Raw genomic sequence first — 55,919 nt, 5'->3', positions numbered from 1 at the left:
CGGGGTGTTTCGCCCCGCGCCGGACCTGCCGCTGATCACTCTGCGGATCGGCCGGGGCGAGCGGTGGATCACCGAGTACTACCCGTGCGAGCGGGTGGAGGCCGACGGCGAGCAGTGGCTGGTGTCGCTGCGGGTGACCGACCTCGGGTGGGCCCGCCGGTTCGTGCTGGGGCTCGGCCCGGAGGTCACCGTGATCGCCCCGGCCGAGCTGGCCGAGCAGGTCCGCGCCCAGGCGGCCGCCGCGCTCGACGCGTACGCGACGCCGGTGGACCGCGCCGGCCCGGCGCCGGCCGGCGCCACCCAGTAGGCTGACCGGCGTGGTGACGTGGATCGTGCTCGGGCTCGTGGTGTCGGCGCTGCTCGTGCTGGCCCTCGCGGTCCGCCCGGTGCTGGTTCGGCTGCCCGGGCTGCGTCGGGCGGCGGTGGCGTTGCAGCGTCGGCAGGCCGAGGCGGAGGCGCTGCGGTCCGCGGCCGAGGTGCTTCAGGAGCGCGCCGCCGCGCTGCAGGAGCGGGCGGCCGTCGCGCAGGAACGAATGGCGTTGATCAAGGTCAGGCGCGTGAGGTGATCGACGGCCGTCGGTCGCGTACGCGGTTAGCTGCGCGTTCGGCGGAGGTTGCGTGCTCAATCGTGCCGCCGTGGGCGGTTGACGGGACACTCCGGGTTGGTCGAGACTTCACCGACCAGGCCTGCACTGGCAGGCCCGGCGGGGTGGAAACCCGTTGCGACGCACGTACGATGGGCTGCGACCACCTCTGACCGACACTTGAGCGACTGGAGCTTCCCATGGGTGCCCTCAGGCCGTGGCACATTGCCATCCTCGTGGCCGTGCTGATCCTGCTCTTCGGCGCGAAGCGGCTCCCCGACACGGCCCGTTCGCTGGGCCGCTCGCTGCGGATCATCAAGGCTGAGACCAAGAGCCTGCGCGACGACGACGGTGACCTGGCCGAGAAGGCCGACGCGCAGGCCGGCTACCAGCCGCTTCCGCCGCAGGCCGGCCAGCAGCAGTACGCCCCGCAGCCGCAGCAGCCGGTCGATCCGGTTCAGCGCGTCCGCGACAACTGATCGAAGGGCCCACCACCGTGGCCTTCGCGTTGAAGAAGCGCGGCCCGAGCGGCTTCGAGCGGGCCTCCGACGGCTCGATGACGCTCGTCGAGCACATCCGTGAGCTGCGCAGCCGGCTGTTCCGCGCGTCGTTGGCGATCGTCGTCGGCCTGATCATCGGCTATTTTCTGGCCGACCCGGTCTTCGAGTTGTTGAAGCGGCCATACTGCCGGCTGCCCAACACGACGGACGCGACGGGACATTGCCAGGTCCTGCTGGCCTTTGCGCCGACGACGGGTTTCACGCTGAAGCTGAAGCTGGCGCTCTGGCTCGGCTTGATCATCGGCGGGCCGGTCTGGCTCTACCAGCTCTGGGCGTTCATCGCCCCCGGCCTGCACCGGAACGAGCGCAAGTGGGCGTACGTCTTCGTGGCGATCGCCGCGCCGCTGTTCGCCGCCGGTGGGGTGCTGGCCTACTTCGTGGTGGACAAGGGCCTCGGGTTCCTGATGGAGGCCGGGCTGGGCGGGCTGTCCAACCAGTTCGAGGTCAGCGCGTACATCGCGTTCGTCACCAACATGATCCTGCTGTTCGGGGTGGCGTTCGAGTTCCCGCTGATCCTGCTCATGCTCAACTTCACCGGGATAGCCAGCGCGAAGCGGCTGCTGAGCTGGTGGCGCGTGGTGATCTTCGTGTCCTTCGCGTTCGCCGCGATCGCCACGCCGGACCCGGGGCCGTTCGGCATGACGCTGCTGGCCACCGCGCTCTCCCTGCTCTACTTCATCGCGGTCGGGATCGCCTTCCTCAACGACAAGCGGCGCGGGCGGGGCCGGGAGATCTACGCGGGCGTGGCCGACGACGAGGTGTCGCCGCTGGACCTGTCCACCGAGTCGGTGGAGGCCGGGGGGCGGGCCGAATCGGTCGCGCCGATCGACGCACCCGAGCCGGTCGCCGCACCGACGCCGATCGAACGCCGCTACGACGACATGACCTGACCGGTTCGCGCCGAGTAGCACCGGAACGCCGCCCCCGTCCGGGGGCGGCGTTCCGCGTACCGGGACCGGGCTGTCAGAGCAGCGTCAGCAGGCGGTCCAGCGGCGGTGGCGTCCGGGCCGGCGGGCCACCGCCTCGACCGCGCGGCGGTCGCTGTCGCCCTCGACCAGCACCACCGTCGCGGCGTCCAGGCCGGCGGCCGTGGTCAGGTCGCGTCGCTGGTCCACCTCGTACCTCCCCGGCTCGGCGTCGTCGTCGTCACCCTGCCTGCCCGCGCCGACGCCGGCAACCGGATACTGCTGAGAGCCCTGACCCGTACCGGAGGACACCACCGCATGCGCGCCACCGTGATCCATGGACCCAACGACATCCGCATCGAGGAGGTGCCGGACGCCACCGTCCGCAACCCCACCGACGCCGTGGTCCGCGTCGTGCTCGCCTGCATCTGCGGCAGCGACCTGTGGGCCTACCGTGGGGTGGCCGCCCGACAGCCGGGGCAGCGGATCGGGCACGAGTTCCTCGGCGTGGTGGAGGCCGTCGGCGCTGAGGTCGGCTCGGTACGGGTGGGCGACCTGGTGGTGGCTCCGTTCGTGTGGTCCGATGGTGTCTGCGACTTCTGCCGGGACGGGCTGCACACCTCCTGCCCGGTCGGCGGCTTCTGGGGCTCCCCGGGCTCGGACGGCGGCCAGGGGGAGGCCGTCCGGGTCCCGTACGCCGACGGCACTCTGGTCCGGCTGCCCGCCGAGGCGGCGGGCGACGATCGGCTGCTCACCGCGTTGCTGGCCCTGTCCGACGTCATGTCCACCGGTCACCACGCGGCCCTCGCCGCCCGGGTCCGCCCGGGAGCCACCGTGGCGGTCGTCGGTGACGGCGCGGTCGGCCTGTGCGGGGTGCTGGCCGCGAAGCGGCTCGGCGCCGACCAGATCATCGCGCTGGGCCGGCACACCGCGCGGACCGACATCGCCCGCTCCTTCGGTGCCACGGATGTGGTCGCCGAGCGGGGCGAGGCGGCGGTCGCCGCGGTCCGGGAGCTGACCAAGGGGCAGGGCGCGCACGCCGTGCTGGAGGCGGTCGGCACGGTGGAGTCGATGCGTACCGCGATTTCCGTCGCCCGGGACGGCGGCACGGTCGGTTACGTCGGCGTCCCGCATGGCGGCAGGGCCGGGGTCGACCTCGGTCAGATGTTCGAACGTAATGTGGCTCTCGCCGGCGGTGTCGCGCCGGCCCGGGCGTACCTGCCGGAACTGCTCGCGGACGTGCTGGACGGCACCATCGACCCGTCCCCGGTCTTCGACCGGTCGGTGACCCTCGACGGGGTGCCCGAGGGCTACCGGGCGATGGACGAACGCACCGCGCTGAAGGTGCGCATCACCTTCTGACCTGGTGGGTGGCGTCGGTCGTGCCGTACGGTGCTCGCCGTGACCGTGCACGATCCTGTCCCGCCCGGCCCCGTCGCCGTGCTCGCCAACCCGACCGCCGGTCGGGGACGGCACCGTGGCCTGCTGCCCCGGCTGCTGGACCGGCTGGCCGGTGCCGGCCGGCCGGTCCGGGTGCTGGAGGCGCGTACCCCGGCCGAGGCGGAGGCCGCCTGCGACGCCGCGGTCGCCGACGGCGCCGGCGCGCTGGTCGCGGTGGGCGGGGACGGCACGATCCACCGGGCGCTGCAGGCCGTGGCCGGCACGGGTGTGCCGTTCGGCCCGGTTCCCGCCGGAACTGGAAACGACTTCGCGGCCGAGACCGGGTTCCCCGCCGACCCGCTCGCGGCCGTCGAGGTGATCGTCGACGCGCTGCGCGGCGGCCGGACCCGCCCTGTCGACCTGGCCCGGGTCACCGACGCCGACGGCGGCGACCGCTGGTACGGGGCGGTGCTGGCGGCGGGCTTCGACGCGATCGTCAACGAGCGGGCCAACCGGATGCGCTGGCCGCGCGGCCCGCGCCGCTACGACCTGGCCATCCTGGTCGAGCTGGCCCGGCTGCGGCCGCGCCGCTACCGGCTGCGCCTCGACGGCGTGGAGCACGAGGTGGACGCGGTCCTCGTCGCCGTCGGCAACTGTGCCAGCTACGGCGGCGGCATGCGGATCTGCCCCGACGCCGACCCCACCGACGGGCTGCTGGACGTGGTGGTGGGCGGGCGCTTCGACCGGCGCACCCTGATCCGGGTCAAGCCCCGCATCTATCAGGGCACCCACGTCGCGCACCCGTTGGTACGCGTCCACCGGGCCCGGACCGTGGAACTGGACGCCCCCGGCATCACCACCTACGCGGACGGGGAGCGGGGGGCCGAGCTGCCGGTGCGGATCAGCGCGGTGCCGGCTGCGGTGCGGCTGCTGCGCTGACCAGGTCGACGTCGTCTGGTCCGGGCCGGTCGGGCGGGGGCCCGGCGGTGGGGGCGCCGGCCCGGACCGCGCCGACGCTGGCGGCGATCACCAGGCCGATCGCGACGATCTCCACCGCCGCCAGTTGCTGATCGAGCACCAGCCAGCCGGCCAGCGCGGCGATCGCCGGGCCGAGGCTCATCAACACGGCGAAGGTCGCCGTGGGCAGCCGCCGCAGTGCCGCCAGCTCCAGGGTGTACGGCAGCACCGAGGCGAGCAGGGCCAGCCCGGTGCCGAGCCCCAGCACCGTCGGGTGCCACAGCCGATGGCCCGAGTCGACCAGCCCGATCGGCAGGGTGACCAGTGCGGCCACCGTGAGCGCCAGGGCCAGCCCGTCGGCGCGGGGGAACCGCCTGCCGACCCGGGCCGAGCAGACGATGTACGCCGCCCACAGCGCGCCCGCGGCCAGCGCCAGCCCGGCCCCGACCGGATTCAGCCGCGCGAAGCCACCCTGTCCGAGCAGCGCCACCCCGCCCAGGGCCAGTGCGGCCCAGCACCAGGCGGCCCGTCGGCGGGCGGTGACCACCGACAACGCCAGCGGCCCGAGCACCTCCAGGGTCACCGCCGGGCCGAGCGGAATCCGCTCGATGGCCTGATAGAAGATCGAGTTCATGCCGGCCAGCGCCAGCCCGAAGGCGATCACGGCGGCCCAGTCGGCGCGGTTGTACCCGCGCAGTCGGGGCCGGCACACGGCCAGCATCAGCAGCGCGCCGATGGCCAGCCGCAGCGTCACCGCTCCGGCCACCCCGGTGCGCGGGAAGAGCAGCGCGGCGAACGCCGACCCGAACTGCACCGAGAGCGCCCCGCCCAGCACCAGCCCGACGGCGCCGAGGCGACCGCCGGCGCGCCCGGCTGGAGCGGGTGCGGTCGAGGTTCCGTCGGTCGTCATGCCCGTGACGCTAAAACCCCAGGTGAGAGGCCTGATAACCGGGCGTCGCGGGTAGGTCGGCGGTCACTCCGGCCGGTGCCGTCCAGCGGGGCCGCCAGCGGATTCCGGGCCCGTGAAACGCCTCAGGCGGGCACGGCGAGGTCGAGCGTCGCGCCCAGGCCGTTGGGGTGCCCCGCGTCGGCGCAGGGCAGCACCAGCACCGCGCAGCCGGCCCCGACGGCACCCGCGTCGGCGGGCGTGTCGCCCACCATCAGCGCCCGCTCCGGGTCGACGCCGAGCATCCCGCAGGCGCGGTAGAAGATCCCCGGGTCGGGCTTGCAGCGCCCCACCTCGTACGACAGGGCGTAGGCGTCGATCAGCCCGTCGAGCCCCCAGGCGGTGAGGAGCGGCCGGATGTCGAAGCCGATGTTGCTGACCACCGCCACCTTCACGCCGGCCCGGCGCAGCGCCCTGAGCACCGGCTCGGTGTCCGGGTACGGCACCCAGCCCTCGGGCACCAGCACCCGCTCGTAGAGCGCGTCGGCGAACCCGTCGATGCCCGCGTCGACGGTCTCCGCCAGCCCCGTGTACGCGCCCCGGTGGGCGTACGGGTAGAGATCACGGTCGGCCCACAGCTCGGCCAGCCGGGGCGGCACCCGGGCCGGCAGCGGCCCGCCCGCCCGGCCCGCGGTGAGCAGCCGGTCGGCCAGTGCGGTGGCTCGGACCCGGTCCAACCCCACCCCGCACGCCGCCGCGGCGGCCAGCACCCACTCCCGAGGCTCCTCCACCTGGGCGAGGGTGCCGTGGAAGTCGAAGAGCACCGCCTCAACGGTGCGGCGGGACGCGCCCGGGTGGGCGTCGTCGACGCCGTTCGGGGCGTGAGGCGGTTCGGTACGGTCCGGCACGTCGTGCACCCTACCGACCCGGTTGCCGGATGCCCTTGGCCGGTGGCCGTCAGGCGGACCGATTAATCTTGGAGGTATGTCGAGCCCCGCTGAGCGGTACGCCGCGGCGCGCCGCCAGGCCGCCCAGGCTTCCGCCTTCCCGGCCCTGCACGAATTCGCCCGAGAGCTGGTGTTCGACCTCGACGACTTCCAGCGCGAGGCGTGCGAGGCCCTGGAACGGGGCAGCGGCGTGCTGGTCTGCGCCCCGACCGGGGCCGGCAAGACCGTGGTCGGCGAGTTCGCCGTACACCTGGCGTTGCATGGCACGCCCGACAGGCCGGCGGCTGCCGACGGCGGCGCGGAGCCGCCCACCCGGCGCAAGTGCTTCTACACCACGCCGATCAAGGCCCTGTCCAACCAGAAGTACCACGACCTGGTCGACCGCTACGGCGCCGAGCAGGTCGGCCTGCTCACCGGCGACAACGCGATCAACGGCGACGCGCCCGTGGTGGTGATGACCACCGAGGTGCTGCGCAACATGCTCTACGCCGGCTCGGCCACCCTCGAGGGCCTGGCCTACGTGGTGATGGACGAGGTGCACTACCTCGCCGACCGGTTCCGCGGCGGGGTCTGGGAAGAGGTGATCATCCACCTGCCCGCCTCGGTCACCCTGGTCTCCCTGTCGGCCACCGTCTCCAACGCGGAGGAGTTTGCCGACTGGCTGGTCACCGTGCGGGGCGAGACCGCCGTGGTGGTCAGCGAGCACCGGCCGGTGCCGCTGTGGCAGCACATGCTGGTCGGCCGGCGGATGTTCGACCTGTTCCACGACGCCGACGCCGCCCGCAAGCACGACGTGCACCCGGAGCTGCTGCGCTACACCCGGGACACGATGCGCCGGCTCGAGCTGGGGGAGGGGCGCAGCGCCGGCCCCGGCGGCGGGCGGCGCGGCCCGCGCTGGCGCGGCCCGATGCGCCCCGACATCGTCGACCGGCTCGACCGGGAGGGGCTGCTTCCGGCGATCCTGTTCATCTTCAGCCGGGCCGGCTGCGACGCGGCGGTGCAGCAGTGTCTCGCCGCCGGGCTGCGGCTGACCTCGCCGGAGGAGCGCGCCGAGATCCGCCGGGTGGTCGAGTCCCGGGTCACCGCCATTCCGGGCGAGGACCTGTCGGTGCTCGGGTACTGGGAGTGGCTCGACGGCCTGGAGCGCGGGCTCGCCGCCCACCACGCCGGCATGCTGCCCGCCTTCAAGGAGGTCGTCGAGGAACTGTTCGTCCGGGGCCTGGTGAAGGCGGTCTTCGCCACCGAGACCCTGGCGCTGGGCATCAACATGCCGGCCCGCTGCGTCGTGCTCGAACGCCTGGTCAAGTTCAACGGCGAGGCGCACGTCGACCTCACCCCGGGGGAATACACGCAGCTCACCGGCCGGGCCGGCCGTCGCGGCATCGACGTGGAAGGCCACGCGGTCGTGGTCTGGTCGCCGGAGACCGACCCCCGGCACGTCGCCGGCCTCGCCTCCACCCGCACCTATCCGCTGCGGTCCAGCTTCCGGCCGTCGTACAACATGGCGGTCAACCTGGTCGGCACGGTCGGCGCCGAGCCCGCCCGGGCGCTGCTGGAGTCCTCGTTCGCGCAGTTCCAGGCGGACCGGTCGGTGGTCGGCCTGGCCCGGCAGGTGCAGCGCAACACCGAGACCATCGAGGCGTACGGCGTGGAGGCGGCCTGCCACCACGGCGACTTCGACGAATACTTCGCCCTGCGGGTGGCCATCGCCGACCGGGAGCGCGCCATCGCCCGGCAGGGGCAGACCCAGCGCAAGGCCGCCGCCGTCGAGTCGCTGGAGCGGCTGCGCGTCGGTGACGTGATCCGGGTGCCGTCCGGCCGCCGGGCCGGCCTCGCCGTGGTGCTCGACCCGGCCACCGGCGGCTTCGGCGAGCCGCGCCCGCTGGTGCTCACCCAGGACCGGTGGGCCGGCCGGGTCACCCCGGGTGACTTCACCACGCCGGCCGAGGTGCTCGCCCGCATCCGGGTGCCGAAACACTTCAACCACCGGTCGCCGGCCGCCCGGCGGGACCTCGCCGCGGCTGTCAGCGGCACCGGGCTGGACCGGCACGGCGGGCGGCGCGGCGGGCGGTCCCGGCAGGCCGCCGGCGAGGACCACCGGCTCAGCCAGCTCCGCACCGAGCTGCGCCGGCACCCGTGCCACGCCTGCCCGGAGCGGGAGGAACACGCCCGCTGGGCGGAGCGGCGCCGCCGCCTGGAGCGGGACACCGAGGAGCTGCGTCAGCGGGTCGCCGGCCGGACGGGCTCCCTCGCCCGTACCTTCGACCGGATCGTGGCGCTGCTGACCGCGCGGGGCTACCTCTCGGCGGAGGGCGAGGTCACCGACGCCGGGCGGATGCTCGGCCGGATCTGGACGGAGGCGGACCTGCTGGTCGCCGAGTGCCTGCGCCGCAAGGTCTGGGACGGGCTGTCCCCGGCCGAACTGGCCGCCGCCGTGTCCGTGGTGGTCTTCGAGGCGCGCCGGGACGTCGACGAGCGGGCCTCCCTGCCGCGCGGGGCGGTCGTCGACGCGGTGGACGAGACCCTCAAGCTCTGGGGCGACATCGAGGCGGACGAGGCAGCCCGGGGGCTCGCGGTCACCCGCGAGCCGGACCTGGGCTTCGCCTGGCCGATCTACCGGTGGGCGCGGGGTGAGGCCCTGGCGAAGGTGCTCGCCAGCGGCCACCAGATCGACGGCGAGATGCCCGCGGGGGACTTCGTCCGCTGGGCGCGGCAGGTGGTCGACCTGCTCGGCCAGCTCGCCGACTCCGGCGGCGCGTCCGCGGAGCTGCGGGCCACCGCCCGGCAGGCGATCGCCGCCGTCAAGCGGGGCGTGCTGGCCTACCACGGCGCCGCCTGAGCGCCCCCGCTCTGGTCCCGGCTGCCGCCCGCCGGTCAGGATCGGGCGGCGAGCGCGTCGACCAGGCGTCGGCACGAGCCGGCCAGGTTCCACCGCTGCGCCAGCTCCAGCAGCCGGTCCGGGTCCGCTGGCGCCGTCGGCAACGCCGTGGCCAGCGCCGGCAGCGGTACGTCGGTGGCCACCCGGACCACCTTCGGCGCGACCGCCAGGTAGTCCCGGGCCGCCGCCAGCTTGGCCCGCAGGCCGGGGGCGAAGCCGGACGTCGGGTCGTCGAGCGCGGCGAGGATGCCGGGCAGCCCGTCGTACCGGTCGATCAGCCGGGCGGCGGTCTTCTCGCCCACGCCGGGCACGCCGGGCAGCCCGTCGCTCGGGTCGCCGCGTAGCGCGGCGAAGTCGGCGTAGCGGTCGGCGGGGACGCCGTAGCGGGCGCGCACGGCCGCGTCGTCGCAGTCCTCCAGCTTGGCCACGCCCCGCCCGACGTAGAGCAGCCGCACCTGGCGGGCGTCGTCGACGAGCTGGAACAGGTCACGGTCGCCGGAGACCACCTCCACCGGGCCGGGTTGGGTCACCGAGAGGGTGCCGAGCACGTCGTCGGCCTCGTAGCCGGTGGCGCCGACCGCGGTGATACCGAGCGCGTCGAGCACCTCCAGGATCATCGGCACCTGGGGGGACAGCGTGTCCGGCACCACCTCGCCGCCGGCCGGCGCGACCCGGTGGGCCTTGTACGACGGCAGCAGCTCCACCCGCCATGCCGGCCGCCAGTCGTGGTCGAGCGCGCAGATCATCCGGTCCGGCCGGCGGGTGCGGGTGAGCTGGGCGAGCATGTCGAGGAAGCCGCGGACGGCGTTGACCGGCTGGCCGTCGGCGGTCTTCGCCGCCGACTCGGGAATGCCGAAGTAGGCGCGGAAATAGAGGCTGGGGGAGTCGATCAGTAGGATCGGGGGTTGGTGTGCCACGCGCACCAGCGTGGCACAACGGTGGGACGAGGCGGGGCGGCGACACCGGCCGATAACCGCTGGGTGCTCCGGTGCGCGGCCGGCAGACTGACGGCATGGCTTTCGTGCCCGGCCTGACGCTCTGCCGGCGTTTCCACGACGAGGTCCTCGCCCCGCTGCTGGCCCGCCGCCTGCCCGGCCTCCGCTACGCCGCCGGGCTGCTCGACGGCGGCTCGGAACTGCTCGGGCTGGACACCCCGCGCTCCACCGACCACGACTGGGGGCCGCGCGCGCAGCTCTTCGTCGCCGATTCCGCCGACGTCGCGCCGGTGCGGGCGGTCCTGGACGCGGAGCTGCCGGGCGAGTTCCTCGGCTGGCCGGCCCGGTTCGTGGGCGGCCCGGACGTCCGGCTCGGTGTGGCCCGCGTCGACGGCGACCGGCACGGGGTGAACGTCGACGTGCTGGGCGGGTGGCTGTGCGGGCGGCTCGGCTGCGACCCGAGCGCCGGGATGGAGGTGGCGGACTGGCTGTCCGTACCCACCCAGCGGCTCGCCGAGTTGACCGGCGGGGCAGTCTTCCATGACGGGCTCGACGGGGCGCTGATCGCCGCCCGCGCCCGGCTGGCCTGGTATCCCGACGACGTGTGGCGGCACGTGCTGGCGTCCGGCTGGCATCGGGTCGGTCAGGCCGAACACCTGGCCGGCCGGTGCGCCGAGGTCGGCGACGAGCTGGGCAGCCGGGTGGTGACCGGTGGCCTGGCCCGGGACCTCATGCGGCTCGGTCTGCTGCTGCACCGGCGGTGGCCCCCGTACGCGAAGTGGCTCGGCACCGTCTTCGCGCGCTTGCCGGCGGCGGAGCCCGTGCGGGAGGCGTTGGCCGTGGCGCTCGGGCCGGGCGACTGGCCGGCCCGGCAGGCCGGGCTGGTCCGGGCGCTGGAGACCGTCGCGACCTGGACCAACGACACCGGGCTGGCCGCCGCGGTCGACCCGAGCGTGCGCCCGTTCCACGACCGGCCGTTCCTGGTCCTGCACGCGGACCGGCTCACCGCGGCGCTGCGGGCTGCGGTGCGGGACCCGGCGCTGCGGGCCCGCCCGCCGGTCGGGGCCGTCGACCAGTACCTCGACAACGTCGCCGTGCTCACCCGCCCCGAGCGGGTACGCCGGGTGGCCGCAGCGGTGCTGGCGGACTGACCCGTCGGGGGTCAGCCGGTCGGGGCGGCGGCGGTCCAGCCGGTGAGGGCGATCTCGGTGGCCCGGCGCAGGGCGGCCTGCACGGTCGCCGGGTCGGCGGCCTGGTCCGGGTCGTCGAGGAGCACCTGGAGCGCGCCGGCCACCGCGCCGATGAACGCCCCGACCAGCGCCGCCGCCGTCACCGGGTCGAGCTGCTCCGGGTACGTGGCGGCGAGGTGCCGGGCGATCTCCCGCTGGGCGTCGAGTTGGAGTTGCAGGGCACGCCCGCGTACGACCGGCACGTCGCGGATCAGCCGTAGCCGCAGCGCGGCGAGTCGACTGCCCATATCCTCGCTGTCGGCGGTCACGGTACGTAGCGCCCGTAGCAGCACCTCGGCCGGTCGCTCGTCCGGCCCGCGAGTGGCGATCGCCTCGACGGCGGCCCGGATCCGGTCGTCGGCCTCGGGGAAGAGCAGCGCCTCCTTGCTGGGGAAGTACCGGAAGAAGGTCCGGGTGCCGACCTCGGCGGCGGCGGCGATGTCGGCGACGCCGGTGCGGTCGTAGCCGTGGCGCTCGAAGAGGTCGACGGCGGCGTCGATGAGCGCCTGCCGGGTCCGGGCCCGCTTTCGGTCACGTAGCGACATGCCGGCGATGATACGGCACCGAAAGTCGAATGGCGTACATTGCCAAATGGCAGCGAGTGCCAGTAGCGTCGTTCCCATGCGGACAGTTCTCATCTCCGGCGGCGGCATCGCGGGCAACACGCTCGCCTGGTGGCTCGCCCGAAATGGATTCCGGCCGACCGTCGTGGAGCGCGCCGCCGGTCAACGGTCCAGCGGCGCCCCGGTCGACGTGCGCGGCCCCGCCGTTCCGGTGATCGAGGCGATGGGCCTGCTCGAGCGCCTGCGCGCGGCCGCCACCTCGGTGACCGGCGCGCTGCTGCTGGACGCCGCCGGGGCGCCGATCGCCCGGTTGCCGATGGTGGGCGCCGCCGGTCGCACCGAGGTGGAGATACCCCGTGCCGACCTGGCCGCGATCCTGCAGCAGGCCGTGGCCGACGACGTCGAGTTGCGGTACGACGACACGATCACCGCGTTGGCCGAGGACGCGGGCGGCGTCGACGTGACCTTCGCCCGGGGTGAGCCCCAGCGCTTCGACCTGGTGGTCGGGGCGGACGGCCTGCACTCGACGGTGCGTCGCCTAGCCTTCGGGCCGGAGGCGGAGCATGTTCGCCATCTGGGCATGTGGGTCGCCGGCCTGCCGCTCGGCGGCCCCGCCGACGACCCACAGCACGTGCTGCTCCACAACACGCCGGGGCGGCTCGCCTCGGTGCACCCGGCCCGGGGCGACGCCATGGCCGCGTTCATCTTCTGGGGCGCGATGGTCGACGGCTTCGACCATCGCGACCTCGCGCAGCACAAGCGGATCGTCGTCGAGGCGTACCAGGACGACCGGGGCTGGCGGGTGCCGGAACTGCTCGACCGGGTGCGCGCCGCCGACGACCTCTACTTCGACAGCGTGAGCCGGGTGCGCCTGGCCCGCTGGTCGAGGGGGCGGATCGGGCTTGTGGGTGATTCGGCCTCCTGCGTCTCGTTGCTCGGCGAGGGCTCCAGCCTCGCCATCGCCGGCGCCCACACCCTCGCCGAGGCCCTGGCCGGCGACGAGCACGGCGCGGCGTTCCGCCGCTACGAGGCGGTGCACCGCCGCCGCACCGAGCCGAAGCAGCGGTTCGCCAGGTACGCGGCCGGGCTGCTTGTGCCCCGTACCCGGCTCGGCCTCGCGGCCCGCAACACCGCCGCCCGGGTGTTCACCCGCGTCCGACCGGCGGCCCCGTCCCCGGCCCGTTGACGTTCGCACTGTCCCAAGAGCGGCGTTGCGGCAACTCGGTCAGATGGCGTCGTTGTTCAGGTGGGCGGTGCTTGCATTCCGGACTCGGGAGACCAACTGCTCCAGAGCGGCAATCTCGGCGCGCAGCGCCGCTCGGCCTTGTCTGGTCAGTCGTAACCAGGTGGTCGGGCGCCGGCCTTCGTATCCCTTGACTACCTGGAGCAGGCTCGCCTCTTCGAGGACGCGAAGGTGCCGGTTGAGGTTGCCATCGGTCAGCTTGAGCTCGTCGCGAAGGGTGGAGAACTTGCACTCCTGCGTCTCGCTCAGCACGGTGAGAATGGCAAGTCGCACACGCTGGTGTACGACATCGTTCAGCGCCAGCGCTGGATGAGCCGGGGGCGCTGGCTCGGGTAGCGACGGCGAATCAGCCACCGCTGGTCGCCCGCCAGCTCTGCCAGCCCCGGATCGCGGCGAACGTGACCAGCGGCAGAGCCATCAGGGTGAGCCAGATTCCCGGCCTCAAGTCGATTTGTCCGCCGAGGGAGGTCGGAGACCCATTCATCAGGCCGGTCAGGTCGCCGCCGAGGATGTCGGTGGCCCAGCCGGGTAGATATCCCATCGGGAGCCAGCCGCACAGCCAGACCGTGAGGATAGCGATCCATCCGCCGGCGATTGTCAGACTCCGGCTGCGTTCTGCCCAGCCCAGGGCTATCACGGCCGCTGCGATTGGCAGCAAGGGTGTAAGCAGACCGGCCAGCCAGAAGTGGTCCGGGCTCGGGTTCAAGGTGTCGGACTGTTGCTGTTCCTGCGTCGGCACGGCCGCGAGCACGGCCAGCAGGAGCAGTACGCCGAGGCCGGTACCGGCGAATAGTGGCCAGGCCACCCGCAGGCCCAGCGATCGCGACCGCCACCGATACCAGACGCCAACGACGGCGAGCAGCAGTGGCGTGCAGAGGAACCAGAACAGGTACGACGCGAGCGGGTCGCGTTGCTCGTCGGGCAGTCCAGCCCAGTAGGGGGAGTCGACCGAGATGCTGTAGGTCGCGGCGAATGGGTGGCGGTAGAGCGCGCTACTGGCAAGCAGCAGCACGGCGATGCCGAGGGCCGGCAGCCATGCCCCGCCGTGTGCTCGTTTCCGTGTCCGTCGCCGCAGTCGCTCCAGCTCGGCCAAGGTCTGCGTGACCTGTCCCTCGCTCGTCTGATCCATGGCGCTCCTAAGCTTTGCATCAGCACGATACTTTGCAACGCAAAGTGTAGTTGCCTCATGGCTGTTGGCAAGCGTCTCTTCCGTCCTCAGGTGGCCGATCCGACGCCGTCCACGGCGGACAGCCGCCGGAACTCCCACGGGTCGTGGGCGGAGACCTTCACCCCATGGAGATCACCCTCGCCGCGCTGCGGGGCCGCTGGACGGCCCTGGTGATCGGTGAGCTCGCGCAGGGGTCGCGCGGCTTCACCGACCTGGCCCGGGCGCTGCCCGCGCTCTCCGACAAGGTGCTGGCCGACCGGCTGGCCCAGCTGACCGAGGCCGGGGTGGTCGCCCGCCGGCGTACCGCCTCATGGCCGCCGCGGGTGACCTACACCCTCACCGAGCGGGGGCAAGGGCTGCTCCCGGTGTTGGGGGCGATGTGGACGTGGGGCGCGGCCGCACGGCCGGAGGGCTGACGGTCAGCCGACCGGCGCGACGGGCCGTGGCCCCGCCGGGTCGTCGACCCGCAGGTCGGTGAGGTTGCGCAGCCCACGTACGGGGGACAGAAGCAGCGCGAGGGGTGCCAGCACCGCCGCCGCCGCGAACACGAGGAGGGTGGCGCGCGCCCCGGCCAGGCCGGCGAGTGCCCCGGCGACCAGCCCACCGACCGGGATCGCTCCCCAGGAGACGAAGCGGACCGTGGCCATCACCCGGGAGAGCAGGTCGGGCGGGCTGGCCGTCTGCCGGTAGGTGCGGGTGGTCACGCTGAGCACCACCACGCCCCCGGCGAAGACCATGTTGCCCGCGGCGAACGCCAGGTACGCGGGCCAGCCGGAGCCCACCGGCACCAGGAACGCGCCCCCGACGGCCACCACGCAGGCGACCACCAGGGACCGGGCGGTGCCCCACCGCCTGGTGATCCATGGGGTCAGCGTCGCGCCGACCAGTGACCCGGCCCCCTCGACCGCGAGCAGCACGCCGACCAGCGCGGCCGGGGCGTGCAGCTCCCGGACGAGGTAGAGCGGGTACACGGCGAGCTGCGCCCCGCAGACGAAGTTGACCGCCGTGGCCGACCACATCGTCGGACCCATGACCGTGTGACGGGTGACGTAGCGCCAGCCCTCGGCGACCATCACGCGTACCGGGGGCCACCGGTCCGGGGCGTCGGCCCGGCGGGCCGGCAGGGACCACAGCAGCGCGGCGGAGAGCAGGTAGCTGGCCGTGTCGACCAGCAGCGTCGGTACCGCGCCGAGCGCCTGCACGGCCAGGCCGCCGAGGGGCGGGCCGCTGAGCTGGGTGGCGGCGTGGGTGGCCGAGGTGAGGCTGTTACGGGCGTGCAGCTGTTCCCGGCTGACGATGGCCGGCAGGAAGGTGGAGTTGGCAACGTCGAAGAGCACGTTGGCGAAGCTGATCACCAGCGCGACGACGACCAGTTGGGCGACGGTCAGCCAGCCCCACCACCAGGCCAGCGGGATGGACGCCACGGCCACGGCCCGGGCCAGGTCGGCGCCGACCTGGGCGCCGCGCAGCGGCAGCCGTTGCACGATCACGCCGGCGGGCAGCCCGATCACCAGCCAGGCCACGTAGCTGGCGGCGGCGATCAGCCCCATCTCGAACGCGGACGCGTCCAGCACGGTCAGTGCGGTCAACGGCAGCGCCACCGCGCCGACCGCCGACCCGACTGAGCTGGTCGTGCCGGCGGTCCACCAGCGCCAGAACACCCCGGCCTCCTGTCCGACGGACATGCCGTCACCCCCCGATCCGAGCCAGTGCGTTCCAAATTGAAACGGACTATATTCGAGGCGGCCGGACGAGCGGGAGGTGGGTTGTGAGGCGGGCGGATCTTGGCGACGCCGACTGTGGCATCGCCCAGGCGCTCGGCGTGCTCGGCGACTGGTGGACCTTCCTGATCGTCCGTGAGATCGCCGGCGGCACCACCCGGTTCGACGCGATTCAGCGGGAGCTGGGCGTCAGTCGGCGGGCGCTCACCGAGCGGCTCGGCGGCCTGGTCGAGCAGGGCGTGCTGCGCCGCGAGCCGTACTCGGCGCAGCCACCGCGCCACGACTACCTGCTGACCGGCAAGGGCGGGGCGCTGCTGCCGGTCCTGGTCGCGTTGCAGGACTGGGGCACCCGGCACGTGATGGGCGACGGTGTGCTCACCGCCACCGCCGACGCCGACTCCGCCGAGGCGCGCCGGGTGCACCGCCTGGTCGGCCGCCGCCTGCCCGAGCTGGCGCTGCGCCGGCACGACGGCGGGGCGGAAGCGCCGGCCGTGCCCGGCCGGTGGACCGTCCTCTACCTTTTCCCGGGGGCGTTTGCGCCGGACGCGCAGGGCCTCCCGCCGAGCTGGGGAGACATCCCCGGCGCCGTCGGCTGCACGATTGAGTCCCGGACGTACGCCGACCGGCACGACCTCTTCCGCGTCGCTGGCGCCGAGTTGCGTGGCGCGAGCACCCAGCGCCCGGACCAGTTGCGCGCCTTCGCCGAGCACGCCCGGCTGCCGTACCCGTTGCTGTCCGACGAGGACGGCCGACTCGCCGCCGGTCTGCTGCTGCCGACCTTCCGGGCCGGCGGGGTGGAGCGGTTCAAGCGGCTGACGCTGCTGATCGACCCGGAGTCGGTGGTGCGCGCGGTGCAGTTCCCGGTGACCGACCCGGCCGGATCGGTCGACGAGATGCTCGAGCAGGTGCGCCGGCGCGCGAGCCGGTAGCGGCGTCGCCGGTCGTCGGCCCGTCAGGTGGGCGGACCGTTGTTGGCGGCCACGCCGGCCCGTAAACTCCACCACGACCGCAGTGATTTGCGGTTGTCTATCTCGTCTCCGAGGGTCCGGGCCGCCGTGATGGCGCCTCGCCGGCGAGCACGTCGCGCATGCCTGTCGTGGCGCGGCGTCCCCACCACCTGAGGAGAATCATGGTGAGAAAGAGGATCAAACTGCTTGGCGCGGCCCTGGTCGCCGCCGTGCTGACCGCGGTGGCCGCCGTCACCGCCGCGACGCCCGCCTCAGCGGCGGCGCTGACCGAGGTGACGAACTTCGGCACGAACCCGAGCAACCTGCGGATGTACCTGTACGTGCCGGATCGGGTCGCGGCGCAGCCGGCGCTGGTGGTGGCGATCCACTACTGCACCGGCACCGGGCCGGCGTTCTACTCCGGCTCGCAGTTCGCGTCGCTGGCCGACCGGTACGGCTACATCGTGGTCTACCCGTCGGTGACCCGCAGCAGCCAGTGCTTCGACGTCTCCTCGCCGCAGGCGCTGCGCCGCGACGGCGGCAGCGACCCGGTGGGCATCATGTCGATGGTCAACTACGTGCGGCAGCGCTACAACGTGGACCCGAACCGGATCTTCGCCACCGGCGTCTCGTCCGGCGCCATGATGACGAACGTCATGCTGGGCCTCTACCCGGACGTTTTCGCCGCTGGCGCGGCCTTCGCCGGTGTGCCCTTCGGGTGCTTCGCCACCACCAACGGCTCCGAGTGGAACAGCGACTGCGCGAACGGGCAGATCATCAAGACCGCGCAGCAGTGGGGCGACCTGGTCCGCAACGCGTACCCGGGGTACAACGGCAAGCGGCCCCGGATGCAGTTGTGGCACGGGACCAGCGACGACACCCTGCGCTACCCGAACTTCGGTGAAGAGATCAAGCAGTGGACCAACCTGAACGGGTTGAGCCAGACCCCGACGTACACCGACAGCCCGCAGTCCGGCTACACCCGTACCCGCTACGGCAACAGCGGCGGCACCGCGCCGGTCGAGGCGATCAGCATGCAGGGGGTGTCGCACAACCTCCCGGTCGACGCGGCCCAGGCGATCCGCTTCTTCGGCCTGGACACCAGCACCCCGCCGACCACCGCACCCCCGACCACCGCACCCCCGACCACCGCACCTCCGACGACGCCGCCGCCGACCACGGCCCCGCCCACCACCGCGCCGCCCACGACACCACCGGCGTCCGGTGGGTGCCGCGTCGCGTACGTGGTGAACGCCTGGAACAACGGCCTGACCACGGACGTGACCATCACCAACACCAGTGCCGCGACGATCAACGGCTGGAGTCTGGTGTTCACGCTGCCCGGTGGGCAGGTCATCACCAGCGGCTGGAACGCCACGTACACGCCGGCCAGCGGCACGGTGACCGCCCGTAACCTCTCCTACAACGCGACCATCCCGCCGAACGGGTCGACCAACATCGGCTTCCAGGCCAACCACACCGGTAACGCCGGGAAGCCCGCCTCGTTCACCCTCAACGGCACCACCTGCACGATCGCCTGACCGATTTCGCCGCCGGGCGTCCCATCGGGGCGCCCGGCGGTGGTCGCCGGTGCCCGGTCAGCGTCCCGATTACTCGGGTAGGTCTATGACCGGCAGCCCCTCGCCGTAGCGGTGTCCCTCGCCGGTCAGGATCGACGCCCGGTGCTCCAGCGCCGCGATCACGGTGGTGGCCAGGTCGGCGCGGCCGGTGAGCCCCCGCCAGTAGCCCAGCTCCTGCCAGTCCTCGCCCCAGGTGGGCAGCACCGCGCAGGATTCCATGCGGAGTAGCACGTGCAGGTCATCCCGATCCTTGGGGTCGGTCGCCAGCTCCAGCACCTCGGCCACGGTGACGGCGGTGATTCCGAACCGCTGCCGGTCGTTGATGACCTCGCCCACCGGCTCAGTGACATGGATCGACCCGGCCAGGTATCCCAGCGCAGCCGAGCGGTCCAGCAACAGGGTTACCGGCGGCCGCTCCTCGTCCCTCCAGCTCACGCGGCCGGTGTCTGCTGATCGGCCTGCCCGTCCTCGACATTCCGACGGACCTGCTCGCGCAGGGCCTCGTAGCGCTCGGCCGGCCACTGGGAGCGCAGCTCGTACCGGCGGGCACGGGCCTCAGCCATGCCCTGCTCGGTGAGCGGGACGCCCCGACGGGCCTGTTCAGCGCGGAACTGCTCCCATGCCCGGTGGCCGCGTACGGCCTCGGTCACGTAGGCGCTCGCCTGTCCCTTGGGCTGCTGCTCCAGGGTCTCGGCCACGTCTTCGGGCACGGAGACCGTCACTCGGCGCTTTGTCATACGGAATACGGTACCCTGTCACACGCCACAAGTGCACTGCTCGTCGGCGAACCGCCGCCAGGGGCGCGTCGCATGAGCCCGGCGTCGCCGGGTACGCGGAGCAGAGAGCCGAATTCCAGCAGGAACGGGGGGTGACCCGGGTGAAGGTCCGAAGCTCACTGCGCGGGCTGAAGCGGAAGGGCAGCTCGATCGTGGTACGCCGCCGGGGAAAGGTTTTCGTGATCAACAAGGCGGATCGTCGGCAGAAGGCGCGCCAGGGCTGATCGGCGGGAGATGCAGCTCAGACTGTTGTTTTTGGACTTTTCACAAGAGGTGAAAAAAGTCGGTCGAGCACCACTAGGCCATTGACAGACGCCACTATGACGGGGAATCTCCACCCGACCGGGCGGGTGTCCGCAACACGGCGGGCACCTGTTCGCCATCCCGGCTCCCCACCCCGTCCTGGAGAGGCCCATGTCACCGGTCCCGCCGTACCTCAGCCCACCCCCGTCCCCGCGCCCGGCCCGGCGGCTGCTCGCCGTACTGGCGTCGCTGCTCGTCGCGACCGCGCTGGTCGCTCCGCCGTCGCCGGCCCGCGCGGCCGACCCGCTGCTCTCACAGGGGAAACCAACCACCGCGTCGTCGGCGGAGAACGCCGGCACCGCGGCGGCGAACGCCACCGACGGCAACACCGGCACCCGCTGGTCCAGCGCCTTCAGCGATCCACAGTGGCTCCAGGTGGACCTCGGCGCCACCGCCACCATCTCCCGGGTCACCCTGGCCTGGGAGGCCGCGTACGCCAAGTCGTACCAGATCCAGACCTCGACTGACGGCGCCACCTGGACCACGATCTGGTCCACTACGACGGGTGCCGGCGGCACCGTCGACCTGACCGTCAGCGGCACCGGCCGCTACGTGCGGATGTACGGCACCGCCCGGGCCACCGCGTACGGCTACTCGTTGTGGGAGTTCCAGGTCTACGGCAGCACCGGCGGCGGCACCGGCTGTGACACCGCGACCAATGCCGCCCTGGGCCGGCCCGCGACCGCCTCCTCCACCGAGAACGCCGGCACCCCCGCCTCCGCAGCGGTCGACGGCAACCTGGGCACCCGCTGGTCCAGCGTCGCCAGCGACCCGCAGTGGCTCCAGGTCGACCTGGGCAGCACCCGCACCCTGTGCCGCGTCGTGCTGAACTGGGAGGCCGCGTACGCGCGGGCCTACCAGATCCAGACCTCGACCGACGGCAGCGGCTGGACCACCGTCTACTCCACCACCACCGGCGCCGGCGGCACCGAGACCCTCACCCTGACCGGCACCGGCCGCTACGTGCGCATGTACGGCACCACGCGGGCCACCGGCTACGGCTACTCGCTCTGGGAGTTCACCGTGAACACCACCGGAGGAGGAGACACCATCCCGGGCGGCGGGACGCTCGGACCCAACGTGATCGTCTTCGACCCGTCGATGTCCAGCGCCACCATCCAGAGCCAGCTCGACACCGTCTTCCGGGCTCAGGAGTCGAACCAGTTCGGCACCCAGCGGTACGCGCTGATGTTCAAGCCCGGCGACTACAGCGGGATCAACGCGCAGATCGGCTTCTACACCTCGATCATGGGTCTGGGCCGGAACCCCAGCGACGTCCGCATCCACGGCGACGTCACGGTCGACGCGGGCTGGTTCAACGGCAACGCCACCCAGAACTTCTGGCGTTCGGCGTCCAACATGCAGATTTTCCCGTCCGCCGGGTTCACCCGCTGGGCGGTCTCCCAGGCCGCCCCGTTCCGCCGGATGGACATCCAGGGCAACCTGAACCTGGCCCCCAACGGCTACGGCTGGGCCAGCGGCGGATACATCGCCGACAGCCGGGTCACCGGCCAGGTGCAGCCGTATTCGCAGCAGCAGTGGTACACCCGGGACAGCAACGTCGGCGGTTTCCAGAACGCGGTGTGGAACATGGTCCAGTCCGGCGTCGCGGGTGCTCCCGCCAACAGCTTCCCCAACCCGCCGTACACCACGGTCGCCCAGACCCCGGTCAGCCGGGACGTGCCGTACCTCTACCTCGACGCGTCCGGCAACTACCAGGTCTTCGTACCGTCCACCCGGACGAACGCCTCCGGGGCGTCCTGGCTGGGTGGCTCCACTGCTGGCACCTCCATCCCGCTGAGCCAGTTCTACGTGGCGCGACCCAGTGACTCCGCCGCCACCATCAACTCCGCCCTGGCGCAAGGCCTGAACCTGCTGTTCACCCCCGGGGTCTATTCGGTCAGCCAGACCATCGCCGTCAACCGGGCGGGCACCGTGGTCCTCGGCATCGGCTTCCCGACGCTGATCCCGCAGAACGGCGTCACCGCCATGTCGGTGGCCGACGTCGACGGGGTCCGGCTGGCCGGGATGCTCTTCGACGCCGGACCGGTCAACTCGCCGGTCCTGCTCCAGGTCGGGCCCACCGGCTCGACCGCCGGCCACGCCGCCAACCCCACGTCGATTCAGGACGTCTTCTTCCGCATCGGCGGCGCCGGCGCGGGCAAGGCCACCACCAGCCTGATCGTCAACCAGAACGACGCGCTGATCGACCACATCTGGGCCTGGCGGGCCGACCACGGCACCGGCGTGGGCTGGACCGTCAACACCGCCGACACCGGCCTGATCGTCAACGGCAACAACGTCACCGCGCTCGGCCTGTTCGTCGAGCACTACCAGAAGTACGAGGTGATCTGGAACGGCAACAACGGCCGGACCATCTTCTTCCAGAACGAGCTGCCGTACGACCCGCCCAACGCCGGATCCTGGAAGAACGGCACGATGACCGGCTACGCGGCCTTCAAGGTGGCCGACACGGTCACCACGTTCGAGGGCTGGGGCCTGGGCAGCTACTGCTACTTCAACGTCGACCCGACCATCGCCGCCTACCACAGCTTCGAGGCGCCGAACAAGGCCGGCGTCCGGTTCCACAACCTGCTGACCGTCTCGCTGGGCGGCAGCGGGTCGATCACGCACGTCATCAACGACACCGGCGCCACGGCGCAGGGCACCGCCACCGTGCCGGTGTACCTGGTCAACTATCCGTGACCGGACGGGGGCGGCGCGCTCCGCGCGCCGCCCCCGCCGCGTAGTCAGCTGGTGGGGAAGGTCTGCGGGATACGAATGCGGTTGCGCATGTAGTTCCCCGACGTGGTCAGGTTCCCGGTGCCGGCGTACTGGCCGCTGGCGCAGGTCCCCGGCCGGAACGCGGCGCTGCTCTCGTTGGCGTCGGAGTACGTCCAGTTCGCGTAGCTGATCTTCAGACGGTCCAGCAGGTCGAGCCAGGCATTGCTGCTGTTCGTGTCGACCGTGCCGTCGCCGGTGTAGGTCACCGTGCCGAACTCGGTGACGAACATCGGGATCCGGGCCGCGGCCCGCTGCAGCTCGTTGCGGTAGTTGTCCTTGTGGGACGCGGCGTAGAAGTGGAACGTGTACATGATGTTGCTGGCCCGGACCGGGTTGTTGACGATCTCGTCGGAGTTGCCGCCCTCGGAGACACCCAGCGACGACCAGCCGCGGGTGCCGACGAGGACCACGGCGTCCGGATGGTTGGCCCGGATGACCGGGATGACCTGCTCCGCGTAGTTCTTGATGGTGGTCCAGCTGACGCCGTTCGGCTCATTGGTGATCTCGTAGATCACGTTCTTCTTGCCGGCGTTGCGGGCCGAGACCGCGGCGAAGAAGGTCTTGGCCCGGTCCAGGTTGTACGTCGGGTCACCGGGCGTCAGCGTGTGGAAGTCGATCAACGCGTACATGCCGCGCGCCGCCGCCTTGTCCACCAGGGTGTTCACCTGGTTGGTGAAGGCGGTCGGGTTGGTCTCGTAGCCCTGCTCCTGCACGTACATCGAGATTCGCAGCAGCTCGGCCTTCCAGTCGTTGGCCAGAGCGTCGAGGGAGGCGTCGTTGTAGCAGTTCGCGAACCACTGCAGCCCGTGGGTGCTCATGCCGCGCAGCTGGATCGGCCGGCTGTACTGGTTGCAGAGGTTGACCCCGCAGACGCGCAACTGGCCGTTGATGGCCACCGGCGTGTTGCCGGTCGGGGGCGTCGTGGTCGGTGGCGCGGTGGTCGGGGGCGCGGTGGTCGGGGGCGCCGTGGTCGGTGGCGCGGTGCTCGGCGGCGCGGTGGTCGGCGGGGTGGTGCTGCCGGTGCAGTTCGCGCCGTTGAGGGTGAACGAGGTCGGGGCCGGGTTGGCGGTGGTCCAGGAGCCGTTGAACCCGATGGTGGTGCTCGCCCCGGTGGCCAGCGTGCCGTTGTAGTCGAGGTTCTGCGCGGTGACCGCGCTGCCGTTCTGCTGGAAGGTCGCCGACCAGCCCTGGGTGACGCGCTGCCCGGAGTTGGGGAAGGTGAAGCCGAGGGTCCATCGGCTCGTCGGGTCGCCCAGGTTCTTGATGGTGATGTTGGCGGTGAATCCGCCCTGCCAGTCGCTGGTGGTGTAGGTGACGGCGCAGCCGGTCGCGGCCATGGCGCTGGTCGACGGCAGGAGGGCCGCCGCGGCCAGGGCGAGCGCGCCGACGGTGCCGGCCGCGAGGAGGGAGCGCCGCGAAGAGCGCGGAATCGAGGTCATGCGGGATCGTCCTATCGGGGTGGTGGGTGGTGAGTTCATGGCGGTGCCGTCGCGAACTCGCCCGGACAGTCCGGCGCGGCAGGCCTCGGGAGCGCTCCCATGGAGAGTAGAGGGGCTTGCGGCGTCGTGCAACACATCGAAGGTCACGCGTGAGCCGTGGGCCTCCGGCGGGCGAAATCGGTTGCCACGGCGGGGCACCGCCGACGATGCTGGCCGCGATGACACAGCAGCACAAGGCCTCGGGGCCGGTGACGGCGCGGCCCGACGTCCCCCCGATCGACGTGGCACTGGTAAGCCGGCTGGTCGCCAGCCAGTTCCCCCGCTGGGCCGACCTCCCGATCCGGCCTGTCGCCGTGGGCGGCTGGGACAACCGCACCTTCCACCTGGGCGACGAGATGACCGTACGCCTGCCCAGCGCCGAGGGATACGTGCCGCAGGTCGAGAAGGAGCATCGCTGGCTGCCGGCCCTCGCGCCGAGGCTGCCGCTGGCCGTGCCGATCCCGCTGGCCGAGGGGAAACCCGGCGAGGGCTACCCGTTCCCCTGGTCGGTCCGCCGCTGGATCGAGGGCGAGACCGCCACCGCCGAGCGGATCGGCGACCCGATCCGGTTCGCCACCGACCTCGCCGGCTTCCTCGCCGCCCTGCACCACGCCGAGCCGGCGGGCGGCCCGCCCGCCGGCTCGCACAGCTCCTTCCGGGGCGCCGCGTTGGCCACGTACGACGGGGAGACCCGACGGGCGGTCCAACTGCTCGGCGACCGGATCCCCACCGACACCGTCAACCGGATCTGGGCTGCCGCCCTGCGGTCGACCTGGACCGGTCCGCCGGTCTGGTTCCACGGCGACGTCGCCTGGGGCAACCTGTTGGTGCGCGACGGCCGGCTCACCGCGGTCATCGACTTCGGCTGCTGCGGCATGGGCGATCCGGCCTGCGACCTGGCCGTTGCCTGGACGCTGCTGGCCGGCGCGAGCCAGGCGGCATTCCGCACCGCGCTCGGCGTGGACGACGCGACCTGGGCCCGAGGCCGGGGATGGGTGCTCTGGAAGGCCCTGATCACGCTCGACGACCCCGACCCGGAGCGCGCCGCGGAGGCCCGCCACATGCTCGACGCCGTCCTCACCGAGTACGCGGAGGCGACGACCCGCCCGAGATGATCCGGAACACCGGAAGTCGTACGAACTCGGCCAGCGAGCGTCCCGGTCTGGCGGGGCGGCCGGGCCGGGGTACGGCGTACTAGGTTGGCCGGATGCACCCCGTAGCCGTCGTCCTGCTGGTCGACCGCGCCGGCCAACTGCTGCTCCAGCTCCGCGACGCGCACGCGACGTACCACCCGAACGTGTGGGGCCTGCCGGGCGGGCACTGGGAGCCAGGGGAGACGATCGAGGAGACGGCGCTGCGGGAGCTGCGAGAGGAGACCGGGCTGTGCCCCGACAGCCCGCTGCGCCTCTTCGAAGAGCAGGAGATCCCGGAGGTCGACCGGGTCATGCACTACTTCTGCGGCGCGACCACCGCCCGGCAGGAGGATGTGGTGCTCGGCGAGGGCATTGCGATGGTCTTCACCGCTTCGGCGGACGTGCTGGACGGCCGGCCGTACACTCCGGGCACCGCGGAGATGCTCGCCCGTTTCCTCGCCTCCCCGGAGTGCGCCGCACTCACCGCCTGACCCGGCACGGCCGCGAGTGACCGGGGACACCGGCCGGTGGTGGCCCCGACCGCTGCCCCTCCGGCCTGTTGAGGCGCACCATGGGTGGGTTCGGGCCGGCGACGGGAGACGGCGATGGCGTGGTGGGGCAGGTGGCGAGCACTCCGGCTCGGTATACCTGCCGCCATGCGGCGACCCGGAGCAGCTGTCCGGGAGGCCGTGGGACGGCTGCGGCGGCGCTGGCTGCCGGTGGCGGAGGCGACCCTCGCCGCCACCGTCGCGTGGATCCTGGCCACCCGACTGATCGGCCACCCACAGCCGTTCTTCGCCCCGGCCGCCGCGCTGATCGTGCTCGGTCAGGCCCGCGGCCAGCGGATGCGCCGGGCGGTCGAGGTGGTCCTCGGGGTGGCCGCCGGCGTGCTCGTCGCCGACCTGGTGGTGCAGGCGCTCGGCCCACGCACCACCTGGACCGTCTTCACGGTCATCCTGCTCACCGTGGCCCTCGCGGTGGCGGTCGGCGCCAGCTCGGTCACGGTCGTGCAGGCCGCCGTCTCCGCCCTCTACCTGGTGGTTGTCGCGCCGCCGACCGAGACGCTGGTCCCGTTCCGGTTCGTTGACGCGCTGATCGGCGGCGCGGTGGCCATCGTGGCGAGCCAGCTCGTCGACGCTCGTCGGCCGCTCGCCCCGCTGGTCACCGAGTTCCGGCATACCTTCCAGGAGCTGGCCGGGGTGCTCGACGAGATCGCCGCAGCGCTGGACCGGGGCGACGACGGGGCGGCGCTGGCCGCGCTGGAGCGGGCCCGGCACGCCGACGCCGGGGTGGAGCGGCTGCGCGACGCGGTGCGGGCCGCGGGCGAGGCGCTCCGGCTCAACCTGCGCCGCCGCCAGCACCTCGGGCGGCTGCGCTCGGTGGAGGGCTCGATCCGGCAGATCGACTATGCGGTCCGCAACGTACGGGTTCTCGCGCGCGCCGCGGTGACCCTCACCCGGGGCCCGGCGCCGGTGCCGCCCGACCTGGGCGCCGCCGTCCGGACCCTGGCCGAGGCGGTCCGCTCGGCCGGGGACGCGCTCGCCGCCGACCTCAACGGACAGGATCGGGTCGCCGACACCCACGCCGAGCGGGCGGACGTCGCCGCGCTGGAGGCGGTCCGGGCGGCGGGTCGGCTGTTCAACCCGGGCCAGACCCTGCCGCTCGCAATGATCATCGGGCAGATCCGGGCCACCGCTATCGACCTGCTGCGCGGGGTCGGCGTCGACGACGACGCGTCGGTGCTGAGCCGGGTCGACGCGGCGGTCGCCGGGCCGGCGACCTGACCCGGTTCAGCCGGCCAGCCAGTCCACCGCCCGCCGGCGGATTTCCGCCGGCACCTCGTGGCCGCCGGGGAACTCGGCGTACTCCACCGGATAGCCGAGGGTGTGCAGGCGGGGGACCAGGCGTCGGCTGCACACGTCCACCGGCAGCACCCGGTCGTCGGCGCCGTGCGAGACGAAGACGCGCGGCCGGCCGTGGGTGACCAGCGGCGCGGCGAAGCCGGGGGAGAAGGCCACCACCGCGTCGACCAGGTCGCCGTTGGTCAGGCCCAGGGACAGGGCGTACGACGCCCCGTCGGAGAAGCCGCCGAGCGTCACTCCGGCCACCGGGTATTCCGCGAGCGCCGCGCCCAGCAGCGCGTCGATCCGGCGTACGTCCGGGCCGAGCGCCTCGGCGATCAGGTCCCAGGTGCTCGCGGCGGCCGGCGGGGCGAGCAACAGCAGCCGCCGTGCGTCGGCCAGAGGCAGCAGCAGGTCCAGACCCTGCCGGGCCGAGCCGCCGGCGCCGTGCAGCAACACCACCAGTCGGTACGGCCCGGCGCCGTCGGCCGGGACGTACCGCAGTGCCGGCGGCCCGCCTTCCGGGTCGGGGACGGACGTCAGCCCGGTCGGACCGGGCGCGGCGACGGTGGCGGGGCGGGCGCTCAGCCGGCCGTGCCGGTGCCCCTCCTCGGGCTGCCGGTGCGGTGGCGCGGGCTCGGTCACCTCTGCTCGCCTTCGTCGTCGGTCGGGTCGGTCGGCGCATACCCGACTCCCGGCCGCCCCAACCGCCGGTCGGGGCGACCTTCCGGGTGGCGGTGGTCAGCGGCGGACCAGCACCCGGGAGGCGGTGGCCGGTGACACCCCGGCCGCCCGGGCCACGTCATCGAGGGTGGTGGAGCGTGCCGTCGGCGTACCCATCTTTCCTACCTCCCCGCGCGCCGGCCCTGTCGGCATCATGCCCGGTCCGGTCCGCCCGCGGTACGGTGTGACGGCGGTTGTGCTGGGAGCGCTCTCAGGTGTGCGATGGTCGGCAGGCCGGCCGGTCACCGGCCGTCCAGGGGAAGAGGAGAGCACGAAGTGAGCAGCACCGTTGACGCGGCCGTCGAGCGGCACCCCGTGCCGCGGCCGGTCCTGGCCGCCCGCAACGGGGTGGCGGTCGTGTTCGCCCTCAACGGGCTCGCGGTGGGCACCTGGTTCTCCCGGGTCCCTGCGGTGCGGGAGGCGCTCGGGCTCAGCGCTGGTCGGCTCGGCCTGCTGCTGCTGGCCATGTCGGCCGGCGCGGTGCTGGCGATGCCCTTCGCCGGGCTGGTCACCCAGCGGCTCGGTCCGGCCCGCACGGTGGCGGCGTCGGTCCTGTTCGTCGCGTTCGGCACGGTCGTCGCCGGCCTCTCCGCCGGCCTGATCGGCTCGGTGGTCGGGGTCGCGCTGGGCCTGTTCGCCTTCGGCTACGGCTCCGGCACCTGCGACGTGGCGATGAACGTCGAGGGCGCGGCGGTGGAGAAGCGCCTCGGCCGGACGATCATGCCCCGATTCCACGCGGCGTGGAGCCTGGGCACGGTGGCCGGGGCCGGGATCGGCGCCGGGGCGGCCCGGCTGGACGTACCGGTCGGGGTGCACCTGCCCGCGCTCGCGGCCGTGGTCCTGGTCGGCACGCTGCTCGGCACCCGCGCGTTCCTGCCCGCCCCCGCCGAGGCGGACGGCCCGGCGGAACCGGCGGCCCGGCGCCGGGCGCTGCTGGCCACCTGGCGGGAGCCGCGCACCCTGTTGATCGGCCTGCTGGTGCTGGTCATGGCGTTCACCGAGGGCAGCGCCAACGACTGGCTGGCGGTGGCCTTCGTCGACGGCTACGGCGTCAGCGAGGCGGTCGGCGCCACCGTGTTCGGCGTCTTCGTGGTCGGCATGACCCTCGGCCGGACCGCCGGCACGGTCGCCATCGACCGCTGGGGGCGGGTGCCGGTGTTGTTCGGCACCATCGGGCTGGCCGCCGCCGGCGCCGCCCTGGCCGTGCTGGCCGGCTCGGGGCCGGTAGCCGTCGTCGGCGTGGCGCTGTGGGGGATCGGGGCGTCGCTCGGCTTCCCGGTCGGGATGAGCGCCGCCGCTGACGACGAGGATCGGGCCCCGGCCCGGGTCAGCGTGGTTGCCGTGATCGGCTACACCGCCTTCCTCGGCGGCCCGCCGCTGCTCGGCTTCCTCGGCGACCATCTGGGCATCCTGCACGCACTGGGTGTCGTGCCGCTCCTCCTGCTGCCCACCCTCGCCCTGGTCCCGGTGCTGCGCCCGCCGGCCCGCTGATCCCGGGCGTCCAGCGTTCTCGCACGGCGCTCCCAGCCAGTTGCCAGGTGACGGTGCTGCACTGGGGCGGACCCGACGAGAGGAGGCTGGCATGGGTTGGTTCCGCAGAAGGGCCGCCGACCCGGTGACCCCGACCAAGCTCGACCGCGAGGCGAACCGGGACGACCTGGCCGCTCTGGAGGCGTTCGTGACCAGCCGGAGCGGGGTGGAGTTCTACCTTGAGCCGGAGACCACGGCCACCGACACCACCGTGGTCGCCATCGCCCACGACGGCGAGTGGATCCGCCGTCGCACCGGATCGCCCCGGGTCGCCGCCAAGATCGCCCAACGGCACGCGATCCCGCTCTACGAGGCGGCGCGCCTCGGCTACCCGGAGCGGATGCGGGCCTGGAACCGGGCACACCCGGAGCGCCGCGCCCGCTGACGGCCGGTCAGCCGGCCAGCGCGGCCCGCGCCTCGGCCAGCCGGGTCGGCTCCTCGTGGGCGGACACATACCACTCGACGTCGTCGCTGAGCAGGCCGCGCGCCATCGCCAGGTCGGGCTCGTCCGTCGGCGCCCGCAGGTGGAGCGGAGGCGGGTACCAGCAGTCGCCGAGCACCAACACCCCGGAGTCCGGCACCAGCACCACCGATGAGTCCGGGGCGTGCCGACCGCCCACGTGCCGAACGACCACGCCGGTGGGCAGGACCAGCTCGTCGGTGAAGGTGCGCGTGGGCGGGAGGACCGCGAAGCCGTCCCAGGAGTCCACGGCGAGCGCTCGGGCCCGGAAGCTGGGTCCGAGCTGCGGATTGTCGCGTACCTGATCGCGCAGGTAGCGGTGGCTCCACGGCCGGGCCGCCTCGGCGCGCAGCGGTGTGACGCCGGCCTCGTGCCCGACGATCTCGACGCCCGGCCAAGCGCAGGCGCCCCAGACGTGGTCCCAGTGGTGGTGGGTGTAGACCAGCCAACGGGGCGCTGGCAGGCCGGCGGCGCGCAACCCGGCTCGGATCTCGCGCGCGTGGGCCGGACTCTGTCCCGCGTCGATGAGTACACTTCCGCGCTCGTCCGCGACGACCGCCACGGTCGGCCGGATCGCGTACGGGTCGGGATCGCCGGGGAACAACCAGACCCGGCCGGCGAGCTGTCGGGGCACGAGGGCGTTGATGACTCCAATTCCTCCCGCTTGGTGGAATCCGGTCCGCAGCCGAGCGTGATGCTGTCGCGCCGGCTCGCCTTCGGCTGACCGGCGGGCCGGCCGGCCCGGCGTCCCAGCCCGGGCCGGCCACCCCCGAAGCGGGTGGGCGGCGCGCGCGACGGCCCACCCGCAGTGCCCGCCGGTCAGTGCGGACGTTCAGCCGACCGACCGAAGGTGCGGCACCATGATCCACGCTCGTCCGTGCAACGTCCTTGCAACCGGCTTGCAGCCGGTCCGCGGCGATTGGGCATACTCCCGCGTCGTGGAGTTCCGGATCTTGGGTGCCGTGGAGGTGTGGTCCGACGGGGCCCGCGTCGACGTGGGCGGCCGCCAGCCGCGGCTCGTCCTCGCGGCGCTGCTGCTGGAGCCGGACCGGGTGATACCGGTGGACCGGCTGATCGACCTGCTCTGGCCGCAGTCCCCGCCGAGTAGCGCGCGGGCCACGGTGCAGGCGTTGGTCTCCCGGTTGCGGGCCGTCTTCCGCCGGCACGACGCACCGGTGGAGATCGTGAGCCGCGGCGGCGGTTATCTCGTGCGGGTCCATCCCGACCTGGTGGACGCACACCGGTTCACCGCGCTGACCGCGCGGGCCCGTTCCGCCGAGGACGAGACCGCGGTCGACCTCCTTGACCGGGCGCTCGAACTGTGGCGGGGGGAGCCGCTCGCGGACGTGGCCGACGAGGAGGTGCGCCACCGGCTTGGCGCCGGGCTGCGGGAGGCCCGATGGACGGCGGTGGAGGACCGGGCGGAGGCGCTGCTGCGGCTTGGCCGCGCCCGGCAGGTGGTCGGTGAACTTACCGACCAGGTGGCCCGTTGTCCGGGCCGCCAGCGGCTGGTCGGGCAGCTCATGCTCGCCCTGCACCGGGAGGGTCGCGCCGACCAGGCCCTAGCCACCTACCAGCGGGTCCGCGTCCGGCTCGCCGACGAGTCCGGCCTCGACCCCGCGCCCGAGCTGCGCCGGCTCGAGCAGCTCATTCTCCGGGCCGACCCGACGCTGGACCCGCCCGAGAGCACCGACCAGCGGGGCTCGGTACGCCCCGCCGAACTGCCCCACGAGATTCCCGGCTTCACCGGCCGGGCCGCCGACCTCGCCCGGCTGGACGCAACCCTGGACGATCGGGTCGGCGGCACCCGGATCTGGGTGCTCACCGGCACCGCCGGGGTGGGTAAGACCGCGCTGGCCGTGCGGTGGGCACATCGGGTGCGCGACGCGTTCCCCGACGGGCAACTCTTCGTCGACCTGCGCGGCTTCGACGCCGAACGGGAGCCGGTTCCGCCGGCCGCCGCGCTCACCCACCTGCTGGGTGGGCTCGGGGTCGACCCCCGGGCCATACCCGACGAGGTGGACGCCCGGGCGGCGTTGTTCCGCTCTCTGCTGGCCGGGCGGGACGTCCTGCTGGTGCTCGACAACGCCCGCGAGGTCGGGCAGGTGCTGCCGCTGATCCCGTCCGCGGGCACCGTGCTGGTCACCAGCCGGCACCGGCTCGGTGAACTGGTCGTCCGGGCCGGTGCCCGGATGCTGCCGCTGGACGTGCTCACCCCGGCGGACTCGGCCGGCCTGCTGGCCACCTTGCTGGGGGACGACACCGTCCGGGCCGAGGCGGACGCGGCGGCGCGGCTCGCCCGGCTCTGCGGGCACCTGCCGCTCGCGCTGCGGATCGCGGCCGCCAACATTCAGGCCGCGGGGGAGCCGGAGATCGCCGGGTTGGCCCAGGAACTGGCCGAGGGGGATCCCCTGGCCGGGTTGACCATTGACGGGGCCGACGAATCGGCGGTGACCAAGGCATTCGCGCTGTCGTACCGGGCGCTGTCGGCGGAGCAGCGGCAGATGTTCCGCCGGCTCGGGCTGGTGCCCGGCACGAGTTTCGGGGCAGGCGTGGCGGGTGCCCTCGTCGGCGCGTCCCCGGCCACGGCCGGACGGCTGCTCCGGGCGTTGGCCGCCGCGCACCTGGTGGAACGGCTCGCCGGAGACCGGTACCGGTTCCACGACCTGCTGCGCCGGTACGCGGTGGACCGGGTCACCACGGAGGAGGACGTCGCGCAGCGGGATCTGCTCCGGCAGCGCCTGTTCGACCACTACCTGGTCACGGCCGACGCGGCGGGTCGCCGGCTCATTCCGCACTTCGTCCGGCTGCCGCGTCCGGTGCCGGTGGATCCGTTCCCCAGCACGGAGGCCGCTCTGGCCTGGCTGGACGCCGAATGGACGAACCTCACCGTGGCGGTGGAGCAAGCGGCCCGGCAGGGCCCCCGCCGGTACGCCTGGCAGCTCACCGACGCGCTGCGGGCCTACTTCCACCAGCGGGGACGGCGTGCCGAGTGGCTCGCGGCGGCGACGGTCGCGCTGGCGGCGGCTCAGGCCGAGGAGGATCCGCGGGCTCAGGCCGCCATGCACCAGAGCATCGCCCTGGTCCACGTCACCAGCGGAGAGTACGAGGGCGCCCGCCGGCACCTGCTCGACGGGCTGCGGATCGACGCCGGGGACGGCTGGCCGGAGGGGCGCACCGGCATGCTGAACAACCTCAGCGCGGTGCACCAGCGCCTGGGTGATCCGCAGGCGGCGATCGCCTGCGCTCGCCGCTCCCTGGAGCTGAACCGGCAGCTCGGCAACGACGGCGGGGAGGTGATGTCCCTGGCCAATCTCGGCTTCGCGTACTGGCAGTTGGGGGCGCTGGCCCAGGCGTACGAGCACGTCCAGGCGGCGCTGGAGCGGGGTGAGCAGACCGGGGCGCGGTACAACGTGGCCGTCCTGCTGGTCGACCTGGCGAACGTGCGCCGGGACCTCGGCGACCACCGCGTCGCCGAGGAACTGTACACGCGGGCGCTCGCGGCCAATCGCGACCTCGGCTACCGGTACGGCGAAGCGACCGCCCTCGCCGGCCGGGCGGTGCTCTGGTGCGCGACGGGCCGGGCGGCGGCGGCCCACCCGGACGCGGAGCGGGCGGTGACGCTCACCGGGGAGATCGGCGACACCGGTACCGAGGCGTGGGCACTGGACGCGCTCGGCCGGGTCCTGCTGGCGCTGGGTCGACCGGCCGAGGCCGCGCAGGAGCACCGCCGGGCCCTGGAGTTGGCGCGGCGGACCCGATTCAGCTGGGGCGAGGCGACCGCGCTGGCCGGTCTCGCCGAGGCTCGACTGGTCGCCGGGGAACCGGTCGTAGCCCGGGAGCACGGCCGCGCCGCGTCAGCCCTGGCCGTACGGGCCGGTTACCGGCTGATCGAGATCCGGGCCACACGCGTCCTGGCCCGTGCCGCCCGGATGAGCGGGGAGGTGGCGGAGGCGGCCCGGCTGGACGACCGGATCGCGCACCTGGTGCGAGAGACGGGGTACGCGGCGCCGGCAAGCGAGGCGGGGCGGTGCGTTCGGTAGCGGTCAGTCGGTGAGTGCGCGAGCCAGCGCGTACCCCAGGGACGCCGCGCCCAGCCCAGCGACCACGCTGAGCAGCGCGTTCGCCAGCGCGTGGTGGCGGGCGCCGTTCCGGGCCAGCCGCAGTGTCTCGTAGCTGAGCGTGGACCAGGTGGTCAGCGCGCCGCAGAAGCCCGTGCCGACCAGCGCGCCCACCGCTGGGACGGCCGGGACCGCGGCCACCGCACCGAGCAGCAGCGACCCGGCCACGTTGACGGTCAGCGTGCCCCAGGGAAAAACGGAGCCGTGGCGGGCCTGCACCGCCCGGTCGGTGAGGTAGCGCAGCGGGGCACCCAGCGCGGCCCCGATCGCGATCAGCAGGACGGTCACCGGGCCGCCCCGGCGGCCCGGGACAGCAGCCGGCCGGCGACCGCGTCCCCGGCCCAGACCGCCAACAGCGCCCCGACGAGGGTCGCCGCCAGGTACGCCAGCGCCGTCCCCGGCGCCCCGGCGGCCGCCGCCCGCTGCGTGTCCACCACGTACGTGGAGAAGGTGGTGAAGCCGCCCAGCACGCCGACGCCGAGGAACGGCCGGACCAGTGGGCCGGCCGGACGGACGGTGAGCACCGCCATCAGCGCGCCGATCAGCAGCGAGCCGACGACGTTGATACCGAAGGTGGCCCACGGGAAACCGGTGGGTGGATGCGGGAACGCCGCCTGCAGGCCGGCCCGGGCCAGCGCGCCGAGCACCCCGCCGGCGGCGATGGCACCGAGGACCGCCGCCGGGTGGGCGTTCAACTCTCCCCGGTCGGCGGGTACGCGCAGATCGACGTCCGGGTCGACGGGGAATTCGGGTGGTCGGTTCATGGTTCTCCGCCGAGCATAGACGCTGCCGGCCGGCCCGCCTCTGACCTGGCAGCACGGGCCCGTACGGGCGTACGGTGTGCGACATCGTCCGGCGCGTGGCGGCGTCGGGACCGTCGTGCAGGAGGCAGCCGTGCAGGACCGCACCCCTCGTCCCGATGAGCTGGAACCCGTCGAGCGGGCGTCCGTGGACGAACTGCGGGCGCTGCAGCTGGATCGGCTGCGCTGGTCGCTGCGGCACGCGTACGACAACGTCCCGCACTATCGTCGGGCCTTCGAGGCGGCCGGGGCCCACCCGGACGATCTGCGCGAGCTGACGGACCTGGCCCGCTTTCCGTTCACGAGCAAGGCCGACCTGCGCGAGAACTACCCGTTCGGGATGTTCGCCGTGCCCCGGGAGCGGATCGCCCGGCTGCACGCCTCTTCGGGCACCACCGGCCGCCCCACCGTGGTCGGCTACACCCGGGCCGACATCGCCACCTGGGCGAAACTGATGGCCCGCTCCATCCGCGCCTCCGGTGGCCGTCCGGCCGACCGGGTGCATGTGGCGTACGGCTACGGGCTCTTCACCGGTGGCCTCGGCGCGCACTACGGCGCCGAGGAGTTGGGCTGCACGGTCATCCCGGTCTCCGGGGGCATGACCGAGCGGCAGGTGATGCTGATCCGCGACTTCGAGCCGGACCTCATCATGGTCACGCCCAGTTACATGCTGGCCATCGTCGACGAGATGGAACGCCAGGGCGTCGACCCCCGAGCCACCTCGCTCAAGGTCGGCATCTTCGGCGCCGAGCCGTGGACCGAGGACATGCGCCGCGAGATGGAGCAGCGCCTGAACATGCACGCGGTCGACATCTACGGGCTGTCGGAGGTGATGGGGCCGGGAGTGGCCGTCGAGTGCGTGGAGACCAAGGACGGCCTGCACCTGTGGGAGGACCACTTCTACCCCGAGATCATCGACCCGGTCACCGGTGAGGTGCTGCCCGACGGCGAGCAGGGGGAGTTGGTGCTCACCTCGCTCAGCAAGGAGGCCATGCCGGTCGTCCGTTACCGCACCCGGGACCTGACCCGGCTGTTGCCCGGCACCGCCCGGGCGATGCGGCGGATCGAGAAGATCACCGGCCGGACCGACGACATGATGATCGTCCGAGGAGTGAACGTCTTCCCGACCCAGATCGAGGAACTGATCCTGCGTACGCCCGCGTTGTCGCCGCACTTCCAGTGCGTGCTGGGCCGGCAGGGCCGGATGGACACCCTCACCGTCAGGGTGGAGCGGCGGACCGGGGTGGCCGCCGACGAGGCGGAGCGGGCCGGGGCGGCCCTGGTGCAGCAGGTCAAGAACACCATCGGGGTGAGCGTGGCGGTGCAGGTCATCGAGCCCGACGGGGTCGAACGGTCGATGGGTAAGATGCGCCGGATCGTCGACCAGCGGCAGGGGCACTGACATGGTGGAGCACGACGGCCGCACCGCGGCCCATGACATGTTCGACGTCGACGTGGCTTCCAAAGGGCTCGGCATCGAGCTGGTCGCGGCCGCCGGCGGCGCGGCGGTGGCCCGAATGCGGGTCACCCCGGCCATGCTGAACGGCCACGCGATCGGCCACGGCGGTTTCGTCTTCCTGCTCGCCGACACCGCGTTCGCGCTGGCCTGCAACAGCCACGGCCCGGCCACCGTGGCAGCCGGCGGCGAGATCAGCTTCCTGCGTCCCGTCCGCGAGGGCGACCTGCTCGAGGCCCGGGCCACCGAGCGGGTCCGCTACGGCCGCAGCGGCATCTACGACGTCACTGTCTGGCGGGACGACGAGGTGATCGCCGAGTTCCGCGGGCGTAGCCGCACGCTGTCCAGGCCGTGAGGGGCGGAGCGGGCGGCTGAGTCTGGTGCGTCGGCCCGGGGCGAGGAGACCCTGCCCGGCGGGCTACGTCGGCGACGTGGCTGCCGACCGGCGAGCGATCGGCCGGGACGGCGCCGGGGTGGAGCGGCCCCGTGCCCGCTCCACCCCGGCGCCGGGCTCAGGCCGCGGCGAGTGTCGCCGTGCCCCGGCGCCCGCGATACGGCCCGGCGTGCGCCGGACCGCGCGGCGGAATGTGGACCGCGGCGGCCAGCCGGCGGGCGAACGCCGTCCGGAGCGCGCGGGGAAGTCGCTGCCGCGCCACCCGGGCGATCGTCGGGTCGGCGACCGCGTACCCGCCGCCGGTCCGGCGTAGCAGACCGCCCGCGAGCAGAGCGCGCAGCACCGGTTCGGCGCGGCCCGCCGGCCAGTCGAGCAGCCGTTCGACGGTGTCGGCGTCGGCGTTCGCGCGGTGTGCCGCAGCCGCCATCAGCACCGCCCGCTGATGCCCGTCCAGCCGGTCCAGGCAAGCGTCGACCATGCGGCGGACCGCCTCCGGCACCCCGGCCGGGTCACCGTCCTCGCCGAGCGCCCGGACGTACGCCCGGGCGACGGCCGGGTTGCCGCCGACCAGGGGCCGCAGCTCCGCGGCCAGCGCGGCCGGGCGGCCGGCCCGGTCCAGCAGTTGCCGCAGCAGCCGTCCGGTGTCGACGGCGCCGAGCGCGGGCAGCGGCACGTGGCGACGCCGACCGGCGGCCTCGGGCAGCAGGTCGGCCCAGCCCGGCCCGTGTGTGGCGACCACGGCGAGCGGCAGCCGCCGTTCGCTGGCCGCGGCGAAGAGCCGGTGCAGAAACCGGCTCAGCGTCGGGGCGGCGCGGTCCAGGTCGTCCACCGCCACCACCACCGGCACCTCGGCGGCCAGGGCGAGGAGGACCTCCCGCCAGACCTCGGCACCGCGGCCCGCGGCCCCCGCGTCCCCCGGCGCCGCGACGAAGTCGGCCAGCGCGTGCGCCGCCGCCCCGCGCCGGGCCGGCGGCAGCAGCCCGTCCAGCGCCCCGGCCAGCCGCCGGCGTACGGTCGCGGCGGGGTCCGTGTCGCGGACCCCGGCGAAGGCGCGGGCCATGTCGGCCAGCGGCGCCAGCGCTCCCTCCGGGTACGGCGGGCACTGCGCCACGCACCAGCGGACCGCACGTCCGTCCACGGTCGGCACCGCGCGGGCCAGCTCGTGCAGCAGCCGGCTGCGGCCACTGCCGGCCGGCCCGACCAGGGAGATCCAGCGCGGCTGGCGATCGCGGACCGCGCGGGTGATTTCGTCGCCGGCGGTGGCCAACTCCCGCCGCCGGCCGATCAACGGGCCGTGGTGACGGGCCGGCGCCGGCCGGACCAGTCCGGTCACCCGCCAGATGTCCAGCGGAAACGCCTTGCCGGCCACCGCCATCGTGGCCAGCGGACGCTGCTCGACGAGGCCGGCGGTGGCCCGGCGGGTCGTCGCGCAGACGACCACCCCACCCGGCGGGGCGTACTCCTGCAGGCGGGCCGCGGTCGTGATCACGGCGCCGCTGGCCGTGCCGTGCCCACCGTCGTGGGTGGCGGCCAGGTCGACCAGGACCTCGCCGGTCGCCACGCCGATCCGGACCCGCAGCCGGGTGCCGGCCGGTGCCCGCCGGTCCAGCGCATCCTGGATCTCCAACCCCGCGCGCACCGCCCGGTACGCCTCGAACCCGTCGGAGCCGTGCGCCCCGAACAGCGCCATCACCGCATCGCCGATGTACTTCTCCACCACGCCGTTCCACCGGCGCAGCACCCCGGCGACCGTGGCAAAGTATTCCCGTTGCAGCTCTCGGACGTCTTCCGGGTCGAGTCGCTCGATCAGACCGGTCGAGCCGACGATGTCGGCGAAGAGCACGGTGACCACTCGCCGTTCCTCGGGCACCGGCCAGCGCGCGGCGGTGGCGGGTTTCCGAATCCCCACGATCGTGGCCATTGGCATCGCACCCACCCTTTCACTGCGACCGGTGCCTGACGACTCATGGAGACTTTCACCGCCGGATCGAGCGGGGATCCGTAGGACGACGTATCTCGGCCACCCGCAACCTTTCGTCGCAATGTTGACGCGGAAGGTGCCACTGGCACCCCGAGCCCGTAGAACGGTGCGGGGAGCTGTGATTAGGCTGCGGGGCCATGGGCAGCGATGTGGACACCGCACCGCTCGTCGGCCGTGCCGACATTCTGGCGATGCTCCGGTCGGCGCTGCTCGGCGGCGTCGCGCCCGGGCACACCGCGGCGGTCTTCCTCACCGGCGAGAGCGGCGTGGGCAAGACCCGGCTGCTGGCCGAGGTCAACGACGGGCTGCGGGCCTCGGGCGCGTTGGTGCTCACCGGCTCCTGCCTGGACATCGGCGACGCCTCCCCGCTGCACCCGTTGCGGCAGGCGCTGCGTCGTCTCGACGCCGAGCCCACCGAAGCCCGGACCTCGTCGGCGGTGCGTGGCCTGCTCCAGGTCTTCGACGAGGAGACCCCGGGGCCGGACGGCGCGGGCGCGCTGCTGGAGCGGGTGTCCCAAGGGCTGCACGCGGTCGCCGGCGGCCGTCCGCTGGTCCTCGTCCTGGACGACCTCCAGTGGGTCGACCGGAGCACCCGCCAACTTCTGCTCTACCTGCTCGCCGGCCTCAGCGATCTGCAACTGTCGGTGCTGGCCGCGATCCGGGCCGAGGCGCTGCAGGGCGCGCATCCGTTGCGCCGGGTCCTCACCGAGCTGCGTCGGCTGCGGTCGGTCCGGGTGCTCGACCTGGCGCCACTGGACCGGGCCGGCACCGACGAGCTGGCGGCCGCGATCGCCGGCGCGCCGCTGCCGCCGGACGCCGCCGACCAGATGTGGCGGCGCAGCGGCGGCAACCCGTTCGTCGTCGAGGAACTCGCCCGCGACCTGCGTGACGGTCGCGATGGGCTCTCCGACACGCTGCGCGAGGTGTTCCTGGCGCGGGTTGACGCGCTGCCGCAGCACGCGCACGCCGTGGTGCACGCGGTCGCGGCGGGCGTCGAACCGGTCGAGCACTGGCTACTGGCAGAGGTGGTCCGGCTGTCCGAGGCCGAGCTGATCGAGGCGGTCCGGGCCGCGGTGGCGCACCGGCTGCTGATCGGCGCCGACGACGGCTACCGGCTGCGACACCGGCTGGTCGCCGAGGTGCTGGCGCACGAGCTGCTGCCCGCTGAGCGCGCCGCGCTGCACCGCCGCTACGCCGAGGTGCTCACCTCGGCCACCGCGGAGCTGCACCAGGCCCGCCTGGCCCATCATTGGCGGCTGGCCGGAGAACCCGGACGGGCGTTGCCGGCCTCGATGGCCGCCGCGCGCGAGGCCGAGCGGCTGCACGGGTACGCCGAGGCGCACCGGCACTGGTCGGCGGCGTTGCAGCTGGCCTCCGTCCCGGCGGCGGACCCGCGGGGCGTCGATCGGCCCGCTGAAGTCGCCGTGGGCCGCGCGGAGCTGTTGAAGCACACCGCCGAGACGGCACACCAGTGCGGCGAGCACGCTCGGGCGCTGGCGTTGCTGGAGGAGCTGGCCGGGGAACCCGACGGTCCACGGGCCTGCGTCCTGCACATCCGCCGGGCCCGGTACCTGGCCGCGGCCGGGCGGTCCGCGTTGGCCGAGGCCGAGTACCGGCAGGCCCTGACGGACGACGACTGCACGCCCCGCGAGCGGGCCACCGCCGCCGCGCACCTGGCCGAGCTGCTGCTGCACCTCGGGCGGTACGCCGAGGCCGGTGACCAGGCCCGGGAGGCGCTGGAACTGGCCGGCGCGGTCGACGGCACCACCTCGGAGGTGGTGCTGGCCAGCGCCGCTCTCGGCTACAGCGAGGCCTTCCTGGAGGACCCGGACGGCGGGCTGGCGGTGATGCGCCAGGCCCTGGAGACCGCCGAGCGGTCCGGCCGGCCGGAGGACGTGGCGTGCGCGTACCTGCACCTGGCCGAGCTGCTGACCGGGCCGCTGAACATCCTTGAGGAGGGCGTGGTGGTGGCCCGCCGGGGCGCCGAGCGGGTCGCCGAGCTGGGCCTCGGCCGCACCTGGGAGACCCGGCTGTTGGCCATCGCCACCAACGGGCTGTTCCGGGTCGGGCAGTGGACCGAGGCGGAGAAGGTGGTCGCCGCCGCACTGCGGCATCGTCCCTCCGGCGCCGACGCGGTGGAGCTGCTGCTCGCCCGCTGCCGGCTCTCCGTCGGGTACGGCGACATCGAGGCCTCCGACCGGGACCTGGAGGCGGTGGCCACGATGCTCGCCGGTGGCGGGGCCCGGCACGTGCTGCCGATGCTCATCCTGCGGGCCGGGCTGGCCATGTGGCAGGGGCGGCACGACCTGGCCCGGCAGGCCGTCCAGCGGGGGCTGACCGAGAGCCGCTCGGACGACGTCATTGTGCTCGCCACCCTCGCCTGGCACGGGCTGCGCGCGGAGGCCGAGGCGTATGCGAGCCGGACGATCGCGGTGGACCCGACGGTGGTACGCCGGCTCCGCGAGGTGGTCGACCGGGTGGCCGGCCGGAGTGAGAAGGCCCCCGCCCCGGTGCGCTACGTCGCGGACGCCTTCCTGGCCCTCTGTGACGCCGAGATCAGCCGACTCGACGACGGCCGGGGAGACCCGGAGCTGTGGGGCCGCTCGGCGACCGAGTGGGACCGGCGCAACCACCCTTACCCGGCGGCGTACTCCCGGCTGCGGCAGGCTGAGGCGCTGCTGGCCCGACGTAGCCGGGTGGCCACCGCGGGCAAGCTGCTGCGGCAGGCGTACCAGATGGCGCAGGCGCTGGGCGCGGTGCCGTTGAGCTCGGAGATCCGGACGCTGGCCGGCCGGGCGCGGGTGACCCTGGAGGAGGCGCCGGCCGCCCGTCCCGCGCCCCGGCCCCGGGCCGCGGTGCCGGCCGCCCCGCCGTCGGCGGACGAGCTGGCCGTGCTCACCGCCCGGGAACGCGAGGTGCTCGCCGCCGTGGCCGAGGGACTGACCAACCGGGAGATCGGCCAGCGGCTGTTCATCAGCGAACGGACCATCGGGGTGCACGTGTCGCACATTTTCGACAAGCTCCAGGTCCGCACCCGGGTGCAGGCCAGCGCGATTTTCCTGCGCAACCATTGATGGCCCCGGTGAATACGTCGTTCTACCGATCCGACCGGTCCGCGCCGGCTGGCAGGCTGTCCAGCGTCACCGGTGACGCCGCGGGCGTCTGCCACAGTGGAGGAAAGATGACCGAGCCGGTTTGGGGTCCCGTGCAGCAGGACATCGTCGGGCTGCTCGCCGACCACCCCGCCGACGTGCCGGCGGTCGTCGACCACCTCACAAAGCTGCAGGATCTGCTGGTCCGGCTGCCTCCGTTGGCGGAGAGCTGCCCCCTGGCGGACTTCAACAAGCTCTATCTGACCATCACCACCAGCGTCCTGGACGGCCTCTACGACGACCGTTTCACCGACCCGGTGTTCCTGGCCCGGCTGGATGTGGAGTTCGCCGCCCGCTACTTCGACGCGTTGCGATTCTGGACCGAGTCCAGCCCGAACACGCCGAGGGCGTGGTCGTGCCTGTTCAAGCGGATGCGCGGCCCGGACGCCCGGCCGCTGCCCTCGGCCGCCGCCGGGGTCAACGCGCACATCAACTACGACCTGCCGTTCGCGCTGGTGACGACGTTCGACAGCCTGGAGTCCGAGCCGGTCGACGGCAGCGAGCAGCACCGCGACTATCTGGAGATCAACAAGATCTTCGCCGAGCGGATCCCGGAGCTGCGCCGGGGCTACCTGGAACACTGGCAACTCATGATCGATATGTTGAACGGCGACATCGACGACTGGTACCAGGGCGAACTGGTCGAGTACACCCGGAACGTCGCCTGGCGCAACGCGCAGAAGATCTGGCGCTGCCGGCACGACCCGGAGGCCATCGAGTGCGAGCGGAAGCGGCTGGACGACCACGCGGCACGGTTCGGCCGGTTGCTGCTCTCGCCGCTCGGAGCTTTTTTGCAGTAGCCGAGGTCCGTCGCCGCAGTGCCGGTGACGGCGCACGAGCCTGCGGCGGTGCGAGGATGGGCCGGTGGAGGAGGCGCTCGTCGGCAACGTGACCGCCGGCATCGTTCGGGTCGACGACACCGTCCGGCGGCCCACCGGCCCGTGGACCAACGCCGTCGACGCCCTGCTGGCCCATCTGCACGCGGTCGGCTTCACCGGCGCGCCCCGGCCGCTCGGCCGGGACGACCGGGGCCGCCAGATCCTCGAGTACGTCCCGGGGGAGCTGGGCGACCATACCGGCACGTACTCGCTGGACGAGTTGACGTCGATCGGCGCGTTCCTGGCCGACCTGCACCGCGCGACGGCCACCTTCGTGCCCCCGCCGGCGGCCGCCTGGCAGCAGGTCATTCCACCGGACGGCGACGAGCTCGTCTGCCACCACGACGTCGCACCGTGGAACCTGGTCCGGTCCGCCCGCGGCTGGGTGCTGATCGACTGGGACGGCGCGGGCCCCGGCACCCGGCTGTGGGAGCTGGCGTACGCGGCGCAGAGCATGGCCGGGATGCGCCCCGACCGGCCGTTGGGGGAGTCCGCCGAGCGGCTGCGTGCATTGGTGGACGGCTACGGTCTCGCCACGGCCCAGCGGCCGGCCCTGGCTGCGCTGCTCGGCCGTCGGGCCCGGGCCATGTCCGACCTGCTGCGCCGAGGCGCCCGGGACGAGGTGCAACCGTGGGCGCGGATCCACGCCGAGGACGGGGCGTACTGGCGGGACACGGCCGCCCTGCTGGAGGCACACGTGCAGCGGTGGACCGCCGCTCTGATGTGATCTTTCAGCTGTGTCACCCGGTTGCCCATCACGCCTTCGTCTTGACGATCTCTGCCGGTTGTCGGGTTCGGCCGGGCGGTGCCCCGGATACCGCCTACCGTCAGTTCAGGGCCTGAAGGTGGTGGCACATGGCGGAGGGACGGGACGGGGCGTCGCAGCCCCGACGCCCGCGGGGGCGGCGCAACCAGGCGCAGGCCACCGCGGCGGATCGGGCGCTGCGCGCCGCCCGCGACCCGGAACACGGCGACCGCGCCGGCCGAAAGGCGATCGAGATCCCCGCCTGCATGGAGAGCCCGGTACGGCCGCGCGAGCCGGCCAGCCCGCTGAGTCGATGGCTGTCCCAGCATCAGGTCCAGCCGGTCGGCCCGGAGACCCGGGAGCACCAGACGGCCGCGCACCCCTGGTGGCAGGTGATGTGCCTGACCGGCCTCGACTACTACTCCAGCCTCTCCTACGTGCCCGGTATCGCCGCGTTGGCGGCCGGGGCGGTCTCCCCGCTGGCCACCCTGCTGATCGTGGCGCTGACCCTGTTCGGGATGCTGCCCATGTACCGACGGGTGGCCGGGGAGAGCCCGCACGGTCAGGGCTCGGTGGCCATGCTGGAGCGGCTGCTGCCGTTCTGGCGGGGCAAGATCTTCGTACTGGTGCTGCTCGGCTTCGTGGCCACCTCGTGGATCGTCACGATCACGTTGTCGTCCGCCGACGCCACGGTGCACCTGTTGGAGAACCCGTACCTGCCGAAGTCTTTTCCGCACGGCGGCACCGCCGCGGTGGTGGTCACCGGAGTCCTACTGCTCGTCCTCGGTGGCGTGTTCCTGATGGGATTCCAGGAGGCGGTGCGGGTCGCCATCCCCCTCGTCGCGGTCTTCCTCGTGCTGAACGCGGTGATCGTGGTCGTCAGCCTGTCGCACATTATCGCCAACCCGGCGGTGGTCAGTGGCTGGACGCAGCGGCTGACCACCACCACCGCTGGCGTCGGCGGCCTGGTTCGCACGTCCGTGCTGGCCTTCCCGCTGCTGGTGCTGGGCCTCTCCGGTTTCGAGACCGGGGTCAGCATGATGCCGCTGATCAAGGGAAACGGCGTGGACACCGAGGCCCGGCTGGCGGCGCGGATCCGAAACACCCGCAAGCTGCTCGCGACCGCGTCGCTGATCATGTCGGTCTATCTGATCGCCACCACGTTCGTCACCACGGTGCTGATCCCGCCCAAGGAGTTCCAGCCCGGCGGAGCGGCGAACGGGCGGGCGTTGGCCTGGGTGGCCCACGAGCACCTGGGTGAGGGGTTCGGCACGATCTACGACATCAGCAGCATCCTGATCCTCTGGTTCGCCGGCGCCTCGGCGATGGCCGGTCTGATCAACATCGTGCCCCGCTACCTGCCTGCGTACGGCATGGCGCCGGAGTGGGGGCGGGCCATCCGCCCGGTGGTGCTGGTCTACACGGCGGTCAGCATCGCCATCACGATCGCCTTCCGGGCGGACGTCAACGCCCAGGCCGGCGCGTACGCCACCGGGATCCTGGCGATGATGGTCTCCGGTGCGATCGCGGTGACCATCTCCGCGTACCGGGCGCGGCACCCCTTCGCCGGGATCGGATTCACGGTGCTCAGCGCGGTGCTGCTCTACGCCCTCACCGAGAACGTGATCGAGAAACCGGGCGGCATCGCCATCTCCGGCCTGTTCATCGCCGGCATCATCGCCGTCTCGCTGATCTCCCGGGTGTCCCGGACCACGGAGCTGCGCGCCGAGCGGATCGAGTTCGACGAGCCGGCCCGGCGGTTCGTCGCCGAGTCGATCGCCCACGACGGCCGGCTGCACCTGATCGCGAACAAGCGGCAGAGCGGCTCGCTCAAGGAGTACCGGGTCAAGGAGCGCGCGCAGCGCGGCATGAACCCGGTGCCGGGCGCCGCCGACGTGCTGTTCCTGGAGATCGACGTGAGCGACCCGTCGCAGTTCAGTCAGGTTCTGCGGGTGCATGGGGTGGAGGTCGGCGGGTACCGGATCCTGCGAGCCAGCAGCCCCGCGGCGCCGAACGCGATCGCCGCCATCCTGCTGGCCCTGCGGGACGCCACCGGGGTCCGCCCGCACTGCCACTTCGAGTGGTCCGAGGGGAATCCCATCGCGCACCTGCTGCGCTATCTGATCCTCGGCCGAGGCGACACTCCGCCGGTGGTCCGCGAGATCATCCGTAAGACCGAGCCGGACCCCACCCACCGCCCCGGCATCCACGTCGGTTGAGCCGGGCCGAGGGGCGGTAGCGGCTCACCTGGACGGCTCGGGGAGCTTGCAGCTCACCTTGGGGTTGGCGCCGATGTAGTTCAGCGGGCCGGCCCCGATGGTGAGCAGGATCGTGCCCGCCTCGGCGCAATTCTTCTCGTCGCTGGTGTAGTACCCGCGTTGTCCGGCGGCGATCGCGCCGATGAGAAGCCAGATGACGACCAGGACGCCGACTGTCGAGGTGCCGCGCATGGGTTGCCTCCACTGGGGTGTGGTGGTTTCGCCGGTGACGGCCATGTACCCAACGCGGTGGAATCGTCAAACAGCGTCGGAACCGGCGTGGCCGATGTCGACCATCGCGAGCCCGGCGTGGGATGCCTGGGCAAGGTCCCGCCCGGGGCCGGTGGTGACATCGTCAGCACCGGCCCCGGGACAGACTCAGGCGTCTGCGCCAGCGGTCGCCGGCACGTTCTCGGCCTCGGCGGGGGTGCCGGCCAGGACCTTCGCCTGCTGCGGCCAGGTCGCCAGGCCCGGCGCGGCGCGCAGGCCGGCCGCCTTGAGGACCTCCCGCAGCGCCGCCTCGTCCAACTCGGCGAGCTGCTGGTAGGTGCGGATGCCGGCGGCCTGGATGCCGGCGGCCATCTTCGGCCCGATGCCCTGGATCTTCTGGAAATCGTCGGCGGGCCCGCTGGCGGCCGGGGCCGCGACGGGCTGCGTCGCGGCCGTGCTGTTCTCGACCGAGGCGCGCGGCGCGGGGATGGTCGCCGGGGCGGCCTGCTCGGCGGGAGCCGTAGCGGGCTCCACGTCGGCGGCGACCAGGTCCGGTTCGGTCTCGACGGCAACGGGCGCGGTCTCGGTGCTGGCCGGCTCGGCTTCGACGGCGACCGGCTCGGCTTCGACGGCGACCGGTTCGGTCTCGACCGCGACCGGCTCAGCCTCAGCCTCAGCCTCGGCCTCGGCCGCGACTGCGACCGGCTCGGCCTCAGCGGTGACGGGCTGCTCCGCCTCGGCCGGGGCGGAGCCCGGCTCAACGACATCGGTGGCCGGCGGGGTGGCGGTCACGGGACCACCCTCCACCTTGGGTGCCGACGGGCCAGCGGTGGTGCGGCCTCCGGCCAGCACCCGCCAGATCACCAGGCCCGTTACCACAGTCAGGATCCCGACCAGCCAGAGCGCGGAACTCGGCGACACGGGCAACTCCTCCTCGTATGTGAACGACAGTCGTGAAAGAACACGGGGCAGCTTCGCACACATACGTCGGAAATGGCAGCGAGGCCGGAAGTCCCGTCGCCAATGAGACGACCTCAGCCCTCCGCGCCGGGGCGGGCGTAGAAGGCCGCGTCGGCGGCGTCCCAGCTGTAGAAGCAGCCGGCGACGGCGTCCCGAGGAGAGTGCCAGGTCGGCAGGTACGGCGACGTGTGCGCCGACAGTCGCTCGTTGACCCCTCGATAGAGCGGGTGGTTGCGGGCCCCGGCGGCCGCGTCCGGGTCAACGTCCGCGAGTTCCATCAGGTGTACGCACAGGTCGTGCAGGCAGTACAGCGACCGGTGCCGGACGCCGGTCAAACTGGGTAGTTCGGTCGCGTCGGACTCGGCGAAGATCTGGGCCACCCGCCCTTCCGCGCCCGGCACGATTCGGCTGACGACCAACAGTCGACTCATTGGGACCCCTCTCGCCGGTGAGCCCCCTGGCCCGGGGGCGAGGGGCGACGGTGTGCAGAGAGCGTGCCCGACCGACTGTCACCTCTCCGTCACCAGTGGCGACCATCCCGTGACGGTGGTGGATGCGGTGCCGGGCCGACGGTGGGCCGCCGTGGATCGGGCGGCTGGTGCCGGGTGGCGTGCCGGATCGGAGCGAGGGTGTCGTCGAGCAGCGCGCACATCGCCGGGGACGGTTCCAGGCGCAGCTCGCGCAGCAGCAGGTCCCGGTAGACGTAGAAGGCGTGCACCGCCTCGAACGCGTTGCCCTCGGCGAGATGGATGCGCACCACCAGGCGGTGCGGGGTTTCCCGCAGCGGTTCGGCGGCCATCGCCTCCAGAGCCGCCTCGAGGGCCTCACCGTGCCGGCCGGCGGCGAGGTGATTGCCGGCGAGTTGCTCGAGCATGTGCAGCCGAAGCTGGCGCAGGCGCTCGCGTTCCAGCAGTGCCCAGTCTTCGTACCAGCCGGGGAGCAGGTCGTGTCGGCCAGCGTTGCTGGCGCCCGGCGGCAGCTCGCCGTCACGTACCCGGGCGGTGATCTCGACCAACTCGTCGACGTCGAGGTGGACGGCGTCACCGAGTCGTACGGTGTCGCCGTCGGTGAGCAGCGGACAGCACGGGTCCTGCCGCAGCCGCCACAGGGCGGTGCGCAGCGAGGACAGCGCCCGCTCCTCGGATGCCTCCGGCCAGAGCAGCCCGGCCAGGTGGCTGCGGGTGGCGCCGGGTCGCAGTCCGATCAGGGCGATGACCCGTTGCAGTCCCCGGGGCACCACCACCGGCGCGCCGTTGTGCAGCAGCCGGAAGCCGCCGAGCAGGTGCAGTGAAACCCGGGGTGCGGACGGGTCTCCGGCCGTCGGCATCCTCGATCCACCGCTCACGGGTGCAAACCCCCCTGCGCCGGAACCCTCGTCCCGACTGTTTCTGTTGCCCGGCGCGGCTGCCCGCGACCTCGGTGTCGGAACGGCTCCGCCGCGGCGGCGGACGACGTTCCCGCCGGGCTGACCGGAACGGAGGTTATCAATTAAGGTTACGCTGCGTCAACAGGCCTTCGCTGCAGCGGCCAGCTGGCGCGCGTCGGGTTGGATAGGTGTTGAACTGCGAATGAGTGTCGCCGATTCGTTGCTTGCAAATGACCTTTGCATAGCTCGGGCACAGGTTCCGTCAACGCAGCGTCACCAACTTTCGGCCTGGATGGCTGGCGGGTGACGCGGCGTTGACGGTGCCGGCGGCAGGGTGGCGGAAGTCGTCCGGCGTAACCGGTGGAACCGCCGGTGGGGACGCGTCCCAGGGGGGAAGGCTGACCATGGACCGTTCGCTCATCGTCGCCAAGGTGGTGCCGACCGCCGAGGACCGGGTTGCCGAGATCTTCGCCGAGTCCGACGCGACCGAACTGCCGGGCCTGGTCGGCGTCCGGCACCGGTCGCTCTACCGGCTGCACGACCTCTACGTTCATCTGCTGGAGACGGAGCTGCCGACGGAGGGCGCCGTGGAGGACGCCCGCGGGCATCCGGAGTTCGTCCGGATCAGCGAGCAGCTGCGGCCGTACGTCTCACCGTACCTGCCGACGTGGCGCTCACCCCGGGACGCGATGGCCCACTGCTTCTACCGGTACGACGCCCCGGGGCGGCGGCCGTGACCACCACCGCCCCCCGCGACGAACAGCTCTGGTCGCGCTGCGACGGCTGCGCCTCGCTGCTGTACCGCAAGCGGCTGCGCCGCAACCTCGACGTCTGCCCCGAGTGCGGGGCGCACGCCCGGCTGGACGCTCCCGACCGGGTGGCGCAACTGGCCGACCCGGACTCGTTCACGCCGCTGCCGGACCGGCCGGTCCGGGTCGACCCGATCGACTTCGTCGACACCCTGCCGTACCCGAATCGGCTCGGCGCCGCCCGGACCGGCACCGGGATGCACGAGGCGGTGCTCTGCGGCACGGCCCGCATCGGCGGTCAGCCGATCGCCCTCGCGGTGATGGACTTCCGTTTCCTCGGCGGCAGCCTGGGCTGCGCGGTCGGTGAGCTGATCACCGCCACCGCCGAGCGAGCGTTGGCCGACGAGGTGCCACTGGTGCTGGTCACCGCCTCCGGTGGCGCGCGGATGCAGGAGGGCGCACTGTCGCTGATGCAGATGGCCACGGTCAGCCAGGCGATCGCCGGGCTGCGCGAGGCCGGCCTGCTCACCGTAAGCGTGATCACCGACCCGACGTACGGCGGGGTGGCGGCGTCATTCGCCACCAACACGGACGTGGTGCTCGCCGAGAGCGGCGCCCGGATGGGCTTCGCCGGTCCCCGGGTGATCCGGCAGGTCACCGGCGCCACGTTGCCCGAGGGCTTCCAGACGGCCGAGTTCCTGCTCCGGCACGGGCAGGTCGACATGGTGGTGCCCCGGCATGCGCTGCGCGGCCGGCTGACCGCGCTGCTCGCCGCCGCGCAGGCGGGTCGTCGGGCGGCCCGGCGTCCGGCCCTACCCCGGCAGGCGTCGGCGTCGCGACCGGCGACCGGGGCCGTCGCCGGGCCCCCGACGGCAGGCCCCGAGCGGGACGCCTGGGCGACGGTACGTGCGGCCCGGCACCCCGGCCGGCCCACCACGTTGGACTACCTGGAGACGGCCTTCGACGGGTTCGTCGAGCTGCACGGCGACCGGCTGGGCGCGGACTGCCCGGCGATCGTCGGCGGGGTGGCCCGGCTCGGCGGGCGGCCGGTGATGGTGATCGGCCACCAGAAGGGACACACCACCGCCGAGCTGGTGGCGCACAACTTCGGCATGGCCAGCCCCGCCGGGCATCGCAAGGCGCTGCGGCTGATGCGTCTCGCGGCCCGGCTCGGCCTGCCGGTGGTGACCCTGGTGGACACCCCGGGCGCCGACCCTGGAATGAGTGCGGAGCGGCAGGGGCAGGCAGCGGCGATCGCCGAGAACATCCTCGCGCTGACCGTGCTGCCCACGCCGGTCATCGCGGTGATCACCGGGGAGGGCGGCAGCGGCGGGGCCCTCGCCCTCGCGGTCGCCGACCGGGTGCTGATGCTCGAGAACGCGGTCTACTCGGTGATCAGCCCGGAGGGCTGTGCCGCCATCCTCTGGTCGGACAGCTCGGCCGCGCCGCAGGCCGCCCGCGCGTTGCGGCTCACCGCCGCCGACCTGTGCCGGCTCGGCGTGGTCGACGAGATGGTGCCCGAACCGCGCCCCGCCGCGCACGACGACCCGGCCGGCGCCGCCGAACTGCTGGGCCGGGCGGTGGCGGCGAACCTCGCCCCGCTGCTCGACGTGCCGACCGCCACGCTGGTCCGCCGCCGGCGGCACCGTTTTCGCCGCTACGGGGCGGCCCAAGGCATGGGAGTGCACCAATGAGCGCGACGGGCCAACCCGACGAGGTGTTGGAAGAGCTGCGCCGACACGCGCGCGAGCTCGTCGCCGAACTGGCCGGCCCGGTCCGTCGGGTCCGGTTGCGTAGCGGCGGGACGGTGCTGGAGGTGGAGTGGCACGGCTCGGCCGACGCGCCGACCACGTCGCGTACCGGGCCGCAGCCGGTCGCCGAACCGGCCGCGGAGGCGGTGCCCGGACCCGACCGGCTGGCCGTGCGGGCGCCGGTGGTGGGCACCTTCTACCGGGCTCCGGAACCCGGCGCCGCGCCCTTCGTGACCGTCGGCGACCCGGTCCGGCCCGGTCAGGTGATCGGCATCGTCGAAGCGATGAAGCTGATGAACGAGGTGACCGCCGACCAGGCCGGCCGGGTGGTCGAGGTGCTGGTGGAGGACGGCAAGCCCGTCGAGTACGACCAGCCGTTGCTCGCCCTGGAGCCGATCACCGGGCGGGGTGCCTGATGTTCGAGAAGGTGCTGATCGCCAACCGGGGCGAGATCGCGCTGCGGGTGCTGCGGGCCTGCCGGGAACTGGGCATCCGTACCGTGGTGGTGCACTCCAGCGCCGACGCCCAGACGCTGCCGGTGCGGCTGGCCGACGAGACCGTCCGGATCGGGCCGGCGGCCAGCCGGCAGAGCTATCTCAACGCGGCCGCGATCGTCGAGGCCGCCCGGCAGACCGGCGCGCAGGCCGTCCACCCCGGCTACGGGTTCCTCTCCGAGGACGCCGACTTCGCCGAGATCTGCGCCGAGAACGGGCTCATCTTCGTCGGCCCGCCACCGCAGGTGATGTCCGCGCTGGCCGACAAGTCCACCGCGCGGGCGCTGATGAGCAAGGCCGGGTTGCCGCTGCCGCCGGGCAGCGTCGAGACCCTGTCGACGGCCGCGGACGCGCTCGACGTGGCCGCCGAGCTGGGGTATCCGGTGATCGTCAAGGCGGCGGCCGGCGGGGGCGGGCGGGGGATGACCGTGGTCCGTTCCGCCGCCGAACTGCCCCGCGCGTACGCCCGCACCCGCGCCGCGGCCCAGGTCGCCTTCGGCGACGACCGGGTGTACGTCGAGCGGTACCTCGCCGACGCCCGGCACGTCGAGGTGCAGGTGCTCTGCGACAACCACGGCAACGGGGTGCACCTGGGCACCCGGGACTGCTCGGTGCAGCGCCGCCACCAGAAGCTGGTCGAGGAGGCGCCGGCTCCGGCGCTGCGCCGGTCCACCCTGGACACCCTCGCCGCGACGGCGCTGCGCGGCGCGCTGTCGGTCGGCTTCACCGGCGCCGGGACCGTCGAGTTCCTCGTCGACGAGGCCGAACAGTGCCACTTCCTGGAAATCAACTGCCGGATCCAGGTCGAGCACCCGGTCACCGAGATGGTCACCGGCGTCGACCTGGTCCACGAGCAGTTTTACGTCGCCGCCGGTACGCCGCTGCGCCTGCGGCAGGAGGAGGTCCGGCTCCGCGGGGTGGCGGTGGAGTGCCGTGTCAACGTGGAGGACCCGGATCGTGACTTCGCGCCCACCCCCGGGCGGCTCGACCGGTTCCGCCCGCCCGGCGGCCCGTTCACCCGGGTCGACACCCACGGCCACGTGGGCCTCCTGGTCAGCCCGCACTACGACTCGCTGTTGGCGAAGGTGGCGGTGTGGGCGCCGGACCGGGAAGGGGCGCTCGACCGCCTCGACCGCGCACTCGGCGAGTTCGAGGTGACCGGTCCGGGCGTCCGCACCACCATTCCCTTCGTCCGGCGGGTGCTGCGGGACCCGGCCTTCCGCAGCGGCCGCCACACCACCGGCCTGGTCGACCGGCTGCTCACTCCCGCTGCCGAGCCGAGTGCGGCTCCCGCTGCCGAGCCGACTGCGGCTCCCGCTGCCGGGCCGGTCGAGGCCCCCGCCGGGCTGGCCGCCCGCGCCGACGCCGACCCGGCCGGCCGTACCCCCGTCACCGCCGCGCCCGCCGCGGCCACAAGGAGGACCCGATGACCGTCGCTTCCGACCGACCGTACGCCACGGAGATCACCGACATCCTGGTCACGCGCTGTGGCCTGGACGCCGAGACCGCCGCCCGAACCCCGGCCGCCAGTCTGGCGGAACTGGGCATGGATTCCCTCGCCCTGCTCGAACTGTCCGCCGTCGTCGCCGACCGGTGGCGGGTCCGGATTCCCGAGCAGGCCGGGCAGCTCAGCATCGCCGGCGTGGCCGACCTGGTGGCCCGCTGGGTCGACCCGCCGGGGCACACCGAGAACGCGATCGACATCGCCGCGCCGCTGTCGCTGGTCTGGGAGGTCACCAACGACGTCGCCCGGTGGCCCGAGCTGTTCACCGAGTACGCCGCGGTCGAGATTCTCGACCGGGCCGGCGACACGGTGCGGTTCCGGCTCACCATGCATCCCGATGAGAACGGCGTGGCGTGGAGCTGGGTCAGCGAACGCACCGCCGACCCGGCTACCCGGCAGGTCCACGCCCACCGGGTGGAGACCGGGCCGTTCGAGTACATGCACATTCACTGGTGCTACGACGAGTTCGCCGGCGGCACCCGGATGTCCTGGGTGCAGGACTTCGCCATGAAGCCTGAAGCGCCCGTGAACAACGCCGGCATGACCGACCGGATCAACGCCAACAGCAAGGTGCAGCTGGCCGTCATCAAGGAGCGGATCGAGCGGCGGGCGGCCGCGTCGACCGGGAACGGAGGCTGGGATGCCTGAGATCACCACTGCCCCGGTCCACGCCCGGGACGTCCCCGCCGACCGGCGGCGCGGCGGCGAGCTGCGGGTGCTGCTCGGCCCCCGGACGGTCGGCAGCACCTCGGGATTCATGGGTGTGGCCACGCTGCGACCGGGGGAGCGGATCGCGGAGCACTACCACCCCTACAGCGAGGAGTTCCTCTACGTCGCCCGCGGCGCGATCACCGTCGACCTGGACGATCGACCGGTGTCGCTGCACGCCGGGGAGGCGCTCTTCGTGCCGAAGGACGTGCGGCACCGGCTGCGCAACACCGGTGACGAACCGGCCGAGGTGGTGTTCCACCTGGGCCCGCTCGCTCCCCGCCCGGAACTGGGTCACGTGGACACCGAGGCCACCCCGTCGCCCCGGGAACCGTCGTGACCGGCCGGCGTACGGTGGTGACCGGCATCGGCGTCGTGGCGCCGGGCGGCGTCACCCGGGACCGGTTCTGGAAGGCCGTCACCGAGGGACGCACCGCCACCCGGCGGATCACCTTCTTCGACCCCTCGCCGTTCCGCTCCCAGATCGCCGCCGAGTGCGACTTCGATCCCGACGCCGCCGGGATCACCCTCGCCGAGCGGCAGCGCGCCGACCGGTACGTGCAGTTCGCGCTCGCCTGCTCCACCGAGGCGCTCGCCGACAGCGGCCTCACCCTCACCGACGCCGAACGGGACCGGGCCGGCGTGGTGCTCGGCACCGCGGTCGGCGGCACCATGGCGCTGGAGAAGGAGTACGTCCGGGTCAGCGACTCCGGCCGGCGCTGGCTGGTCGACCACACCCTCGGCGGGCCGTACCTCTATCAGGCGTTGGTCCCCAGCAGCCTGGCCGCGGACGTGGCCTGCCGGCACGGCCTGCACGGCCCGGCCCAGGTGGTCTCCACCGGCTGCACCTCCGGCATCGACGCCATCGGGTACGCCCACCAGCTCATCGTCGACGACGAGGCGGACGTGGTGCTGGCCGGAGCCGCCGACTCGCCGATCTCCCCGGTCACCGTCGCCTCCTTCGACGCCATCGGAGCCACCAGCCCCGACAACGACGACCCGGAGCACGCTTCCCGGCCGTTCGACGCCGACCGGCACGGCTTCGTGCTCGCCGAGGGCGCGGCCGTGCTGGTGCTGGAGGAGGCCGAGCATGCTCGCAGCCGGGGTGCTCACGTCTACTGCGAGTTGGCCGGCTACGCCAGCCGCAGCAACGGTTTCCACATGACCGGGCTGCGCCCCGACGGGGTGGAGATGGCCCTGGCCATCACCGACGCGCTGCGCCAGGCCCGGCTCGCCCCGTCGGCCGTGTCGTACGTCAGCGCGCACGGCTCCGGCACCCGGCAGAACGACCGGCACGAGACGGCCGCGTTCAAGCGGGCGCTCGGGGCGACCGCGTACCGGGTGCCGATCAGCTCGATCAAATCGATGGTGGGGCATTCGCTCGGCGCGATCGGCTCGATCGAGATGGCCGCCTGCGCGCTCGCCATCGAGTACGGGGTGGTGCCGCCCACCGCCAACTGGACCAGCCGCGACCCGGAGTGCGACCTGGACTACGTGCCCAACGAGGCGCGGGAGGTGCCGGTGGATGTGGCCCTGTCGGTCGGCAGCGGCTTCGGCGGCTTCCAGTCCGCGATGATCTTCCGCCGGCTGGCGGTGGCGCGGTGACCGTGCGGGCGGTGGTGACCGGCATCGGGGTGGTGGCGCCCACCGGGGTCGGCGCCGACGCGCACTGGGCCGCCGTGCTCGCCGGCACCCGGCGCATCGGGCCGATCACCCTCTTCGACCCGGCCGGCTACCCCACCCGGGTCGCCGGGGAGGTGCCCGACTTCGACGCCGCCGGGTTCGCCGACAGCCGGCAGCGGGTGCAGACCGACCGGTGGACCCACCTCGGGTTCGCCGCCACCCGGCTCGCCCTGGCCGACGCCGGCCTGCCCCAGCAGGCCCCCGACCCGTACCGGTGGGCGGTCACCCTGGCCAGTTCCTCCGGCGGCAACCTGTTCGGGCAGCGGGAGCTGCAACGGCTCTGGGGCGGCCCGACGCGGACCGTCGGGGCGTACCAGTCGATCGCCTGGTTCTACGCGGCCAGCGTCGGGCAGCTCTCCATCCACCACCAGTTCAAGGGGCCGTCCGGGGTGACCGTGTCCGAGGCGGCCGGCGGGCTGGACAGCCTCGCCCACGCGGCGCGGACCGTCCGGCGGGGCACCCCGTTGGTGGTCGCCGGGGCGACCGAGTGCCCGCTCAGCCCGTACGCGCTGGCCTGCCAGCTCCGTTCCGGGCTGCTCAGCGACGTCGCCGACCCGCAGCGGGCGTACCGGCCGTTCGACGTCGACGCCGGCGGTTACGTGCCGGCCGAGGGCGGGGCCGTCTTCGTGGTGGAGGAGTTGGGACACGCGCTGGAGCGGGGTGCCCGCATCTACGGCGAGATCACCGGTTGGGCCGCCACCCACGACGCCGCGCCCACCGACCCCGTCGCCGGCCCGGACCCGGCCCACTACGCCGGCGCGCTGCGGCTGGCCCTGGACCGGGCCCGGGTACGCCCGCACGACGTGGACGTGATCTGGCCGGACGCGCTCGGCGTGCCCGCGTACGACCGGGCGGAGGCGATCGCCCTGCGCGCCGTGTTCGGTGAGCGCACCCCGTCGGTCACCACCCAGAAGCCGCTGACCGGCCGGGCCCACCAGGGCGGATCGGCGCTGGATGCGGCGACCGCGCTGCTCGCCTTCCACCACGACCTGCTGCCCGCCTCGGCCGGCCCGCAGCGGCCCGCCGAGGGCTGCGAACTGACCTTCCTGCGGTCACCCCGCCCGCCACGCAGCCGGGTCGCGCTGGTCGGGGCGCGTGGCTTCGACGGCTTCAACAGCGCGCTGGTGCTCCGCGGCGCGGCGCCACCCCCGCCGCCCGAATAGTGACAACAGCAAGCAGCGAACGGTGGGCGGCAGAT

General features: G+C 73.4%; 55 protein-coding genes (1 of these 55 only partly in view). 34 read left to right on the top strand and 21 right to left on the bottom strand.

The annotated features are described in order from the left end of the window. From AB0C02_RS14940 to tatC, 4 genes are all read left to right on the top strand, one after another. A protein-coding gene (locus AB0C02_RS14940) for a YafY family protein (RefSeq protein WP_357548317.1) crosses the window boundary here: on the top strand, positions 1-307 show its 3' end. It extends 701 nt beyond the left edge of the window; 307 of the gene's 1,008 nt are visible here — the last part of the coding sequence; its start codon lies beyond the left edge, outside the window; it ends in the stop codon at positions 305-307. A gap of 10 nt (positions 308-317) precedes the next feature. Continuing rightward, entirely contained in the window at positions 318-566 is a 249-nt protein-coding gene (locus AB0C02_RS14935; RefSeq protein ID WP_357548316.1) for a hypothetical protein, read from the top strand. Positions 567-784: 218 nt separating this feature from the next. Continuing rightward, positions 785-1,063 (top strand): Sec-independent protein translocase subunit TatA, encoded by a 279-nt coding sequence (tatA, locus tag AB0C02_RS14930; protein ID WP_357548313.1) that lies wholly within the window; start codon positions 785-787, stop codon positions 1,061-1,063. A 17-nt stretch (positions 1,064-1,080) separates the two neighbouring features. Next, positions 1,081-2,034 (top strand): twin-arginine translocase subunit TatC, encoded by a 954-nt coding sequence (tatC, locus tag AB0C02_RS14925; protein WP_357548312.1) that lies wholly within the window; start codon positions 1,081-1,083, stop codon positions 2,032-2,034. Positions 2,035-2,118: 84 nt separating this feature from the next. Here tatC and AB0C02_RS14920 read toward each other — a convergent pair whose 3' ends face one another. Further along, a complete protein-coding gene (locus tag AB0C02_RS14920; RefSeq protein ID WP_357548310.1) occupies positions 2,119-2,388 on the bottom strand; it encodes a hypothetical protein in 270 nt (89 codons plus the stop codon). Between AB0C02_RS14920 and AB0C02_RS14915 the strand changes: the two genes are divergently transcribed. Next, positions 2,368-3,411, top strand: coding sequence for a zinc-dependent alcohol dehydrogenase family protein (locus AB0C02_RS14915; protein ID WP_357548309.1), 1,044 nt, complete (start codon positions 2,368-2,370; stop codon positions 3,409-3,411). The genes AB0C02_RS14920 and AB0C02_RS14915 overlap by 21 nt on opposite strands. A gap of 30 nt (positions 3,412-3,441) precedes the next feature. Further along, complete coding sequence (locus AB0C02_RS14910) at positions 3,442-4,368, top strand: diacylglycerol kinase (protein ID WP_357548307.1); 927 nt, start codon at positions 3,442-3,444, stop codon at positions 4,366-4,368. Here AB0C02_RS14910 and AB0C02_RS14905 read toward each other — a convergent pair. Together AB0C02_RS14905 and AB0C02_RS14900 are read right to left on the bottom strand one after the other, a co-directional pair. After that, positions 4,331-5,296 (bottom strand): EamA family transporter, encoded by a 966-nt coding sequence (locus AB0C02_RS14905; protein WP_357548305.1) that lies wholly within the window; start codon positions 5,294-5,296, stop codon positions 4,331-4,333. The genes AB0C02_RS14910 and AB0C02_RS14905 overlap by 38 nt on opposite strands. Positions 5,297-5,418: 122 nt before the next feature. Beyond that, positions 5,419-6,180, bottom strand: coding sequence for an HAD-IA family hydrolase (locus AB0C02_RS14900; RefSeq protein WP_357548304.1), 762 nt, complete (start codon positions 6,178-6,180; stop codon positions 5,419-5,421). Between the two features lie 76 nt (positions 6,181-6,256). Here AB0C02_RS14900 and AB0C02_RS14895 point away from each other — a divergent pair, with 76 nt between their 5' ends. Next, positions 6,257-9,058, top strand: coding sequence for a DEAD/DEAH box helicase (locus AB0C02_RS14895; protein WP_357548303.1), 2,802 nt, complete (start codon positions 6,257-6,259; stop codon positions 9,056-9,058). A 35-nt stretch (positions 9,059-9,093) separates the two neighbouring features. Here AB0C02_RS14895 and AB0C02_RS14890 read toward each other — a convergent pair whose 3' ends face one another. Beyond that, a complete protein-coding gene (locus tag AB0C02_RS14890) occupies positions 9,094-10,014 on the bottom strand; it encodes a 5'-3' exonuclease (protein WP_357548301.1) in 921 nt (306 codons plus the stop codon). A 95-nt stretch (positions 10,015-10,109) separates the two neighbouring features. Here AB0C02_RS14890 and AB0C02_RS14885 point away from each other — a divergent pair, with 95 nt between their 5' ends. Then, positions 10,110-11,183: a DUF4037 domain-containing protein gene (locus tag AB0C02_RS14885; RefSeq protein WP_357548299.1), complete on the top strand. Its 1,074-nt coding sequence runs from the start codon at positions 10,110-10,112 to the stop codon at positions 11,181-11,183. An 11-nt stretch (positions 11,184-11,194) separates the two neighbouring features. On the opposite strand, the gene AB0C02_RS14880 is transcribed toward AB0C02_RS14885, so the two are convergent. Beyond that, the gene (locus AB0C02_RS14880) at positions 11,195-11,806 is read right to left on the bottom strand and encodes a TetR family transcriptional regulator (RefSeq protein WP_357548298.1); all 612 of its coding nucleotides are present in this window, start codon (positions 11,804-11,806) and stop codon (positions 11,195-11,197) included. 76 nt (positions 11,807-11,882) lie between these two features. Between AB0C02_RS14880 and AB0C02_RS14875 the strand changes: the two genes are divergently transcribed. Then, on the top strand, positions 11,883-13,010 hold the full coding sequence (locus AB0C02_RS14875; protein ID WP_357548297.1) for an FAD-dependent monooxygenase: 1,128 nt from the start codon (positions 11,883-11,885) through the stop codon (positions 13,008-13,010). A gap of 39 nt (positions 13,011-13,049) precedes the next feature. Here AB0C02_RS14875 and AB0C02_RS14870 read toward each other — a convergent pair whose 3' ends face one another. Together AB0C02_RS14870 and AB0C02_RS14865 are read right to left on the bottom strand one after the other, a co-directional pair. Further along, the gene (locus AB0C02_RS14870; RefSeq protein WP_357548344.1) at positions 13,050-13,340 is read right to left on the bottom strand and encodes a transcriptional regulator; all 291 of its coding nucleotides are present in this window, start codon (positions 13,338-13,340) and stop codon (positions 13,050-13,052) included. Positions 13,341-13,413: 73 nt separating this feature from the next. Continuing rightward, positions 13,414-14,196, bottom strand: a complete 783-nt coding sequence (locus AB0C02_RS14865) for a hypothetical protein (protein ID WP_357548296.1) — start codon at positions 14,194-14,196, stop codon at positions 13,414-13,416. Between the two features lie 164 nt (positions 14,197-14,360). On the opposite strand from AB0C02_RS14865, the gene AB0C02_RS14860 reads away from it, so the two are divergent. Continuing rightward, on the top strand, positions 14,361-14,651 hold the full coding sequence (locus tag AB0C02_RS14860; RefSeq protein ID WP_357548295.1) for a helix-turn-helix domain-containing protein: 291 nt from the start codon (positions 14,361-14,363) through the stop codon (positions 14,649-14,651). 3 nt (positions 14,652-14,654) lie between these two features. On the opposite strand, the gene AB0C02_RS14855 is transcribed toward AB0C02_RS14860, so the two are convergent. Further along, on the bottom strand, positions 14,655-15,920 hold the full coding sequence (locus AB0C02_RS14855; protein ID WP_357548293.1) for an MFS transporter: 1,266 nt from the start codon (positions 15,918-15,920) through the stop codon (positions 14,655-14,657). An 83-nt stretch (positions 15,921-16,003) separates the two neighbouring features. Between AB0C02_RS14855 and AB0C02_RS14850 the strand changes: the two genes are divergently transcribed. Beyond that, entirely contained in the window at positions 16,004-16,885 is an 882-nt protein-coding gene (locus AB0C02_RS14850; RefSeq protein WP_357548291.1) for a winged helix-turn-helix transcriptional regulator, read from the top strand. A 200-nt stretch (positions 16,886-17,085) separates the two neighbouring features. Then, complete coding sequence (locus AB0C02_RS14845; RefSeq protein WP_357548290.1) at positions 17,086-18,444, top strand: PHB depolymerase family esterase; 1,359 nt, start codon at positions 17,086-17,088, stop codon at positions 18,442-18,444. 69 nt (positions 18,445-18,513) lie between these two features. Here AB0C02_RS14845 and AB0C02_RS14840 read toward each other — a convergent pair whose 3' ends face one another. Further along, positions 18,514-18,918, bottom strand: a complete 405-nt coding sequence (locus tag AB0C02_RS14840; protein ID WP_357548289.1) for a hypothetical protein — start codon at positions 18,916-18,918, stop codon at positions 18,514-18,516. Then, the gene (locus AB0C02_RS14835; protein ID WP_357548288.1) at positions 18,915-19,220 is read right to left on the bottom strand and encodes a hypothetical protein; all 306 of its coding nucleotides are present in this window, start codon (positions 19,218-19,220) and stop codon (positions 18,915-18,917) included. Before AB0C02_RS14835 ends, AB0C02_RS14840 begins: the two co-directional genes overlap by 4 nt. Before the next feature lie 140 nt (positions 19,221-19,360). On the opposite strand from AB0C02_RS14835, the gene AB0C02_RS14830 reads away from it, so the two are divergent. Beyond that, positions 19,361-19,483: a 50S ribosomal protein L36 gene (locus tag AB0C02_RS14830; protein WP_357548342.1), complete on the top strand. Its 123-nt coding sequence runs from the start codon at positions 19,361-19,363 to the stop codon at positions 19,481-19,483. 190 nt (positions 19,484-19,673) lie between these two features. Beyond that, entirely contained in the window at positions 19,674-22,268 is a 2,595-nt protein-coding gene (locus tag AB0C02_RS14825) for a discoidin domain-containing protein (protein ID WP_357548285.1), read from the top strand. A 44-nt stretch (positions 22,269-22,312) separates the two neighbouring features. On the opposite strand, the gene AB0C02_RS14820 is transcribed toward AB0C02_RS14825, so the two are convergent. Then, complete coding sequence (locus tag AB0C02_RS14820; RefSeq protein WP_357548282.1) at positions 22,313-23,785, bottom strand: cellulase family glycosylhydrolase; 1,473 nt, start codon at positions 23,783-23,785, stop codon at positions 22,313-22,315. Positions 23,786-24,003: 218 nt separating this feature from the next. Here AB0C02_RS14820 and AB0C02_RS14815 point away from each other — a divergent pair, with 218 nt between their 5' ends. The 3 genes from AB0C02_RS14815 to AB0C02_RS14805 all read left to right on the top strand — a co-directional run bounded on the left by AB0C02_RS14815 (position 24,004) and on the right by AB0C02_RS14805 (position 26,741). After that, positions 24,004-24,939, top strand: coding sequence for an aminoglycoside phosphotransferase family protein (locus AB0C02_RS14815; protein ID WP_357548279.1), 936 nt, complete (start codon positions 24,004-24,006; stop codon positions 24,937-24,939). 92 nt (positions 24,940-25,031) lie between these two features. Continuing rightward, complete coding sequence (locus AB0C02_RS14810) at positions 25,032-25,448, top strand: NUDIX domain-containing protein (protein ID WP_357548277.1); 417 nt, start codon at positions 25,032-25,034, stop codon at positions 25,446-25,448. A 165-nt stretch (positions 25,449-25,613) separates the two neighbouring features. Beyond that, a complete protein-coding gene (locus AB0C02_RS14805) occupies positions 25,614-26,741 on the top strand; it encodes an FUSC family protein (RefSeq protein ID WP_357548274.1) in 1,128 nt (375 codons plus the stop codon). Positions 26,742-26,747: 6 nt separating this feature from the next. Here the strand turns inward: AB0C02_RS14805 and AB0C02_RS14800 are convergent, their stop codons facing one another. Both AB0C02_RS14800 and AB0C02_RS14795 read right to left on the bottom strand, forming a co-directional pair. After that, positions 26,748-27,443, bottom strand: coding sequence for a phospholipase (locus AB0C02_RS14800; RefSeq protein WP_357548272.1), 696 nt, complete (start codon positions 27,441-27,443; stop codon positions 26,748-26,750). A 96-nt stretch (positions 27,444-27,539) separates the two neighbouring features. After that, entirely contained in the window at positions 27,540-27,638 is a 99-nt protein-coding gene (locus AB0C02_RS14795) for a LacI family DNA-binding transcriptional regulator (protein ID WP_357548269.1), read from the bottom strand. 159 nt (positions 27,639-27,797) lie between these two features. On the opposite strand from AB0C02_RS14795, the gene AB0C02_RS14790 reads away from it, so the two are divergent. Together AB0C02_RS14790 and AB0C02_RS14785 are read left to right on the top strand one after the other, a co-directional pair. After that, positions 27,798-29,012, top strand: coding sequence for an MFS transporter (locus tag AB0C02_RS14790; RefSeq protein ID WP_357548267.1), 1,215 nt, complete (start codon positions 27,798-27,800; stop codon positions 29,010-29,012). A gap of 91 nt (positions 29,013-29,103) precedes the next feature. Beyond that, positions 29,104-29,436: a hypothetical protein gene (locus AB0C02_RS14785; protein WP_357548264.1), complete on the top strand. Its 333-nt coding sequence runs from the start codon at positions 29,104-29,106 to the stop codon at positions 29,434-29,436. A 7-nt stretch (positions 29,437-29,443) separates the two neighbouring features. Here AB0C02_RS14785 and AB0C02_RS14780 read toward each other — a convergent pair whose 3' ends face one another. Then, positions 29,444-30,145, bottom strand: coding sequence for an MBL fold metallo-hydrolase (locus tag AB0C02_RS14780; protein ID WP_357548263.1), 702 nt, complete (start codon positions 30,143-30,145; stop codon positions 29,444-29,446). A 304-nt stretch (positions 30,146-30,449) separates the two neighbouring features. Between AB0C02_RS14780 and AB0C02_RS14775 the strand changes: the two genes are divergently transcribed. Continuing rightward, positions 30,450-33,554 (top strand): BTAD domain-containing putative transcriptional regulator, encoded by a 3,105-nt coding sequence (locus AB0C02_RS14775; RefSeq protein WP_357548260.1) that lies wholly within the window; start codon positions 30,450-30,452, stop codon positions 33,552-33,554. A gap of 3 nt (positions 33,555-33,557) precedes the next feature. Here AB0C02_RS14775 and crcB read toward each other — a convergent pair whose 3' ends face one another. Together crcB and AB0C02_RS14765 are read right to left on the bottom strand one after the other, a co-directional pair. Continuing rightward, entirely contained in the window at positions 33,558-33,920 is a 363-nt protein-coding gene (gene crcB / locus AB0C02_RS14770; RefSeq protein ID WP_357548259.1) for a fluoride efflux transporter CrcB, read from the bottom strand. Then, positions 33,917-34,396 (bottom strand): CrcB family protein, encoded by a 480-nt coding sequence (locus AB0C02_RS14765; protein ID WP_357548256.1) that lies wholly within the window; start codon positions 34,394-34,396, stop codon positions 33,917-33,919. Before AB0C02_RS14765 ends, crcB begins: the two co-directional genes overlap by 4 nt. Before the next feature lie 130 nt (positions 34,397-34,526). On the opposite strand from AB0C02_RS14765, the gene paaK reads away from it, so the two are divergent. Together paaK and paaI are read left to right on the top strand one after the other, a co-directional pair. Continuing rightward, positions 34,527-35,834: a phenylacetate--CoA ligase PaaK gene (gene paaK / locus AB0C02_RS14760; protein ID WP_357548255.1), complete on the top strand. Its 1,308-nt coding sequence runs from the start codon at positions 34,527-34,529 to the stop codon at positions 35,832-35,834. 1 nt (position 35,835) lies between these two features. After that, positions 35,836-36,243 (top strand): hydroxyphenylacetyl-CoA thioesterase PaaI, encoded by a 408-nt coding sequence (paaI, locus tag AB0C02_RS14755; RefSeq protein ID WP_357548254.1) that lies wholly within the window; start codon positions 35,836-35,838, stop codon positions 36,241-36,243. Positions 36,244-36,400: 157 nt separating this feature from the next. Here paaI and AB0C02_RS14750 read toward each other — a convergent pair whose 3' ends face one another. Continuing rightward, positions 36,401-38,203 (bottom strand): adenylate/guanylate cyclase domain-containing protein, encoded by a 1,803-nt coding sequence (locus AB0C02_RS14750; RefSeq protein WP_357548251.1) that lies wholly within the window; start codon positions 38,201-38,203, stop codon positions 36,401-36,403. Positions 38,204-38,400: 197 nt separating this feature from the next. Here AB0C02_RS14750 and AB0C02_RS14745 point away from each other — a divergent pair, with 197 nt between their 5' ends. The 4 genes from AB0C02_RS14745 to AB0C02_RS14730 all read left to right on the top strand — a co-directional run bounded on the left by AB0C02_RS14745 (position 38,401) and on the right by AB0C02_RS14730 (position 45,257). Then, positions 38,401-41,337 (top strand): AAA family ATPase, encoded by a 2,937-nt coding sequence (locus AB0C02_RS14745; RefSeq protein WP_357548250.1) that lies wholly within the window; start codon positions 38,401-38,403, stop codon positions 41,335-41,337. A 107-nt stretch (positions 41,338-41,444) separates the two neighbouring features. After that, complete coding sequence (locus tag AB0C02_RS14740) at positions 41,445-42,215, top strand: DUF5995 family protein (protein ID WP_357548249.1); 771 nt, start codon at positions 41,445-41,447, stop codon at positions 42,213-42,215. 64 nt (positions 42,216-42,279) lie between these two features. Further along, entirely contained in the window at positions 42,280-43,020 is a 741-nt protein-coding gene (locus AB0C02_RS14735) for a phosphotransferase (protein ID WP_357548248.1), read from the top strand. A 128-nt stretch (positions 43,021-43,148) separates the two neighbouring features. Then, positions 43,149-45,257 (top strand): amino acid transporter, encoded by a 2,109-nt coding sequence (locus AB0C02_RS14730; protein ID WP_357548246.1) that lies wholly within the window; start codon positions 43,149-43,151, stop codon positions 45,255-45,257. Between the two features lie 24 nt (positions 45,258-45,281). On the opposite strand, the gene AB0C02_RS14725 is transcribed toward AB0C02_RS14730, so the two are convergent. The 4 genes from AB0C02_RS14725 to AB0C02_RS14710 all read right to left on the bottom strand — a co-directional run bounded on the left by AB0C02_RS14725 (position 45,282) and on the right by AB0C02_RS14710 (position 47,811). Further along, a complete protein-coding gene (locus tag AB0C02_RS14725) occupies positions 45,282-45,488 on the bottom strand; it encodes a hypothetical protein (protein WP_357548245.1) in 207 nt (68 codons plus the stop codon). A gap of 186 nt (positions 45,489-45,674) precedes the next feature. After that, entirely contained in the window at positions 45,675-46,427 is a 753-nt protein-coding gene (locus AB0C02_RS14720) for a helix-hairpin-helix domain-containing protein (RefSeq protein WP_357548244.1), read from the bottom strand. 113 nt (positions 46,428-46,540) lie between these two features. Continuing rightward, positions 46,541-46,897: a TcmI family type II polyketide cyclase gene (locus AB0C02_RS14715; RefSeq protein WP_357548242.1), complete on the bottom strand. Its 357-nt coding sequence runs from the start codon at positions 46,895-46,897 to the stop codon at positions 46,541-46,543. Positions 46,898-46,986: 89 nt separating this feature from the next. Beyond that, the gene (locus tag AB0C02_RS14710; RefSeq protein ID WP_357548239.1) at positions 46,987-47,811 is read right to left on the bottom strand and encodes a BTAD domain-containing putative transcriptional regulator; all 825 of its coding nucleotides are present in this window, start codon (positions 47,809-47,811) and stop codon (positions 46,987-46,989) included. Positions 47,812-48,236: 425 nt separating this feature from the next. Between AB0C02_RS14710 and AB0C02_RS14705 the strand changes: the two genes are divergently transcribed. Genes AB0C02_RS14705 through AB0C02_RS14670 form a run of 8 tightly spaced genes read left to right on the top strand, consistent with a single transcriptional unit; the run spans position 48,237 to position 55,884 of the window. Further along, the gene (locus AB0C02_RS14705) at positions 48,237-48,569 is read left to right on the top strand and encodes a TcmI family type II polyketide cyclase (protein WP_357548238.1); all 333 of its coding nucleotides are present in this window, start codon (positions 48,237-48,239) and stop codon (positions 48,567-48,569) included. Next, positions 48,566-50,275: an acetyl-CoA carboxylase carboxyltransferase subunit alpha gene (locus AB0C02_RS14700; protein ID WP_357548236.1), complete on the top strand. Its 1,710-nt coding sequence runs from the start codon at positions 48,566-48,568 to the stop codon at positions 50,273-50,275. Before AB0C02_RS14705 ends, AB0C02_RS14700 begins: the two co-directional genes overlap by 4 nt. Next, complete coding sequence (gene accB / locus AB0C02_RS14695; protein ID WP_357548233.1) at positions 50,272-50,748, top strand: acetyl-CoA carboxylase biotin carboxyl carrier protein; 477 nt, start codon at positions 50,272-50,274, stop codon at positions 50,746-50,748. Before AB0C02_RS14700 ends, accB begins: the two co-directional genes overlap by 4 nt. After that, positions 50,748-52,256, top strand: a complete 1,509-nt coding sequence (locus AB0C02_RS14690; RefSeq protein ID WP_357548231.1) for an acetyl-CoA carboxylase biotin carboxylase subunit — start codon at positions 50,748-50,750, stop codon at positions 52,254-52,256. Before accB ends, AB0C02_RS14690 begins: the two co-directional genes overlap by 1 nt. After that, entirely contained in the window at positions 52,253-52,978 is a 726-nt protein-coding gene (locus AB0C02_RS14685) for an SRPBCC family protein (RefSeq protein ID WP_357548230.1), read from the top strand. Before AB0C02_RS14690 ends, AB0C02_RS14685 begins: the two co-directional genes overlap by 4 nt. Continuing rightward, the gene (locus AB0C02_RS14680) at positions 52,971-53,378 is read left to right on the top strand and encodes a cupin domain-containing protein (protein WP_357548229.1); all 408 of its coding nucleotides are present in this window, start codon (positions 52,971-52,973) and stop codon (positions 53,376-53,378) included. Before AB0C02_RS14685 ends, AB0C02_RS14680 begins: the two co-directional genes overlap by 8 nt. Next, the gene (locus tag AB0C02_RS14675; protein ID WP_357548227.1) at positions 53,375-54,643 is read left to right on the top strand and encodes a beta-ketoacyl-[acyl-carrier-protein] synthase family protein; all 1,269 of its coding nucleotides are present in this window, start codon (positions 53,375-53,377) and stop codon (positions 54,641-54,643) included. The genes AB0C02_RS14680 and AB0C02_RS14675 overlap by 4 nt, the downstream gene beginning before the upstream one ends. Then, positions 54,640-55,884 carry a beta-ketoacyl synthase N-terminal-like domain-containing protein gene (locus AB0C02_RS14670; RefSeq protein ID WP_357548225.1) on the top strand — a complete coding sequence of 415 codons (1,245 nt, stop codon included), beginning with the start codon at positions 54,640-54,642 and terminating at the stop codon, positions 55,882-55,884. Before AB0C02_RS14675 ends, AB0C02_RS14670 begins: the two co-directional genes overlap by 4 nt. The last annotated feature ends 35 nt before the right edge of the window (positions 55,885-55,919 follow it).

This window comes from Micromonospora sp. NPDC048999, from assembly GCF_040649295.1.
Classification (GTDB): domain Bacteria; phylum Actinomycetota; class Actinomycetes; order Mycobacteriales; family Micromonosporaceae; genus Micromonospora.
The sequence above is the reverse complement of the archived record's forward strand: the minus strand, read 5'-3'. Positions and strand labels throughout refer to the sequence as shown.

Excerpts from the sequence above, each read along its gene's own strand:
- AB0C02_RS14825 (WP_357548285.1), top strand. The coding sequence starts at position 19,674 with ATGTCACCGGTCCCGCCGTACCTCAGCCCACCCCCGTCCCCGCGCCCG.
- AB0C02_RS14875 (WP_357548297.1), top strand. The coding sequence starts at position 11,883 with ATGCGGACAGTTCTCATCTCCGGCGGCGGCATCGCGGGCAACACGCTC.
- AB0C02_RS14845 (WP_357548290.1), top strand. The coding sequence starts at position 17,086 with ATGGTGAGAAAGAGGATCAAACTGCTTGGCGCGGCCCTGGTCGCCGCC.
- AB0C02_RS14905 (WP_357548305.1), bottom strand. The coding sequence starts at position 5,296 with ATGACGACCGACGGAACCTCGACCGCACCCGCTCCAGCCGGGCGCGCC.
- AB0C02_RS14880 (WP_357548298.1), bottom strand. The coding sequence starts at position 11,806 with ATGTCGCTACGTGACCGAAAGCGGGCCCGGACCCGGCAGGCGCTCATC.
- AB0C02_RS14810 (WP_357548277.1), top strand. The coding sequence starts at position 25,032 with ATGCACCCCGTAGCCGTCGTCCTGCTGGTCGACCGCGCCGGCCAACTG.
- tatA (WP_357548313.1), top strand. The coding sequence starts at position 785 with ATGGGTGCCCTCAGGCCGTGGCACATTGCCATCCTCGTGGCCGTGCTG.
- AB0C02_RS14820 (WP_357548282.1), bottom strand. The coding sequence starts at position 23,785 with ATGACCTCGATTCCGCGCTCTTCGCGGCGCTCCCTCCTCGCGGCCGGC.
- AB0C02_RS14685 (WP_357548230.1), top strand. The coding sequence starts at position 52,253 with ATGACCGTCGCTTCCGACCGACCGTACGCCACGGAGATCACCGACATC.
- AB0C02_RS14855 (WP_357548293.1), bottom strand. The coding sequence starts at position 15,920 with ATGTCCGTCGGACAGGAGGCCGGGGTGTTCTGGCGCTGGTGGACCGCC.
- AB0C02_RS14895 (WP_357548303.1), top strand. The coding sequence starts at position 6,257 with ATGTCGAGCCCCGCTGAGCGGTACGCCGCGGCGCGCCGCCAGGCCGCC.
- paaI (WP_357548254.1), top strand. The coding sequence starts at position 35,836 with ATGGTGGAGCACGACGGCCGCACCGCGGCCCATGACATGTTCGACGTC.
- AB0C02_RS14915 (WP_357548309.1), top strand. The coding sequence starts at position 2,368 with ATGCGCGCCACCGTGATCCATGGACCCAACGACATCCGCATCGAGGAG.
- AB0C02_RS14680 (WP_357548229.1), top strand. The coding sequence starts at position 52,971 with ATGCCTGAGATCACCACTGCCCCGGTCCACGCCCGGGACGTCCCCGCC.
- AB0C02_RS14785 (WP_357548264.1), top strand. The coding sequence starts at position 29,104 with ATGGGTTGGTTCCGCAGAAGGGCCGCCGACCCGGTGACCCCGACCAAG.
- AB0C02_RS14885 (WP_357548299.1), top strand. The coding sequence starts at position 10,110 with ATGGCTTTCGTGCCCGGCCTGACGCTCTGCCGGCGTTTCCACGACGAG.
- AB0C02_RS14750 (WP_357548251.1), bottom strand. The coding sequence starts at position 38,203 with ATGGCCACGATCGTGGGGATTCGGAAACCCGCCACCGCCGCGCGCTGG.
- AB0C02_RS14690 (WP_357548231.1), top strand. The coding sequence starts at position 50,748 with ATGTTCGAGAAGGTGCTGATCGCCAACCGGGGCGAGATCGCGCTGCGG.
- AB0C02_RS14725 (WP_357548245.1), bottom strand. The coding sequence starts at position 45,488 with ATGCGCGGCACCTCGACAGTCGGCGTCCTGGTCGTCATCTGGCTTCTC.
- AB0C02_RS14795 (WP_357548269.1), bottom strand. The coding sequence starts at position 27,638 with ATGGGTACGCCGACGGCACGCTCCACCACCCTCGATGACGTGGCCCGG.
- AB0C02_RS14860 (WP_357548295.1), top strand. The coding sequence starts at position 14,361 with ATGGAGATCACCCTCGCCGCGCTGCGGGGCCGCTGGACGGCCCTGGTG.
- AB0C02_RS14745 (WP_357548250.1), top strand. The coding sequence starts at position 38,401 with ATGGGCAGCGATGTGGACACCGCACCGCTCGTCGGCCGTGCCGACATT.
- accB (WP_357548233.1), top strand. The coding sequence starts at position 50,272 with ATGAGCGCGACGGGCCAACCCGACGAGGTGTTGGAAGAGCTGCGCCGA.
- AB0C02_RS14815 (WP_357548279.1), top strand. The coding sequence starts at position 24,004 with ATGACACAGCAGCACAAGGCCTCGGGGCCGGTGACGGCGCGGCCCGAC.
- AB0C02_RS14835 (WP_357548288.1), bottom strand. The coding sequence starts at position 19,220 with ATGACAAAGCGCCGAGTGACGGTCTCCGTGCCCGAAGACGTGGCCGAG.
- AB0C02_RS14765 (WP_357548256.1), bottom strand. The coding sequence starts at position 34,396 with ATGAACCGACCACCCGAATTCCCCGTCGACCCGGACGTCGATCTGCGC.
- AB0C02_RS14715 (WP_357548242.1), bottom strand. The coding sequence starts at position 46,897 with ATGAGTCGACTGTTGGTCGTCAGCCGAATCGTGCCGGGCGCGGAAGGG.
- AB0C02_RS14740 (WP_357548249.1), top strand. The coding sequence starts at position 41,445 with ATGACCGAGCCGGTTTGGGGTCCCGTGCAGCAGGACATCGTCGGGCTG.
- AB0C02_RS14705 (WP_357548238.1), top strand. The coding sequence starts at position 48,237 with ATGGACCGTTCGCTCATCGTCGCCAAGGTGGTGCCGACCGCCGAGGAC.
- AB0C02_RS14865 (WP_357548296.1), bottom strand. The coding sequence starts at position 14,196 with ATGGATCAGACGAGCGAGGGACAGGTCACGCAGACCTTGGCCGAGCTG.
- AB0C02_RS14920 (WP_357548310.1), bottom strand. The coding sequence starts at position 2,388 with ATGGATCACGGTGGCGCGCATGCGGTGGTGTCCTCCGGTACGGGTCAG.
- AB0C02_RS14805 (WP_357548274.1), top strand. The coding sequence starts at position 25,614 with ATGCGGCGACCCGGAGCAGCTGTCCGGGAGGCCGTGGGACGGCTGCGG.
- AB0C02_RS14730 (WP_357548246.1), top strand. The coding sequence starts at position 43,149 with ATGGCGGAGGGACGGGACGGGGCGTCGCAGCCCCGACGCCCGCGGGGG.